This window comes from Streptomyces sp. NPDC023723, from assembly GCF_040639815.1.
Lineage (GTDB): Bacteria > Actinomycetota > Actinomycetes > Streptomycetales > Streptomycetaceae > Streptomyces.
In genome coordinates this window covers 225490-283160 of the sequence record NZ_JBFAAP010000005.1, presented here as the reverse complement: position 1 = coordinate 283160, position 57671 = coordinate 225490, and the positions used below count along the sequence as shown (strand labels likewise).

45 protein-coding genes and 1 pseudogene (2 of these 46 only partly in view) are annotated in these 57671 nt (G+C 74.4%); 28 read left to right on the top strand and 18 right to left on the bottom strand.

Translation table 11 applies throughout. From position 1 onward, the window contains the following. Positions 1-174 carry the 5' end (the start) of an MFS transporter gene (locus AB0G32_RS09440; RefSeq protein WP_361160531.1) on the bottom strand. 1296 nt of this gene lie to the left of the window's left edge, so the window shows 174 of its 1470 coding nt (coding positions 1-174); the start codon lies at positions 172-174; its stop codon lies beyond the left edge, outside the window. 241 nt (positions 175-415) lie between these two features. Between AB0G32_RS09440 and AB0G32_RS09435 the strand changes: the two genes are divergently transcribed. The 3 genes from AB0G32_RS09435 (at position 416) to AB0G32_RS09425 (ending at position 4813) form a co-directional block, all read left to right on the top strand. Further along, entirely contained in the window at positions 416-1039 is a 624-nt protein-coding gene (locus tag AB0G32_RS09435; RefSeq protein ID WP_361160528.1) for a TetR/AcrR family transcriptional regulator, read from the top strand. Between the two features lie 169 nt (positions 1040-1208). Then, on the top strand, positions 1209-3506 hold the full coding sequence (locus AB0G32_RS09430) for a glycoside hydrolase family 78 protein (RefSeq protein ID WP_361160525.1): 2298 nt from the start codon (positions 1209-1211) through the stop codon (positions 3504-3506). Between the two features lie 47 nt (positions 3507-3553). Then, positions 3554-4813: a family 1 glycosylhydrolase gene (locus AB0G32_RS09425; protein WP_361160522.1), complete on the top strand. Its 1260-nt coding sequence runs from the start codon at positions 3554-3556 to the stop codon at positions 4811-4813. Between the two features lie 74 nt (positions 4814-4887). Here AB0G32_RS09425 and AB0G32_RS09420 read toward each other — a convergent pair whose 3' ends face one another. Beyond that, complete coding sequence (locus AB0G32_RS09420; RefSeq protein ID WP_361160519.1) at positions 4888-6270, bottom strand: gluconate:H+ symporter; 1383 nt, start codon at positions 6268-6270, stop codon at positions 4888-4890. Positions 6271-6490: 220 nt separating this feature from the next. Between AB0G32_RS09420 and AB0G32_RS09415 the strand changes: the two genes are divergently transcribed. Together AB0G32_RS09415 and AB0G32_RS09410 are read left to right on the top strand one after the other, a co-directional pair. Then, positions 6491-8272 carry an ATP-binding protein gene (locus AB0G32_RS09415; RefSeq protein ID WP_361160516.1) on the top strand — a complete coding sequence of 594 codons (1782 nt, stop codon included), beginning with the start codon at positions 6491-6493 and terminating at the stop codon, positions 8270-8272. Next, the gene (locus AB0G32_RS09410; RefSeq protein WP_361160513.1) at positions 8269-8958 is read left to right on the top strand and encodes a response regulator; all 690 of its coding nucleotides are present in this window, start codon (positions 8269-8271) and stop codon (positions 8956-8958) included. The genes AB0G32_RS09415 and AB0G32_RS09410 overlap by 4 nt, the downstream gene beginning before the upstream one ends. Positions 8959-9054: 96 nt before the next feature. On the opposite strand, the gene AB0G32_RS09405 is transcribed toward AB0G32_RS09410, so the two are convergent. From AB0G32_RS09405 to AB0G32_RS09385, 5 genes are all read right to left on the bottom strand, one after another. Beyond that, positions 9055-10035 carry a hydroxyacid dehydrogenase gene (locus tag AB0G32_RS09405; protein WP_361160554.1) on the bottom strand — a complete coding sequence of 327 codons (981 nt, stop codon included), beginning with the start codon at positions 10033-10035 and terminating at the stop codon, positions 9055-9057. Between the two features lie 95 nt (positions 10036-10130). Then, complete coding sequence (locus AB0G32_RS09400) at positions 10131-11138, bottom strand: carbohydrate ABC transporter permease (protein WP_361160510.1); 1008 nt, start codon at positions 11136-11138, stop codon at positions 10131-10133. Beyond that, a complete protein-coding gene (locus AB0G32_RS09395; protein ID WP_361160507.1) occupies positions 11135-12055 on the bottom strand; it encodes a sugar ABC transporter permease in 921 nt (306 codons plus the stop codon). The genes AB0G32_RS09400 and AB0G32_RS09395 overlap by 4 nt, the downstream gene beginning before the upstream one ends. Positions 12056-12232: 177 nt before the next feature. Beyond that, complete coding sequence (locus AB0G32_RS09390; RefSeq protein ID WP_361160504.1) at positions 12233-13573, bottom strand: sugar ABC transporter substrate-binding protein; 1341 nt, start codon at positions 13571-13573, stop codon at positions 12233-12235. Between the two features lie 133 nt (positions 13574-13706). Next, complete coding sequence (locus tag AB0G32_RS09385; RefSeq protein WP_361160501.1) at positions 13707-14867, bottom strand: substrate-binding domain-containing protein; 1161 nt, start codon at positions 14865-14867, stop codon at positions 13707-13709. Positions 14868-15039: 172 nt separating this feature from the next. Between AB0G32_RS09385 and AB0G32_RS09380 the strand changes: the two genes are divergently transcribed. The 4 genes from AB0G32_RS09380 to AB0G32_RS09365 are packed head-to-tail and all read left to right on the top strand — an operon-like array spanning position 15040 to position 20665. Then, positions 15040-17490, top strand: coding sequence for a polysaccharide lyase 8 family protein (locus AB0G32_RS09380; protein WP_361160498.1), 2451 nt, complete (start codon positions 15040-15042; stop codon positions 17488-17490). Then, positions 17487-18209, top strand: coding sequence for a heparin lyase I family protein (locus tag AB0G32_RS09375; protein ID WP_361160495.1), 723 nt, complete (start codon positions 17487-17489; stop codon positions 18207-18209). Before AB0G32_RS09380 ends, AB0G32_RS09375 begins: the two co-directional genes overlap by 4 nt. 33 nt (positions 18210-18242) lie before the next feature. Further along, a complete protein-coding gene (locus tag AB0G32_RS09370; RefSeq protein ID WP_361160492.1) occupies positions 18243-20024 on the top strand; it encodes a beta-galactosidase family protein in 1782 nt (593 codons plus the stop codon). Then, complete coding sequence (locus tag AB0G32_RS09365; protein ID WP_361160489.1) at positions 20021-20665, top strand: glyoxalase; 645 nt, start codon at positions 20021-20023, stop codon at positions 20663-20665. The genes AB0G32_RS09370 and AB0G32_RS09365 overlap by 4 nt, the downstream gene beginning before the upstream one ends. Here the strand turns inward: AB0G32_RS09365 and AB0G32_RS09360 are convergent. The 3 genes and pseudogenes from AB0G32_RS09360 to AB0G32_RS09350 form a co-directional block, all read right to left on the bottom strand. Continuing rightward, a complete protein-coding gene (locus AB0G32_RS09360; protein ID WP_361160551.1) occupies positions 20595-21053 on the bottom strand; it encodes a glutaredoxin domain-containing protein in 459 nt (152 codons plus the stop codon). The two genes, AB0G32_RS09365 and AB0G32_RS09360, sit on opposite strands and share 71 nt — an antisense overlap. 35 nt (positions 21054-21088) lie before the next feature. Next, complete coding sequence (locus AB0G32_RS09355) at positions 21089-21220, bottom strand: hypothetical protein (protein ID WP_361160486.1); 132 nt, start codon at positions 21218-21220, stop codon at positions 21089-21091. Positions 21221-21290: 70 nt separating this feature from the next. Further along, positions 21291-21701: pseudogene (locus tag AB0G32_RS09350) on the bottom strand (hypothetical protein); the annotation flags it as partial. Between the two features lie 29 nt (positions 21702-21730). Between AB0G32_RS09350 and argG the strand changes: the two are divergent. Next, positions 21731-23176: an argininosuccinate synthase gene (argG, locus tag AB0G32_RS09345; protein WP_361160483.1), complete on the top strand. Its 1446-nt coding sequence runs from the start codon at positions 21731-21733 to the stop codon at positions 23174-23176. A gap of 42 nt (positions 23177-23218) precedes the next feature. Here argG and AB0G32_RS09340 read toward each other — a convergent pair whose 3' ends face one another. Then, positions 23219-24136 (bottom strand): alpha/beta fold hydrolase, encoded by a 918-nt coding sequence (locus AB0G32_RS09340; RefSeq protein WP_361160480.1) that lies wholly within the window; start codon positions 24134-24136, stop codon positions 23219-23221. 119 nt (positions 24137-24255) lie between these two features. Between AB0G32_RS09340 and AB0G32_RS09335 the strand changes: the two genes are divergently transcribed. The 6 genes from AB0G32_RS09335 to AB0G32_RS09310 all read left to right on the top strand — a co-directional run bounded on the left by AB0G32_RS09335 (position 24256) and on the right by AB0G32_RS09310 (position 29199). Further along, a complete protein-coding gene (locus tag AB0G32_RS09335) occupies positions 24256-24861 on the top strand; it encodes a TetR/AcrR family transcriptional regulator (RefSeq protein ID WP_361160477.1) in 606 nt (201 codons plus the stop codon). A 134-nt stretch (positions 24862-24995) separates the two neighbouring features. Continuing rightward, the gene (locus tag AB0G32_RS09330) at positions 24996-25757 is read left to right on the top strand and encodes a class I SAM-dependent methyltransferase (protein ID WP_361160475.1); all 762 of its coding nucleotides are present in this window, start codon (positions 24996-24998) and stop codon (positions 25755-25757) included. Positions 25758-25827: 70 nt separating this feature from the next. Then, a complete protein-coding gene (locus tag AB0G32_RS09325; RefSeq protein WP_361160472.1) occupies positions 25828-26745 on the top strand; it encodes a UbiA family prenyltransferase in 918 nt (305 codons plus the stop codon). Between the two features lie 62 nt (positions 26746-26807). Beyond that, the gene (locus AB0G32_RS09320; protein WP_361160470.1) at positions 26808-27455 is read left to right on the top strand and encodes an HAD family hydrolase; all 648 of its coding nucleotides are present in this window, start codon (positions 26808-26810) and stop codon (positions 27453-27455) included. Between the two features lie 4 nt (positions 27456-27459). Continuing rightward, on the top strand, positions 27460-28335 hold the full coding sequence (locus tag AB0G32_RS09315) for a DUF1932 domain-containing protein (protein WP_361160467.1): 876 nt from the start codon (positions 27460-27462) through the stop codon (positions 28333-28335). A gap of 132 nt (positions 28336-28467) precedes the next feature. After that, positions 28468-29199 (top strand): alpha/beta fold hydrolase, encoded by a 732-nt coding sequence (locus AB0G32_RS09310; RefSeq protein ID WP_361160464.1) that lies wholly within the window; start codon positions 28468-28470, stop codon positions 29197-29199. Between the two features lie 62 nt (positions 29200-29261). Here the strand turns inward: AB0G32_RS09310 and AB0G32_RS09305 are convergent, their stop codons facing one another. Next, entirely contained in the window at positions 29262-30128 is an 867-nt protein-coding gene (locus AB0G32_RS09305) for a GyrI-like domain-containing protein (protein WP_361160462.1), read from the bottom strand. A 275-nt stretch (positions 30129-30403) separates the two neighbouring features. Here AB0G32_RS09305 and AB0G32_RS09300 point away from each other — a divergent pair, with 275 nt between their 5' ends. The 3 genes from AB0G32_RS09300 to AB0G32_RS09290 all read left to right on the top strand — a co-directional run bounded on the left by AB0G32_RS09300 (position 30404) and on the right by AB0G32_RS09290 (position 36992). Then, positions 30404-31366, top strand: a complete 963-nt coding sequence (locus tag AB0G32_RS09300) for a right-handed parallel beta-helix repeat-containing protein (RefSeq protein ID WP_361160460.1) — start codon at positions 30404-30406, stop codon at positions 31364-31366. Between the two features lie 196 nt (positions 31367-31562). Then, positions 31563-35141, top strand: coding sequence for a substrate-binding domain-containing protein (locus AB0G32_RS09295; RefSeq protein WP_361160457.1), 3579 nt, complete (start codon positions 31563-31565; stop codon positions 35139-35141). A 117-nt stretch (positions 35142-35258) separates the two neighbouring features. Beyond that, positions 35259-36992 carry a tetratricopeptide repeat protein gene (locus AB0G32_RS09290; protein ID WP_361160455.1) on the top strand — a complete coding sequence of 578 codons (1734 nt, stop codon included), beginning with the start codon at positions 35259-35261 and terminating at the stop codon, positions 36990-36992. 35 nt (positions 36993-37027) lie between these two features. Here AB0G32_RS09290 and AB0G32_RS09285 read toward each other — a convergent pair whose 3' ends face one another. Next, positions 37028-40480 (bottom strand): phosphodiester glycosidase family protein, encoded by a 3453-nt coding sequence (locus AB0G32_RS09285; RefSeq protein WP_361160453.1) that lies wholly within the window; start codon positions 40478-40480, stop codon positions 37028-37030. 197 nt (positions 40481-40677) lie between these two features. On the opposite strand from AB0G32_RS09285, the gene AB0G32_RS09280 reads away from it, so the two are divergent. After that, the gene (locus AB0G32_RS09280) at positions 40678-41550 is read left to right on the top strand and encodes an SGNH/GDSL hydrolase family protein (RefSeq protein ID WP_361160451.1); all 873 of its coding nucleotides are present in this window, start codon (positions 40678-40680) and stop codon (positions 41548-41550) included. A 3-nt stretch (positions 41551-41553) separates the two neighbouring features. Here AB0G32_RS09280 and AB0G32_RS09275 read toward each other — a convergent pair whose 3' ends face one another. Next, on the bottom strand, positions 41554-42300 hold the full coding sequence (locus AB0G32_RS09275) for a histidine phosphatase family protein (protein WP_361160448.1): 747 nt from the start codon (positions 42298-42300) through the stop codon (positions 41554-41556). 124 nt (positions 42301-42424) lie between these two features. Here AB0G32_RS09275 and AB0G32_RS09270 point away from each other — a divergent pair, with 124 nt between their 5' ends. After that, on the top strand, positions 42425-43462 hold the full coding sequence (locus AB0G32_RS09270) for a PHB depolymerase family esterase (protein ID WP_361160446.1): 1038 nt from the start codon (positions 42425-42427) through the stop codon (positions 43460-43462). A gap of 136 nt (positions 43463-43598) precedes the next feature. On the opposite strand, the gene AB0G32_RS09265 is transcribed toward AB0G32_RS09270, so the two are convergent. The 3 genes from AB0G32_RS09265 to AB0G32_RS09255 form a co-directional block, all read right to left on the bottom strand. Continuing rightward, positions 43599-44825 carry an FAD-dependent monooxygenase gene (locus tag AB0G32_RS09265; RefSeq protein WP_361160444.1) on the bottom strand — a complete coding sequence of 409 codons (1227 nt, stop codon included), beginning with the start codon at positions 44823-44825 and terminating at the stop codon, positions 43599-43601. After that, the gene (locus AB0G32_RS09260) at positions 44822-45385 is read right to left on the bottom strand and encodes a hypothetical protein (RefSeq protein WP_361160441.1); all 564 of its coding nucleotides are present in this window, start codon (positions 45383-45385) and stop codon (positions 44822-44824) included. The genes AB0G32_RS09265 and AB0G32_RS09260 overlap by 4 nt, the downstream gene beginning before the upstream one ends. A 204-nt stretch (positions 45386-45589) precedes the next feature. Then, complete coding sequence (locus AB0G32_RS09255) at positions 45590-46366, bottom strand: restriction endonuclease (protein WP_361160438.1); 777 nt, start codon at positions 46364-46366, stop codon at positions 45590-45592. A gap of 131 nt (positions 46367-46497) precedes the next feature. On the opposite strand from AB0G32_RS09255, the gene AB0G32_RS09250 reads away from it, so the two are divergent. The 3 genes from AB0G32_RS09250 to AB0G32_RS09240 all read left to right on the top strand — a co-directional run bounded on the left by AB0G32_RS09250 (position 46498) and on the right by AB0G32_RS09240 (position 50778). Further along, entirely contained in the window at positions 46498-48594 is a 2097-nt protein-coding gene (locus tag AB0G32_RS09250; RefSeq protein WP_361160436.1) for an alpha-galactosidase, read from the top strand. A 244-nt stretch (positions 48595-48838) separates the two neighbouring features. Beyond that, positions 48839-49525, top strand: coding sequence for a response regulator transcription factor (locus tag AB0G32_RS09245; protein WP_361160433.1), 687 nt, complete (start codon positions 48839-48841; stop codon positions 49523-49525). Further along, positions 49522-50778, top strand: a complete 1257-nt coding sequence (locus AB0G32_RS09240; protein WP_361160431.1) for a HAMP domain-containing sensor histidine kinase — start codon at positions 49522-49524, stop codon at positions 50776-50778. The genes AB0G32_RS09245 and AB0G32_RS09240 overlap by 4 nt, the downstream gene beginning before the upstream one ends. 302 nt (positions 50779-51080) lie before the next feature. On the opposite strand, the gene AB0G32_RS09235 is transcribed toward AB0G32_RS09240, so the two are convergent. Beyond that, entirely contained in the window at positions 51081-52616 is a 1536-nt protein-coding gene (locus AB0G32_RS09235; RefSeq protein WP_361160429.1) for an aromatic amino acid ammonia-lyase, read from the bottom strand. A gap of 63 nt (positions 52617-52679) precedes the next feature. Here AB0G32_RS09235 and AB0G32_RS09230 point away from each other — a divergent pair, with 63 nt between their 5' ends. The 4 genes in view from AB0G32_RS09230 to AB0G32_RS09215 are tightly spaced (each overlapping or abutting the next) and all read left to right on the top strand, a layout consistent with a single transcriptional unit that may run on beyond the window. Beyond that, on the top strand, positions 52680-54254 hold the full coding sequence (locus AB0G32_RS09230; protein WP_361160426.1) for an NAD(P)-binding domain-containing protein: 1575 nt from the start codon (positions 52680-52682) through the stop codon (positions 54252-54254). Beyond that, positions 54251-55309, top strand: coding sequence for an alpha-hydroxy acid oxidase (locus tag AB0G32_RS09225; protein ID WP_361160423.1), 1059 nt, complete (start codon positions 54251-54253; stop codon positions 55307-55309). Before AB0G32_RS09230 ends, AB0G32_RS09225 begins: the two co-directional genes overlap by 4 nt. Continuing rightward, complete coding sequence (locus tag AB0G32_RS09220; RefSeq protein ID WP_361160421.1) at positions 55306-56679, top strand: cytochrome P450; 1374 nt, start codon at positions 55306-55308, stop codon at positions 56677-56679. Before AB0G32_RS09225 ends, AB0G32_RS09220 begins: the two co-directional genes overlap by 4 nt. Then, a protein-coding gene (locus AB0G32_RS09215; protein WP_361160419.1) for a cation:proton antiporter crosses the window boundary here: on the top strand, positions 56676-57671 show its 5' portion. Its footprint extends 285 nt past the window's final position; the window shows 996 of its 1281 coding nt (coding positions 1-996); its start codon is at positions 56676-56678; the stop codon falls past the right edge of the window. The genes AB0G32_RS09220 and AB0G32_RS09215 overlap by 4 nt, the downstream gene beginning before the upstream one ends.

Sequence of the window (57671 nt, the reverse complement as noted above, 5' to 3'; positions counted from 1 at the left end):
GAAGCTCTGGGCGACGCTCGCGGTGGCGTTGGCGCCGAGGATGCCGCCCGCGGCCAGCAACTGGGTCGGCCAGGCGAGCGCGACCAGCACCGCGACCAGGCGGAGGGTCCAGCGCCCGCCCGGTTCGGCGGGCGACGCGGTGTCGAGTGAGGGGCTTGGCGACGTCGATGTCATGCCAGCCCTCCTTTCACGGAGGTACCGAGGGAAGTGGGACGCGCTGTGGGGTGCGAGGGGACCGGTCGCCGTCACAGGCGTTCACGAGGCGGTGACAGGGCGGTGATCCGTCGTCGGTGACGTCGATGATGACCCGAACACCTAGTACACGCTAGGTATTAGAAGTGTGACCCACACCACTCGCCGCCGACTGCGGACGGTCAGCCACCGGCGCCGCGAGCCGTCCCGGTACCGTTCTGCCATGGCGACACCCAGGGGGCCGCGCGGCGGCTACACGGCAGGCCGGGCCCGGCGCGTCCAGATTCTGGAGGCGGCGCTGCTGCGCTTCGGACAGGACGGCTACCGCAAGACCTCCCTGGCCCGGATCGCCCGGGACGCGGAGATAACCGACGCCGGACTGCTGCACCACTTCCGCGACAAGCAGCAGCTCCTGCTGGCCGTCGTCGAGTACTGGCACGAGCGGATGGACGTCCAGTGGCAGCGGGTCTCCGAGTCGGTGCGGGACGCCTTCCGCTGCCACCTGGAGGACACCGCCGAGACACTCACCATGCCGGGGATGGTGGAACTGGCCGTCGTGGTCGCCGCCGAGGCGACCGCCCCCGACCACCCGGCCCACGACTTCTTCGCCCACTGGCAGGAGAAGGGCGTCAAGGAGCTGGCGGACCGACTGCGGGCCGGCAGCCGGGGCGGCGAACTGGTACCGGACCTGGATCACGACCGCATCGCCCGCGAGTGCGCGGCCCTCGACGCGGGGCTGCGCCAGCAGTGGCTCGCCGGCGGCCGGTCCTTCGACCTCGTCGCGGTGATGCGCGCCCACCTCGACCGCCTCCTGCGGTCCATCTCGACGGACGGACAGGGCTTGTAGCCCGCCACTCCCTGGGTCACCAGGCCACTCCGGCGAGCCATGTTGACATGCTCACGCCATAAGCAGCGTTCAAGAAGTGCCCGGCCCGTCGGCCATCGGCGACACATGACTTACATCACACCCACCAAGACCTAGCGTTCACTAGGTATTGGCGCGCATGATCGGGTCCATGCCGCACCTCTGGACCGCCCGTGTCATCACCCCCGGCCGTCAGCCGGAGCCGCCCGCCGCGGGCGCCCGGCCCGCCGCGCTGCTGCGCACCGAGTTCACCGCGCGGACCGCGGTCACGGCCGCCCGCCTCCTCGTCACCGCGCTCGGCGTGTACGAGCTGGAACTGAACGGCACCGTGGTCGGCGACCACGTGCTGGCCCCCGGCTGGACCAGCTACCGCCACCGCCACCGCTACCAGGTCTTCGACGTGACGGACCTGGTCCGCGAGGGCCGCAACGGCTGGGGCGCCCAGCTGGCGGACGGCTGGTACCGGGGGCTGCTCGGCTTCAACGGCGGCACCCGGGACATCTACGGCGCGGACACCGGTCTGCTGGCCGAGCTGCGGATCGAGTACGCCGACGGCACCACCGAGACCGTCGGCACCGGGGCGCACTGGCGCTGCGGACCGTCCCCCGTCGTCGCCGCCGGCCTGTACGAGGGCGAGGAGTACGACGCCCGCCGCGAGCAGGCCGGCTTCAGCGAGGCGGGCTTCGACGACACGGTCTGGGAACCGGTGCGGGTCCTGGAGTTCGACACCTCCGTACTCTTCCCGGCCGACAGCCCGCCGGTGCGGCGCACCGAGACCGTCGCCCCGGTCGCCGTCACCACCTCGCCGGCCGGCCGCACCCTCGTCGACTTCGGCCAGAACCTCGTCGGACGGCTGCGCATCCGGGTGCGCGGCGCCGCCGGACGCACCGTCACCCTGCGCCACGCCGAGGTGCTGGAGGACGGCGAACTGTGCACGCGTCCGCTGCGGCACGCCACCGCCACCGACCGCTACACCCTGCGCGGCGCCCCCGAGGGCGAGGTGTGGGAACCCCGCTTCACCTTCCACGGCTTCCGCTACGCCGAGCTGGACGGCTGGCCGGGCGAGGTGGCCCCGGCCGATGTCACCGCCGTGGTCCTGCACAGCGACCTGCGCCGCACGGGCTGGTTCTCCTGCTCCGACGCCTCCTTGAACCGGCTGCACGAGAACGTGGTGTGGGGGATGCGCGGCAACTTCGTCGACGTGCCCACCGACTGCCCGCAGCGCGACGAGCGGCTCGGCTGGACCGGCGACGTCCAGGTCTTCGCGCCCACCGCGGCCTTCCTCCACGACGTCCGTGACCTGCTGCGCTCCTGGCTGCGTGACCTGGCCGCCGACCAGGGCGACGACCCGGCGGGCGTGCCGCCGGTGTTCAGCCCCGCCATCCCGGTGATCGCTCCGGTACCGCTGCCGCCGGGGAACCCGCCGATGGCCGGCTGGTGCGACGCGGCCGTCATCGTGCCCTGGGTGCTGTACGAGCGCTACGGGGACACCGAGGTGCTGCACGCCCAGTACCCCTCGATGCGCGCCTGGGTCGACGCGGTCGACCGGCTGGCCGGGCCGGGCCGGGTCTGGGGCGAGGGGTTCCAGTTCGGCGACTGGCTGGACCCGACCGCGCCCGCGGACGATCCCGGGCGGGCGATGACCTCCTCCAGCCTGGTCGCCACGGCCTGTTTCGCGCACTCCGCCCGGCTGCTGGCCCGCACCGCGCACCTGCTGGGCAGGACGGACGACGCCGGGCACTACCACGCGCTGGCCGACTCGGTCCGCGACGCCTTCCGCGACCGCTTCCACGCCGGCGGCGGACGGCTGACGGAGGCGACCCAGACCGCCTACGCCCTCGCGCTGTGCTTCCGGCTGCTGCCGGACGACGCCGAGCGGGCCGAGGCCGGACGCCGGCTGGCCGGCCTGGTGGCCGAGCGCGGCCACCGCATCGGCACCGGCTTCCTCGGCACCCCGCTGGTGTGCGAGGCACTCACCGACACCGGACACGTGGACACCGCCTACCGGCTGCTGACCCAGCGCTCCTGCCCGTCCTGGCTGTACCAGGTCGACATGGGGGCCACCACGGTCTGGGAACGCTGGGACAGCGTGCTCCCCGACGGCAGCGTCAACCCCGGTGAGATGACGTCCTTCAACCACTACGCGTTCGGCGCCGTCGCCGACTGGATGCACCGCACCGTCGCCGGCCTGGCACCCGCCGAGCCGGGCTACCGCCGGCTCCTGGTCCGGCCCCGACCCGGCGCCGGCCTCACCTGGGCGCGAGCCGCGCACGAGACGCCGTACGGCCGCGCCGAGACCGGCTGGCGCGTCGCGGACGGCGAACTGCGCGTCGACGTTCTCGTGCCGCCGCGGGTCACCGCGCTGGTCGAACTCCCGGGCGCGGAGCCGGTGGAGGCCGGCCCCGGCCGGCACTCCTTCCGTTCCCGGTTCCCCGCGGCCGCGCGGTGACGCACAGCCCCCCTCCTGATCCGTCCACACCAGTACGAGGAACATCCATGGCACACACCAGCCACCTGCCCGACGGCTTCCTGTGGGGCGTCGCCACCGCGGGACACCAGAACGAGGGCGACAACACCGCCGCCGACACCTGGTTCCTGGAGCACACCACTCCCTCCCTGTTCCGCGAGCCCAGCGGACCGGCGTGCCGCGGCTACCAGCGCTGGGAGTCCGACCTCGACCTGGTCGCGGGGCTCGGTCTCAACGCCTTCCGGTTCTCCGTCGAATGGGCCCGGACCGAACCCGAGCGCGGTGTCGTCTCCGCCGCCGCCCTCGACCACTACGAGCAGGTGGTCGACGGCTGCCTCGCCCGCGGCCTCACCCCCCTGGTGACGTTCTCCCACTTCACCGCGCCGCACTGGTTCGCGGCGGCCGGTTCCTGGACCGCCGCCGACGCCCCGGCCCGCTTCGCCGAGCAGTGCGACCGCGTGATGGCCCGCTTCGGCGACCGGATCGCGTACGCCGTCACCCTCAACGAACCCAACCTGGAGCAGCTGTTGCAGGCGGGCGCGAAACTGCCCGCCGAGGCGGAGGCGCTCAAGACGCGGATGCTCGCGGCCGCCGCGCGGGCCGCCGGGAGCGACAGCTACGCCAGTGCGAACGTCATCCCCGCCGACCGGCAGGAGGAGTTCCAGGACGCGTTCACCCGCGCCCACCGCGCCGCCCGCGAGGCGATCAAGGCGCGCCGCGCCGACCTCCCGGTCGGGGTCTCCATCGCCATCGCCGACGAGGTCGCCGTGGCCGGCGGCGAGGCCCGCCGGGACGCCAAGCGCGCCGCCGTGTACGACCACTGGCTGCGCGAGGCCCGCGACGACGACTTCGTCGGCGTACAGAACTACGAGCGGATCGTGCACGGTCCGCACGGCGAGGTGGCGGTCGAGGGAGAGCGCAACGGCATGGGCACCGTCATCGCGCCCGGCTCGCTCGCCGGGGCGGTGCGGTACGCCCACGAGGTGGCGGGGGTGCCGGTGCTCGTCACCGAGCACGGCATCCAGACCCCGGACGACCGGCAGCGCGCCGCGTTCCTGCCCGCCGCGATCCACGCGCTGGCCGCCGAGGCGGACGCGGGCACCCCCGTGCTGGGCTACTGCCACTGGACGCTCATGGACAACTTCGAGTGGATCTTCGGGTACGGCGCGCAGCTCGGGCTGCACGAAGTCGACCGGGCCACCTTCCAGCGGCGGCCCAAACCCAGCGCGACGGCCTACGCCGAGGTGGTGCGCGGCTACCGCGGCGTGTCCGCCGGCCGTCACCACTGAGCGGCGGCGGGTGCGGGTCCGGCTCCCTCCGGAGGGAGCCGGACCCGCACCCGCCCTCCGGGCGTTCGTCGTACTCAGGCGAACACCGACAGCAGCAGCGCCATCAGCAGTCCGCAGACGCTCACGATGGTCTGGATGGCGGTGTGCGACTTCGTGGCCTGGCCGAGGGTCATCCCGAAGGACTCCTTGACCAGCCAGAACCCGGCGTGGTTCACGTAGTTGAGGCCGATCGAGCCGGCCCCGATGGCCACCACCAGCAGCGAGGTGTGCAGGCTGCCGCCGTCCTGCGCGAGCGGGGCGAGGATGCCCGTCGCGGCGACGATGCCCACCGTGGCGGAGCCGGTGGAGAAGGACAGCAGCAGGGCCAGCAGCCAGCCCAGCACGATCACGTTGAGGTGCATGCCGGACGCCGCGTCCTCGACGGCCTTCCCGATCCCGGAGTCCTCCAGGACCTGGTTGAAGGCGCCGCCGCCCGCGATGATCAGCAGGATGCCGGCGACGGCCTTGAGGCTGTCCGTGAGCGAGGCGCGGATCGACTCGGCGGGCAGGCCGCTGCGGTAGCCGAGGGCGAACAGCGCGAAGAGGAACCCGGCGAGCATGGCGATCACCGGCTCACCGGTGAAGGCCAGCACGTGCCGCACCTGGCTGGTCTCGTCGCAGACCAGCTCCGCGACCGTGCGCAGCAGCATCAGGGCGACCGGCACCAGTACGGCGGCCAGCGCCCAGCCGGTGCGGACCTGGTTCGGGGCGCGGTCCGCGCCGTCCTCGTGCCCGGCGAACTTGGCGATCAGCTCCGGGTCGGGCCGCACGTCCAGGCGCGGCGCGATCCACCGGCCGTACACCGGTCCGGCGACGACGATCGTGGGGATCGCGCAGACCAAACCCACGGCGATGCTCAGCCCGAGGTTGGCGTGCAGGCCCTCCACCGCGACCAGCGGGCCGGGGTGCGGGGCGACCATGCCGTGCAGGGTGGCCAGCGCGCCGATGGCGGGCGCGGCCAGGTACACGTACGGGGAGCCGTTGATCCGGTGGGTGCGTTCCAGGCGCTGGGCCACGCTGAAGATCAGCGGGAGCAGCACGATCAGGCCGATCTCGAAGAACATCGGGATGCCGATGACGAAGGCCGCGCCGGTCACGTACCAGGGCAGTGCGCGGGGGCCCGCGCGGTCGACGATCAGGCGGGCGATGCGGTCGGTGGCGCCGGACGCCGACAGCAGCCGGCCCAGCATGGCGCCGAAGGCGAGGGTGACGCCGACGTCGCCGAGGATGCCGCCGGCGCCCGACTCCAGGGACTCGGCTATCTTCTCGGCCGGCAGGCCCGCGGCCAGCGCGGCGCCGACCGAGACCACCATCAGGGCGATGAAGGGGTGGAACCGGAGCCGGGAGTTGATCAGCGTGATCAGCGCGGCGATGGCCGCGGCCAGGATGACCAGCAGCGTCCACGTGTGGCCCGTCACAGCCGGCCTCCCGGCCGGCCGCCGGTGCCCGTGGCCGGGCCTGCTGGGGTGAGTACCGTCGTCATTGAAGAAACTCCTGGTCTGCGGCTCGTGATGTCCCGGCGGGAAGCTATCGGCCGGGTGCCGCGCGGCTCCAGGTTGTGCGCGTAACCCGTGAAACCCCTGATCCGCGCGTTGTGCGCGTTCTGTGCACGGTGTGCTCCGGGGTTACCGTCGGCGGGTGAGAATCGTCGAACGGCCAGGCCGGCCGCCGTCTTCGCGAGGGCGGCGGTTCGCGCGGACGCGGCTGCGGACGCAGGTGCTGGTGTCGCAGTGCGCGGTGGTCGCGGTCACCCTCGCCGCCGCGTTCGCCGCCTTCGCGTACTCCAACGAGCACCGGCTGGACCGGGAGTACCAGTTGCGGGCGCTCGCGGTGGCCCGGACGGTGGCCGCCGAGCCGTCGGTCCGGCAGGCCGCCGCCGCGTACTCCGCGGCCAACGACCGGCCGGGCGGCGGCGCGGCGGGCACCCCGCGCGCCACGCTCGCCGCGGGCCCGGCGCAGACCGTGGCCGAGGCGGCGCGGGCCCGGACCGGGTTCCTGTTCGTCGTCGTCACCGACGACCGGGGCATCAGGCTGGCCCACCCGGAACGCGCGCAGCTGGGCCGGAAGGTGAGCACCGATCCGTCCGGGGCGCTGTCCGGGCAGGAGGTGCTGGCGCGGCACCGCGCCCATCTCGGTGACGAGGTCGTCGCGAAGGTGCCGGTGTACGCGCCGGGGTCGGCCACCGAGGTGGTCGGCGAGGCGAACGCGGGGCTGGCCGTGTCCGCCGTACGGGCCCAGTTCCTGCGGGTCCTGCTCGGCGGTCTGGGCTGGCTGGCCGTCGCCCTGCTGCTCGGGGTCGCGGCGTCCGCGCTGCTGGCCCGGCGGTGGAAGCGGCTGACCCTCGGGCTGGAACCGGAGGAGCTGGCCGGTCTGGTGCAGGAACAGGAGGCGGTGCTGCACGGCATCGGCGAGGGGGTCCTCGCCCTGGACACCGCGGGCCGGGTCACCGTCGTCAACGACGAGGCGCGCCGGCTGCTGGCGCCGGCCGCCGCTCCCGGGCGGCACGTCGGCGAACTGGGGCTGACGCCCCGGGTGGCCGAGGCGCTGCGCGGCCCCGGGCGGGGGCCGGTCATGGCGGCCGTCGGGGAACGGGTGCTGGTGGTGTCGTCCCGTACGGTGCGCCGGGACGGCCGTGAGCTCGGCACGCTGCTGACCGTCCAGGACCGCACCGACGTGGAGTCCCTGACCCGGCAGCTCGACGCGGTGCAGGCGATGAGTTCGGCGCTGCGCGCCCAGCGCCACGAGTTCGCCAACCGGCTGCACGTGGTCTCCGCGCTGGCGCACGGCGGGCATCTCACCGAGACCACCGAGTACATCGACACGATCCTCGGGACGGGACCGCTCGGCGAGGCCCTGCCGGGCGTCGACGCGGTGAGTGACTCGTATCTGCGCGCCTTCCTGTCGGCGAAGGCCGCGCAGGCGCGGGAGAGCGGGGTGACCCTGGTGGTCGGCGGCGGCACCTGGGTGGCGGGCACCCTGGCCGCGCCCGTCGACGTGACCACCGTGTCCGGCAATCTCGTCGACAACGCGATCGAGGCCGCCCGGCACGGGCGGCGCACCCCGGCGCTCGTCGAAGTGGAACTCATGACGGAGGGCAGCACCCTGCTCATCACCGTCGCCGACAGCGGCGACGGGGTGTCCCTCAGTCCGGCGCGGGACGTGTTCCGCGAAGGCGTGTCGACCAAGCAGCACGCGTCGGTGGTCGGCGGCCGGGGCATCGGCCTCGCCCTGGCCCGGGGGATCGCCCGCGCCCGAGGCGGCGACGTGTACCTCGCGGAACCCGGCGGCCCGCCGTCCGCCGCCGAACTCGCCGAACCCGCCGAACCTGCCGCCGGGGCCGCCGGGCGGACGGGCGGACCGGTCGGCGGCGGCGCGGTGTTCGTGGCCCGGCTGCGCGACGTCATGGAGGCGGGCACGTGAGGGACCACGCCCTGGGCACCGAGCGGCCGCCGCTCTCCGTGCTCGTCGTCGACGACGACTTCCGCGTCGCCGGTGTCCACGCCGCTCTGGTGGCGGACGTGCCGGGCTTCACCGTGGCCGGTACCGCGCACACCGCCGCGGCGGCCCGGGAAGCGGCCGCCGGGACCTCCGTCGACCTGGCCCTCGTCGACGTGTACCTGCCCGACGGCTGCGGTGTCGATCTGCTGCGCCGCCTGGACTGCGACGCCTTCGTGCTCAGCGCGGCGGCCGAGGGCCCGGTGGTGCGCCGGGCGCTGTCGGCGGGCGCGCTGGCCTATCTGATCAAACCGTTCCCGCCGGAGCTGCTGGCGGAGAAGCTGCGGGGCTACGCCCGCTTCCGGCAGCTGACCGGGGCCCGGACCCTCGACCAGGGCGCCGTCGAGAGCGCGTACGGCGCGCTGCTGGACACCGCCGGCCGCCGCTCCGCGCGCCGGCCCACCGCCCGTACGGTGACGGGTGACGCGGTGCTGACGGCCGTACGCGACTCCGCGGCGCCGCTGTCCGCGGGGCAGGTCGGCGAACTGATCGGCGTCTCCCGCGCCACCGCGCAGCGCTACCTGGCCTCGCTGGTCTCCTCGGGTCTGCTGCGGATGAGCCTGCGCTACGGGACGACGGGCCGGCCGGAGCAGGAGTACCGGATGCCGTGACCGGCCTGCCTCGGACCCGGGCCTGCGGCACGCCCGGGACGGGTCGCGGCCTCCCCCGACCCCGGCATCTGGGCGCGGAGGGGACAGCGGCCTTCGTCAGGCCGTGCGGGCCAGTTCCTGGGCGGTCACCGGGTGGGCGAAGGGCCGGCCCCGCGCGTAGCGGCTGATCTCGGCGGCGGCGTGGTCGGCCATGCGGCCGAGTTCCCCGCCGAGCGAGCCCGCGATGTGCGGGGTGAGCAGCACGTTCGGCAGCCGGTACAGCGGCGAGTCGGCGGGCGGGGTGTCCGGCTCGGTGACGTCGAGGACCGCGTGGATGCGCCCGGACGCCAGCTGCGCGACCAGTGCCTCGGTGTCGACCAGGGAGCCGCGGGCGGTGTTGACGAGGGTGGCGCCGTCGGGCAGCAGCGCCAGCCGCCGGGCGTCGAATAGGTGCCGGGTCTCGGGCAGTTCGGGCGCGTGGATGGTCACAATGTCGCTGTGCCGGGCCAGTTCGTCGAGAGAGACCCGCCGCACTCCGAGGCGGGCGGCGTCCGCCGCGTCCAGGTAGGGGTCGTGCGCCAGGACGGTGAAGTCGAACGGGCGGAGCAGTTCGATCACCCGGCGACCGGTGCGGGAGGCGCCGACGACGCCGATCACCCGGCGGTAGTTGCCGTGCCCGGCGAAGTAGGGCAGCAGTGGGTAGCGGCCGCGCCGCTCGCGGTAGGCGCGGGCGCTGTCCAGGACCCGTTTGCCGGCCAGCAGGATCGCGGCGAGGGTGTACTCGGCGACCGGCAGCGCGTTGGCCGCGGCGGCGCTGGAGACCGCGATCCCCCGTTCCCACACCGCGTCGGTGACATGGTGCTTGACCGACCCGGCGGCGTGGACGACGGCTCGCAGCCGGGGCATCGCGGTGAGCGCCCGGCCGGTGAGCGGTGGGCACCCCCAGTGGGTGAGCAGTACTTCGGCCGCCGCGAGGGCGGGGGCGGCGGTCGGGTCGGCGAAGTCGGTGACCAGCAGGTCCGGCGCGAGGTCGGCGACCTCCCGGAGCCGGTCGACGGCGCCCTCGTGCCGCAGGGCGTCCCGGGTCTCACGCGACATGGCGAGGACCGTACGGGGGCGGCGCAGGCGGGCGCGGTCGGTGCCGCGGGGTGCGCGGGAGGTGTCCGGCGCCGTGTCGTCGGTCGCGGTCATCGTCACTTCACCGCGCCCGCGGTGAGGCCGGAGCGCCAGAAGCGCTGGAGGCAGACGAAGGCGACGACCAGCGGGACGACCGAGACCAGGGCCCCGACGATGGTGAGCATCGCGAACTCCGGGTTCTGCTGGGACGACTTGCTCCAGATCGCCAGGCCCAGGGTGACCGGGTAGAGCCGGTCGTCACTGAGCATGTACAGCGGCAGCACGAAGTTGTTCCAGCTGGAGGTGAAGGTGAACAGGAACAGGGTGACGAAGCCCGGGGCGAGCATCGGCAGTCCGACCGAGCGGAAGACCCGCCACTCGCCGGCGCCGTCCATCCGGGCGGCCTCGACGACCTCGTTGGGGATGTATCCCTCGGAGAACACCCGGGCCAGATAGACGCCGAACGGGTTGACCAGCAGGGGGACGAGCACCGACCAGTAGGTGTTGTCCAGGCCGGCCTTGCTGGCCAGCAGGTACTGCGGGAGCACCAGCACCGCGCTCGGGACCAGGACGCCGAGCAGCACCAGGCCGAACAGCTTCTCCTTGTGCCGGAAGTCGTACTTGTCGAAGGCGAAGCCGACGGCGGTGCTGACCAGGGTGGACGCCAGGCAGCCCACCCCGAAGTACAGGACGCTGTTGAGCAGCCAGCGCCCGAAGACGCCGTCGCCGTGGCCGAACAGCTCGCCCAGGTTGGCGAAGAGGTTGAAGTCGGCGAAGGTGAAGCCGCCGGTGCCGACCAGGTCGCCGTGGTCCTTGGTACTGGCGACCAGCAGCCAGGTCAGGGGCAGCAGGGTGTACAGGGCGAAGAGGGCGAGGAGGCCGTTGACCACGGCCTTGGAGGTCCAGGTGGCGTGGTGGGGGTTGGGGTGGGTGCGGAGGCGGGGGCGGGGGCGGGGGCCGGATCGTCCGGCTCCGGTCTTGGTTGCCGTTCCCGTTCCCGTTCCGGTCCCGGTTCCGGTCCGGGGGGTGCCGGCCGGTGCGGACGGGGGGCGGGTGGCGGACCCGGGGGTGATGTGCGTGCTCATGCTGCCTTCCAGCGGTTGCCGAGCTTGGTGACTGCGAAGGAGAGGGCGCCGGCCAGCACAGTGATCAGCAGCGCCGCGGCGGAGGCCAGGCCGGGGCGGTGGTCGACGAAGGCGGCCTTGTGCACGAACATCACCGGCGACCAGTCCCGGTTGACGCCCTCCGACTGCACGGTCAGCATGTACGGCTCGTTGAACAGCTGGATCGCGCCGACGCAGGTGAACAGGAGACTGAGGACGAGGGCGGAGCGGATGTGCGGCACCTTGATGCGCAGCGCGGTGCGGATCGCCCCGGCGCCGTCCACGGTGGCCGCCTCCAGGGTCTCCCGGGGGATCGCCTGGAGCGCCGCGTAGAGGATCACCATGTTGTAGCCGACGTAGTGCCAGGTCACGATGTTGACGACGGACGGCACGGCCATCGGGGCGGAGAAGAAGTCGACGGTGACGCCCAGGGCACCGAACCAGTCCATGACCGGGCTGAGACTCGGCGAGTACAGGTAGACCCAGATGATCGCCGCGATCACGGTCGGCACCGTGTAGGGCAGGAACAGGGCCAGTTGGAACAGCCGCTTCGCCCGGGCGGCGGCCGAGTCCAGCAGCAGGGCGAGGAGCAGCGCCGCGCAGGTCATGAGCGGGATGTACAACGCGACGTAGACGACGATGTGCAGGAAGGCGGCGCGCAGGGCCGGATCGCCGAGCGCGTCGGCGTAGTTGCCGAGTCCCGCGAAGACGGTCTCGGTGCCGCCGAAGCCGAGTCCGGAGGACTGCTCGCGAAAGAGGCTCGTCCAGACCGCGTAGCCGATCGGGGCGATCATGACCAGGGCGAAGAGGACGAAGAACGGGACCAGGTAGGCCGCGGCGGCGCGCCGCCTGACGGGCAGGGCCGTACGGCGGGCGGGCGGCGGGGCCGGGACTGTCATGGGATCTCCTGACCGGGGCACACCGCACCGGGGCGGGCGGGGCGGGGCGGGAATGTGGGGCGGTGGGGCGGTGGGGCGGTGGTGTGGGTTACTGCGGTGATGTGGGTGGCGCGGTGATGTGGGTGCCCCAGTGATGTGGGGGGGCGGTGCCGGCGCGGAGTGCGGGGCGGTGTCCGCTCAGTCCTGGCTGGTCTTCAGTCCCCGGTCGTCCAGCGCCTTCAGCGCCGCGCGCTGGGCCGCCTCGAAGCCGGCCGTCCAGCCGCCCCCGGCGACCGCGCCCTCGAACGCCTCGTTCACCGAGCCCTGCACCGGGCCCCAGGTCCAGCCCTTGACGACGCTGTCGACCTGCGCCGCCGCGACCTCGTACAGGTCGTTGGCGAAGTAGCCGTCGGAGACGTCGGCGAACTCGGCCGCCGCGACCTTCTGGAGCTCCGGGCCGGCGGGCAGGACACTGCTCGGTGCCTCGGCGTCGGCCAGCCGGGCCTGCATGGCGGCCGGGTCGGTGGTGAGCCACTCGATGAACTCCGTCGCCGCGTCGACGTGTTCGCTGCCCTTCGGTACGGCGAACGAGGTGCCGCCCCAGGTGCCGGTGGCCGGCGTCCCGTCCCAGGTGGGCAGCGGTGCCACCGCCCACTTGCCCTTCTGCTCCGGCAGTTGGGAGATGAGGCCGGCCCCGCTCCAGGGCGCCCCGATGAACGAGGCGACCTGTGACTTCTTCCGGGCGGTGCTCTCCTCCTCGCTCCACGCGGGGTGGTTGAGCACGAGGTCGTCGCGGACCAGACCGTCCCAGTAGCCGGCGACCTCGCGGGCCGGTGCGTCGTCGAGGTGCACGGTCCAGGCGTCGCCTTGCACGCCGAAGCCCTGCGAACCGACCTGCCAGGCCAGCCCGTTGATGAAGGGGATGTCACCGCCCTTGGGCGCGTTGAGGATACGGACGCTCTTGTCGGCGGCCTTGATCTTCTGGGCGGCCTTCTCGAACTCCGCCCAGGTGCGCGGTACCGCCACTCCGGCCTTCTCGAACAGGTCGGTCCGGTAGTAGAGGAGCTGCGGGGTGACGTCGAACGGCACGCCCCAGGTACGGCCGCCGGGGGTGACCAGGGAGCGCAGGCTCTCGGGGAAGGTCCCGACCAGCTCGCCGGCCTCCTCGGTCAGGTCCTCCAGGTTCCCCTGGCTGGCGAACTCGGGGAGCATCGCGTACTCCATGCCGACCACGTCGGGGGCGTTGCCGGCGTCGATGGCGCTGTCGATCTTGGAGTAGCCGTCGGTGCCGGCGGTGATCTCGGTGAACTCGACCTGGACGTCCTTGTGGGTGGCGTTGAACTTGGCGACGACGTCCTTGGTGCCGACCATCCACGACCACATGGTGAGGGTGACCGGCTTCCCGTCCGCCGCACCGGAGGTGCCGCCGTCCCCGCCGCCGCAGGCGGTGGCGAGGAGCGCGAGGCAGCCGGCGGCGGCCGTGAGAACGGCCCGGCGGGGCGCGCGGGGCATGCGGGGTCTGCGAAGGACGGGCTTCATGGCACTGGCTCCTCGATGAGCGAAGCAAGATGACCGACGGGGAATGCGGTCATCTTTCGGCCAGAACGATCGCCCGTCAAGAGCGAATGAACAATTCGATCAAAACAATCAACTTCGAGTCGATGCGATCAGCTCAGCGCGACGGCGGCGCGCAGGAGGCCCGCACCGTCAGCCTGGGCACCAGCGAGACATGCCGGCTCGGCGCCGCGGAGCGACCGCCGAGCCGCGCCAGCATCAGTTCCACGGCGGTCTCCCCCACCGCCTGCCGCGGCGGCGCCACCGCGGTGAGCGGTACGTCGGCCAGCGCCGCCATCTCGTCCTCGTACGCCACCAGGGACACGTCGTCCGGGATGGACAGCCCACGCTCGCGCAGGCGTTGCGCCACCCCGATCGCGGTCTGGTCGTTGTGCACGATCGCGGCGGTCACCCCGTCGTCGAGCACCGCCCGGTACAGCAGGCGCGCGGCGGCGTCCAGGCTGCGCGGGTCCTCCGGGTCGACGCTCACGGGGGTGAGCGCGGGCAGGCCGCGGGCTGTCACGGCGGCCTGGTAACCCTCGCGGACCTGCGGCGACGTCGGGTTGTCCTGGGCGAGCAGCGACATCCTGCGGTGGCCGAGACCGGCCAGGTGGTGCACGGCCGCGGCACCGCCGAGGACATGGTCGGAACGCGCGCTGTCCAGTTCGGCCAGCCGTCCGCCGAGCGGGACCCGCCGGTCCACCAGGACGGCCGGGACGCCGAGCGCCAGCACCTGCTCCTCCTGCTCGGGGCTCGGCACTCCGCGCTCCCAACTGGGTTGCAGCAGCAGGCCGTCGACCCCCGCGTCGAGCATCCGCCCGATCTGCGCGGTGTCCTCCTCGGACCGCCAGTGCGCGATCCCGAGCACCAGCCGGCCGCCGCGGGCGGTGATGGCGTCCTGGGCGCCCCGGACCAGTTCGGCGAAGTAGTGCTCCATGCTGGGCACCACCATGCCGAGCACCGTCCCGGCGGGTGCGGCGGCCGACGCCGCCTCGGCCGCGGGGTCGCCCTTCCGGGCGGATCCCGCGGGCCCGGATCCCGGGGACCCGGCCCCGGCAGGCCCCCGTCCGGCGGGCCCGGGGCCGGGCGCGGGCCGCGGCCAGGAGACCGAGCCGTGCAGCCTGGTCAGCCGTCCCTGTCCGGCCAGCGTCTCGACGTCGCGCCGCACCGTGACTGCGGAGACCGCGAGTTCCTCCGCCAGTTCCGTGACCCGCAGACTGCCTCGCCTGCGCACGATCTCCAGCACCCGTTCGTGGCGCTGATTGACATGCGACCGCATCCGTCGTCCTCCTGGTGATCCCCCGGTTCTTGCGCGTTCCACCGTACTCTAGTGATCGATTCTATCGAATTTTTCGTAGCTTACGTATTGAGCATCTTGTTCATCCCGTGCTAGAAACCCACCCACCCCCTTCCCTCCCCCCTCTCCCCTCCCCTCCGCCCCTGGAGACACCATGCCGACATCCTGGTCCCGCCGTGGCTTCGTCAAGGCGACGGGCGGTGCCGCCGCCGCGTTCGGCCTGGCCGGAACCGTCTCGGTCACGACGGCGAGCGGCACCGCCCGAGCCGCGGAGGCCGCCGACGAGTTCGGACAGCTGCGGAACACCTGGCGCGGGCTGGTCCTCGGGTCCGGTTTCAGCCCCACCGCCGAGCCGTTCGCCTCGAAACTGGCCCAGCTGGGCAGCAGCGCCGCGGCCTGGCGCGCCGCCATGAGCCCGACGGCCGGCTCCCTGTGGCCGGAGCTGGTCTGGCTGGACCCGGAACCCGACACCGACACCGCCTCGTACACCTACTCGGCGCAGATCCAGCTCACCTTCCAGCGGCTGCGGTCGATGGCCGAGGCGTACGCGCAGCCCGGCACCGGTCTCACCGGCGACGCCGGCTTCGCCCAGGACGTCGTGGCCGGTCTGCGCCACGTGGTCAGCGACGTCTACCACGCGGGCCAAGCCCGGTACGGCAACTGGTACAACTGGCAGATCGGCGGCCCGCAGGCGCTGCTGGACGCGGCGATCATCCTGCACGACCACGTCGACGACGAGCTGCGGGCCGCGATCACGGCGGCGGTCGGCGCGTTCGTACCGGACAGCGCGGTGGCGTCGTACTCGGGCACCTCCACCGGCGCCAACCGGGTGGACCTGTGCCGCACCATCGCGCTGAGCGGTCTGGTCGGCGACGACGCCGGCCGGCTCACGGTGGCCGCCGAGGCCCTCTCCCCCGTCTTCCCGTACGTCACCTCCGGCGACGGGCTCTACCGGGACGGCTCCTTCGTGCAGCACACCTGGGTGCCCTACGCCGGGTCCTACGGCGCCGACCTGTTCACCGGGCTCAGCCTGCTGTTCGCGCTGCTGGCGGGTTCGTCCTGGGAGATCACCGACCCGGCCCGGGAGAACTACTTCGACGCGGTGGAGCGGGCCTGGGCGCCGTTCCTGTTCAACGGGCTGTGCATGGACGCCGTCTCGGGCCGGGCGATCTCCCGGGGCGTGCCGCCGGGCACCTCCGCCGGGGCCAGCGACGACCATCTGCGCGGCCACTCGGTCATCGCCTCGATCGTGGCGCTCGGCCGGGCCGCGAGCGCCGAACAGAACGCCCGCTGGCGGGCGCTGGCCAAGGGCTGGATCCAGCGGGCGTACTTCAGCGCCCCGCACACCGATCCCATGCTGGGCGTCTACAAGCTGGCCCAGCTCCAGGAGGTGGTGGCCGACACCACCGTGAAACCGCTGCCCGAGCCCGTGGCGCACCGGCTCTTCCCGTCCCAGGACCGCGCGGTGCACCGCCGCCGGGGCTGGGCGGCCTGTCTGGCCATGGCCTCGGAGCGGATCGCGCACTACGAGTGGGGCAACGGGGAGAACCTGCGCGGCTGGCACACCGGGGCCGGCTGGCTGGCGTGGTGGGGTGACGACTTCGGCAACGAGCAGTACTCGGAAGGGTTCTGGGCGACCGTCGACCCGTACCGGCTGCCCGGCACCACCGTCTCGCGCAAGCCGCTCGCCGACGGCGAGGGCGGCCAGTGGGGGGCCGAGCGGCCGGCCGTGCGGTGGGTGGGCGGCACCACGGACGGCACGTACGCGGCGGTCGGCCAGCACCTCAAGGGGCTGTCCTCGACCCTTGAGGCCCGCAAGTCCTGGTTCTTCCTGGACGAGGGGATCGTCTGCCTGGGCGCGGGCATCACCGCGGCCGACGGCACGCCCGTCGACACGGTCGTCGACAACCGCCGGCTGGGCCCGGGCGGCGCCGAGACCCTGACCGTGGACGGCCGGCGCATGCCCGGCGAGCCCGGCTGGACCCGGACGCTCCCGGACCCCGGCTGGGCGCACCTCGCCGGTCACGGCGGGTACGTCTTCCCGGCGGGCGGCCGGGTCACCGCGCTGCGCGAGGAGCGCACCGGCCGCTGGAGCGACATCCGGACCGGGGCGTCCACCGAGCCGGTCACCGACCGCTACCTCACCCTGTACGTCGACCACGGCACCGACCCGGCCGACGCCTCCTACGCGTACGTCCTGCTGCCCGGCGCCAGTGCCACCCGTACCGCCGCCCGCGCCGCCGGTGCCCGGACCCTGCTGCGCACCCTGGTCAACACGCCCGAGGCGCAGGGCGTCCAGGTGCCCGCCCTCGGTCTCACCGCCGTCAATTTCTGGGCCGCGGGCACGGCCTGCGGCCTCACCGTGAGCGCGCCCTGCTCGGTGCTGGTCCGGCACGGGCGGGGCGGCACCGCCACGGTGTGCGTGGCCGATCCGGCCCGTGCGCTCACCGCGCTCACCGTCACCTGGGAGCACCGGGTCACCTCGGTGGTCTCCCGGCCCGGCACGGTCACGGCGGCGGTACCCGGCCGGGAGCTGACCCTGACCTTCGGTGCTCTCACCGCCGAGGCGGGCGCCACCCAGCAGACACTGGTGAGGACCGCGTGAGCGCCCGGACGCGGTACGCCGCCGCGCTCCTGACCGGGCTGCTCTGTCTCGCGCTGCCGGCCACCCCGGCGCACGCCGCGCCGCTCTGGGACGGCGACGCGGCCGGCGGCACGGGGGTGTTCGGCAGCGTGGAGTGCGACGCGCCCGGCAGCCTGGTCACCGCCGCGGGCCAGGACGGGCACGGCACGATCTTCCGCTACACCAAGCCGAGCGGTCCCATCCGGTGCGAGAGCCGGGGCATCGCGGTGGGCGGCACCCGGTACGCGTTCGCGCCGGACGCCACCTACTGGCTCGGCTGGGAGTCCCAGCTGTCCACGGTGAGCGGCGACTTCGTGATCTGGCAGTGGAAGTCGTATCCGAACGCCCAGCAGAACTATCCCCTGATCATGACGGTGAAGAACGGTTCGGTGCGGCTCTTCCACGTGGACACCGACGCCGCCTGGCACCTGATCTGGTCGGCGCCGGTCGCGGCCGGGCAGTGGCGGCGCTACGCCCTCGGCATCCGCACCTCGGCGTCGGCGGCGGCCGGCTGGGTGGAGCTGTACGCCGACGGCGTCCGGCAGACCTTCGCCGACGGCTCCACCCGGTACGCGGCCCGCACCTGGGACAGCGCGAACGAACCCAAGTGGGGCGTCTACGACCGGGACACCCCCGAGAGCAGCGCCGTCCACCGGATCGACGGGCTGCGGGTGGGCACCGCCTACCCGGACGTCGACTGAGCCCCCGTACGCACACCCGGAGGACCCGTTCCGATGAACGCATCACCCACGCCCGCCTTCGCGGTGACCGACGGCGGTTTCGAGCTGGCCGGGCGGCCGGTGCGGCTGCTGTCCGGCGCCCTGCACTACTTCCGGGTGCACGAGGACCAGTGGCCGCACCGGCTCGGCATGCTCCGCGCGATGGGCCTCAACTGCGTGGAGACATACGTGCCGTGGAACCTGCACGAGCCGTCGCCCGGCCGCTACCGGGACCCGGAGGCGCTGGGCCGGTTCCTGGACGCGGCGCGGGCGGCGGGACTGTGGGCGCTGGTGCGGCCGGGGCCGTACATCTGCGCCGAGTGGGAGAACGGCGGCCTGCCGCACTGGCTGACCGGCGCGGTGGGCGGCCGGCTGCGCACCAGGGACCCGGCGTACCTGGAACCGGTGCGGCGCTGGTTCGCCCGGCTGCTGCCGCAGGTGGTGCGGCGGCAGGCGGACCGGGGCGGGCCGGTGCTGATGGTGCAGCTGGAGAACGAGTACGGCAGTTACGGCTCGGACCGGGAGTACCTGCGCGAACTGGCCGCGCTGCTGCGGGAGTCGGGGGTGACGGTGCCGTTGTTCACCTCCGACGGGCCGGAGGACCACATGCTCACCGGGGGTTCGCTGCCGGGTGTCCTGGCCACCGTGAACTTCGGCTCGGACGCCGCCGGTGCCTTCGCGGCCCTGCGCCGGCACCGGCCGGCGGGTCCGCTGATGTGCATGGAGTTCTGGTGCGGCTGGTTCGCGCACTGGGGCGAGACGTCCGCGCCGCGGGACGCCGGTGCCGCGGCGGCCGAGCTGCGGGCGGTGCTGGAGCACGGCGGTTCGGTGAACGTCTACATGGCGCACGGCGGCACCAGCTTCGGCGGCTGGGCGGGCGCCAACCGCACCGGCGACCTGCACGACGGGGACTTCCGGCCCACGGTGACCTCGTACGACTACGACGCGCCGATCGACGAGAGCGGCCGGCCCACCGAGAAGTTCTGGCTCTTCCGCGAGGTGCTCGCCGAGTACGCCGAGAGCCCGCCGCCGGAGCTGCCCGCCCCACTGCCGGTGCTCGCGGCGCCGGCCACCGCCGTACTGGACGCCTGGGTGCCACTGGACGAGGTGATCGACACCCTGGGCGGTCCGGAGCGGACCTTCGGCACCGCCCCCGCCTTCGAGGAACTGGACGTCGACCGGGGTCTGGTCCGCTACCGGGCCCGGCTGCCCGGACCCCGCCCGGCGCTGCCGCTCACCCTCCCCGGCGCCCGGGACGCGGTCCGGCTGACCGTGGACGGCGTCCCCGTCGCGCCGGGCACGCCGGTGCCGGGCCCCGCGACGGTGGAGATCCAGGTGGAGTCCCTCGGCCGCGTCAACTACGGGCCCCGGCTGGGCGAGCCCAAGGGCCTGACCGGCGGCATCCTGCACGAGCGGCAGTATCTGCACGGGGTGACGGCCCGCGGCCTGCGGCTGGACGCCTTCGACGACGCGGAGGCCGTCGCGGCGCTGCCGTTCCGCCCGCCGTCCGGGGGCGGCCCCGGCCTCTACCGGGGCGTCCTGCGCGTCCCGGCCCCCGGGGACGCCGTACTGGAGCTGCCGGACGCGGGCCGGGGCGTCGCCTGGCTCAACGGCTTCTGCCTCGGCCGCTACTGGTCGGCCGGCCCGCAGACCTCGCTGTACGTGCCCGGTCCCGTGCTGCGCGCCGGCCGCAACGAGCTGTGGCTGCTGGAGACGGAGGCCCCGGACGGCGGCCCGGCATCGGTCAGTTTTCGAGAAGCCGTGCTGACACCGCCGCGCCTAGCGTGCACGGCATGACCTCACTCGCCTCCGTCACCCTCGAGGTGGCCGACCTTACGGCCGCCGAGCAGTTCTATGCCGCCGCGTTCGCACTGGGTGCCCGGATCGGTCTGCGGCCCGCCCAGGCGCCGACGACCGGCTTCCGCGGCTTCGCCCTGTCGATCACCGTGGCCCAGCCGGCCGACGTGGACGGCTTCACCCGCTCCGCGCTCGACGCCGGCGCCACCTCGCTCCGGCCGGCCGAGAAGTCCCTGTGGGGCTACGGCTCCGTCGTCCAGGCCCCGGACGGCACCATCTGGAAGCTCGCGACCTCGGCGAAGAAGGACACCGGACCGGTCTCCCGGGAGATCGGCGCGCTCGTCCTCCTGCTCGGAGTCGAGGACGTGAAGGCGAGCAAACGGTTCTACGCCGAGCAGGGCCTGACCGTGGCGAAGAGCTTCGGCGGCAAGTACGTCGAGTTCGCCGCCGACGCGTCCAGCCCCGTCCAACTGGCCCTCTACAAGCGCCGGGGGCTGGCCAAAATCGCCGGCCTGCCCGAGGCGGGCAGCGGCTCGCACCGGATCGTGCTCGGCGGCACCGGCCGGTCCTTCACCGACCCGGACGGGTTCGGCTGGGAAGCCCCGGTAGCTGCCGGCGCACCCACTCCGGATCGGGGTTGACGTGGGAGCGGCCCGCCACGACGACCGTCGGCACGGTCTCGTTCCCGTCGTTGACCGCGCGTACCGCCGCTGCCGCCGCCGGGTCGCGCCAGATGTCGACCCAGTGCAGCCGGCGGGCGTCCCGGCCCAGCCGGAGGCGCAGCCGCAGACAGAACTTGCAGCCACCGCGCCAGTAGACGACCGGCCCACCGTCCGCCTCGCTGCGGCGGCGCGCCTCCGCCGCGCCGGTCGACCTGGGAAAGATCAGTGGCGAGTAGACGGCCGCGAGCAGCAGGAACAGCGCCAGGAGCCCGGCGGCCACCGCGACGTTCCCCTCGCGGGCCGGCCCGGCCGCGACGAGCGCGCCGCACAGCACCAGCAGTATCGGCAGGAACCAAGCGCGTGTCATGAGGCCGCAGGTTAGCGGGTCCGGACCCGCGCCGGTCAGCCGTACCGCGGCTGCCGCATGGCGTCCTGGACCTGCCGCACGGCGTCGTCCAGGCCGGCCAGGCCGGCCACCGCCTCGGCCGCGGCCTGGAGCATGCCGTCGGTGACCCGCGCGGCGCGGGCCACCACCGCGCCAAGGCCGATCCCCGGGGTAGACCAGGGCGTTGTTGGCCTGGCCGATGACATGGGTGGTGCCGTTCAGTTCCACCGGCGGGAGCGGGACACCCGCCGCGACCAGTGCCCGGCAGGCCGACCGCGCCCGTGCGGACGGCCGGCTTGCCCACCGAGATCTGTGTGCCGCCCACGCCCCAGTCGCCGGGGCCCGGCTCCAGGGCCGCGGGGGCGCCGGTAGCAGCTCGGTGAGGTGGTCGGCCGGCAGTCGGTGGTAGAGCACCTCGTTGCGGTCGTGGAGCTGTTCCAGGGCGACGTTCTTCGCCAGGTCGTCGGGCTGGGCCCGGACCTGCGCCCAGGCCCGGGGGCAGCATGCCCACCAGTCCGATCCTCCCGGCGACGAGCGGCGTCGACCGGTGCCGGCCGGTGGTCGCGCGACCGGGTCCCCGACGGCCGTTCCGGGTAAACGGCCGTGGCCCTGACGAGGGCGACTTTGCATGTTCATACGTTGCCCTGCATAATCAATCCATGTCCAAGGTCCTCACTTCCCTCCCGGCCGGCGAGCGCGTCGGCATCGCCTTCTCCGGCGGCCTCGACACCTCGGTCGCGGTCGCGTGGATGCGCGACAAGGGTGCCGTCCCGTGCACCTACACCGCCGACATCGGCCAGTACGACGAACCCGACATCGCGTCGGTGCCGGGCCGCGCCAAGAACTACGGCGCCGAGGTCGCGCGACTGGTCGACTGCCGCGCGGCACTCGTCGAGGAGGGCCTGGCCGCGCTCGCCTGCGGCGCGTTCCACATCCGCTCGGGCGGGCGGGCGTACTTCAACACCACGCCGCTCGGCCGCGCCGTCACCGGCACCCTGCTGGTCCGGGCGATGCTCGAGGACGACGTGCAGATCTGGGGCGACGGCTCGACGTTCAAGGGCAACGACATCGAGCGGTTCTACCGGTACGGCCTGCTGGCCAACCCGAATCTGCGGATCTACAAGCCGTGGCTGGACGCCGACTTCGTGACCGAGCTCGGCGGCCGCAAGGAGATGTCCGAGTGGCTGGTCGCCCACGACCTGCCCTACCGCGACAGCACGGAGAAGGCGTACTCCACCGACGCCAACATCTGGGGCGCCACCCACGAGGCGAAGACCCTGGAGCACCTGGACACCGGCGTGGAGACCGTCGAGCCGATCATGGGCGTGCGGTTCTGGGACCCGTCGGTCGAGATCGCCGCCGAGGACGTGACGATCGGTTTCGAGCAGGGTCGCCCGGTCACCATCAACGGCAAGGAGTTCGCCTCCGCCGTCGACCTGGTGATGGAGGCCAACGCCATCGGCGGCCGGCACGGCCTCGGCATGTCGGACCAGATCGAGAACCGGATCATCGAGGCCAAGAGCCGCGGCATCTACGAGGCACCGGGCATGGCGCTGCTGCACGCGGCGTACGAGCGGCTGGTCAACGCGATCCACAACGAGGACACCCTCGCCCACTACCACACCGAGGGCCGGCGCCTCGGCCGGCTGATGTACGAGGGCCGCTGGCTGGACCCGCAGGCGCTGATGGTGCGCGAGTCGCTCCAGCGCTGGGTCGGCGCGGCCGTCACCGGCAAGGTGACCCTGCGGCTGCGGCGCGGCGAGGACTACTCGATCCTCGACACCACGGGCCCGGCGTTCAGCTACCACCCGGACAAGCTGTCCATGGAGCGCACCGAGGACTCGGCGTTCGGTCCGGTGGACCGGATCGGCCAGCTCACCATGCGCAACCTGGACATCGCCGACTCCCGGGCCAAGCTGGAGCAGTACGCCGGGATCGGTCTCATCGGCACCGCCAACCCCGCCATCGGCGCGGCCCAGGCGGCCGCGACCGGCCTGATCGGCACCATGCCGGAGGGCGGCGCCGAGGCGATCGCCTCCCGCGGCGAGGTCTCCGGTGCGGACGAGCTGCTGGACCGCGCGGCGATGGAGGCCGGCACCGACTGACCGGGGCACCGCACCGGCTGAGGCGCGGGCCCGGTCCGCGCCTCAGCCGACGGAGTCCATGAAGTCCAGCATGCTGCGGTTGACCGGGTCCGCGTGGTCGATCCCCGGGCCGTGGCCCGTGCCGGGCACGATCTCGGCGCGGGCGCCCGGCACCAGCCGGGGCACCCGCTCGGCCTGCCGCCGCGGATGCACGAGCAGGCTGCGCTCGCCGAGCACCAGGTAGAGCGGGACCCGGACGGCGGACAGCTCGTCCTCGGTCAGCGGTACGGGCACCGGGCGGCGGATGCGGTAGGCACGGCCGGCCGCCCTGATCATCGCCCGCAGCTCCGGCACGACCAGGACCGGCTGGTCCAGCCAGGCCGCGAGCCGCGGCCGCAGCGCCCGGGGCGCGGAGGTCGCGAACAGGCTCGCGAAGATCCAGAGGAAGAAGCGCGGTCCCACCTTCTCCAGTCCGCCGGGGTCGAGCAGGGTGACCGACGCGAGCCGGCCCGGAGCGCGGTGCGCCTGGTTGAGGGCGAGCCAGCCGCCGTAGGAGCTGCCGACCAGGTGCACCCGGTCCAGTCCCAGCCCCGCGAGGGTCTGCGCCAGCCACCGCGCGGCATCCTCGGGCCGGTGGATCGGTGCCCGCTGGACACTGCGCCCGGGATCGCCCGGGGTGTCCACCGCGTAGACGGGGCGTTCGGCGCTGAGCGCGGGCGTGTTGGGGTACCACATGGCGGAGCAGGAACCCGCGCCGTGCACCAGGACGACCGGGGTGCGGGACGCGGCGGCGGGGTCGTCGGGGCCGTACCGGTAGACGTGCGTGGTGCCCGCGGCGGTCTCCACCCGGTGCTCGGCCAGCGCGGGCGCGCCCAGGGCGTAGACCGCGTCGCAGGCCGCGAAGTAGCGCTCACGTCGGGCATCGTCCGTGTAGCGGCCGACGGTCGGCCGCGGACGGGCTGTGGTCCGGGACACGGGCACCTCCGGGGTTCGTGTGCGTTGTGATACGACCGTACCAGCAAAATGGTACGGCTGTATCATTACCCGGCCCGCGGCGATGCGGCGGCGCAGACGACGAGCGACGAGCGGGAGAGACGGCGATGCCCAAGCACGTGGACCACGCGGAGCGGCGTGCCCAGATCGCCCGGGCCCTGGTCCGCGTCGCCGGGCGGGAGGGACTGCACGCGGTGGGGATGCGCGACGTGGCGGCCGAGGCGGGCGTGTCACTGCGGCTGGTGCAGTACTACTTCGAGACCAAGGAGAAGCTGCTGCTCTTCGGCCTCGAACAGCTCACCGAGCGGTTCCGGGAGCGGGTCGCCGCCCGGTTCGCGGCGGCCGGGCCGGACCCCGGGCCGCGGGCCGGCGTGGAGGCGCTGCTGATGGCGGCCCTGCCCACGGACGAGGAGAGCCGTACCTTCCACTACGTCTACACCTCGTACGCCGTGCTGGCCGTGCGGGACCGGGCGCTGGCCGCCCAGCCCTTCGTCAAGGACCCCGACGCGGCGGAGGACGCGCTCGCCGGGCTGCTGCGCCGGGCGCGCCAGGACGGTCTGCTCCGCCCGGACGTGGACCCCCGGCAGGAGGCGGCCGGTCTGCTCGCGATGTCCGCCGGGCTCGGCACGGGGGTGCTGGTCGGCCAGCGCAGCGCGGAGTCGGCGGCCGCCGTGCTGCGCCACCACCTGGACCTCGTCTTCGCGACGCCCTGAGGGCCCCGGCCCCGGGGCCGGCGAGTCAAGAGCGCGGTACCCGGTGCCGGATGCGGCGGCCGGTCGTTGTTGACACCGAGGGCCGGACGCCATGCCCGGCGGCCCCGGCCGTACCGCGACCGACTCGGAGTCCGATGATCGCCGACATGCCCCGGGGCGGCCCCGACGCGGCCCGCTGGGACCGCAGGTTCGAGACCGGCCGCGCGGAGTACATCGACCGGCCCGACACCCCCGAGCAGGGCCTGCGGGCGCTGCGCGGGCTGGACCGCTTCCACCGGCTGACCCGCGGCTACCGGTCCTTCTGCCGGCTGACCCTCGCGCAGGCCCGTGACGTCCCCGCGCCGGCCGTCCTCGAACTGGGCGCGGGACTGGGCCGGCTCACCCGTCATCTCGTCGACCGGCACCCCGCGGTCCGGGTCACCGTGAGCGACGTCGACCCCGGCGTGGTCGAGCTGATCCGCCGCGGACCGCTGGGCTCCCATCCCCGGGTGACGCCCGCGGTGCTGGACGCCACGTCGATCGAGGCCGCGGACGGCGCCTTCGACGTGGCGGTGCTGACCATGTCGCTGCACCACCTGCCGGCGCCGGGGGTGGTGGCCCTGCTGGCGGAGGGCACCCGCGTCGCACGGCGGCTGCTGATCATCGACGGCTGGCGCCACCCCGCCTATCTCGCCGTCGCGCCGCTGCTCTGGCTGACCGGCGGCCGGCCGCACCTGCACGACGGGCTGATCAGCCTGCGCAAGCTCTACAGCGCGAAGGCGCTGCACGCGCTGGCCGCCGCGGGCGCGCCGGCCGTGACGGTGCGCACGCGTTTCGCCCCGCCCGGATACCTGGTGGCGGTGGCCACCCGGGACCGGCCCACGCCGTCCGGTGCGCCCTCGGCACGAACGGGGTGACGGGGCCTCGTCCCGTGTGCCGTGCCGGCCTCGCGGCCGCTTCCCCGCCCCTCACCCCAGGACGGCTCCCATGACCTCCGTGGCCGCACCGGCCAAGGCGCTCTTCGCGTTCTCCCGCGGCACCCAGGCCACCTTGAGCGTCGCCCAGCCGCTGATCGCTGCGCTGCTCGCCGACGACCGTCCGGCGGCGCCGCGGCTCGCGGCCGCCGCGCTCGCCGCGTTCGCCGGTTTCTTCGCCGTCTTCGCCCTCAACGACGTGCTCGACATCGACATGGACCGGCGGCGCTTCGCGCAGCCGCGCCCCTACGAGGGGACCGACCTCGACAGTGTCGGCGGACGGCACCCGCTGGCCCAGGGCCGGCTGTCCCGGCGGGCGGCCCTCAGCTGGATCGGCGGCCTCGGTCTGGTCGCCGTCGTCATCACCGCGCTGCTCGGCCGGGTGTGCGTGGCACTGTTCGCCGTGGCCGTCCTGCTCCAGGTGCTCTACTGCCGGCCGGCCACCGTGACCCCGTACAAGTTCCTGGTCAGTGGTGTGATGGTGGCGGTGGGCGGCTCGGTCGGCTGGTTCGCGGTGTCCACCGTCGTCGACCCGCTGCGGCTGGGCCTGTTCATGGTGTGGATGGCCGCGTGGGAGATCGGCGGCCGCAACATCCCCAACGACCTCGCCGACCTCGACGAGGACCGCCACCTCGGCATCCGGACCCTGCCCGTGGTCCTCGGGCCCCGCGCCGGCGCCGCGGTGGCCTGCGTGTTCCTGCTCGTGGCCGGCGCGGCGAGCTGCGCCCTGGCCTGGGTGGCGCTGCCCTCCTTCGGCCCGCCGGGGCTGGTCGGCACGGTGCTGGTGACGGCCGCCACCGTGGTCCGGCCGGGTCTGGCCCTGCTGCGTCGCGCGCGGCCGCCGGTCGCCCTGGCGGTGTTCAACCAGGCGTCGTTCCAGCCCGTGGGGGTGCTGGCGGTCCTCGCCGTCGGGCTGGCCACCACCGGCTGACCCGGCCCGCCCGCGCGGGTGCCCGAAGAGGGCGACGGGGCGCTGAGGTTAAGGTCGGTGCCATGCGCCTCGCCCTCTTCGACCTGGACGGCACCCTGGTCGACCGCCGTGCCGCCTTCGCGGACGCGATAGCCGATCTGGTCCACGACCACGGCTACGGACCGGAGATCGAGCGGTGGCTGCGGACCGAACTCGCCGACACCGCCGACCGCGAGGACTTCGTCCGCCTGCGGGAGGTCTTCGGCGTCGGCGAGGACCCCGGCCATCTGTGGCGCGTCTACGTCGACCGGATGGCGTCCGCCGTCAGTTGCCGCCCCGCCGTCCTGGACAGTCTGGCCGCGCTGAAGGAGGCCGGCTGGAGCGTCGGCGTGGCCACCAACGGGGCCAGTGACATCCAGCGCGCCAAGGTAGCGGCCACGGGCCTCGCCGAACTGGTCGACGGCATCGCCGCCTCCGGCGACATCGACGTCCGCAAGCCGGACCCGCGGCTGTTCGAACTGGCCGCGGCCCGCTGCGGCACCCAGCTGTCCGCCGGTGACTGGATGACCGGGGACAACCCGGAGACCGACATCGCCGGCGGCACGGCGGCCGGTCTGTGTGCCATCTGGGTACGCGGCCGCCCCTGGCCGGACGGCCTGACCGCGCCCCACCACACCGTCGACGACGTCACCGAGGCCGTCGGCCATCTGCTCGCCCACGCCCAGGAGTAGCACCGTGTCCCACCAGCCCGTCGTAGGCATCCTCCACCCCGGCAGCATGGGTGCGGCCGTCGCCGCCTGCGCGGCGGCGGGCGCCGCCGCCGTCCTGTGGTGCACGGACGGACGCAGCCCGGCCAGCGCGCACCGCGCCGAACGGTTCGGCCTCCAGCCCGTGCCCACCCTGCGGGAACTGGCCGACCGCGCCGACATCGTGATCAGCCTGTGCCCGCCGGCCGCCGCCGAGGACCAGGCCCGCGAGATCGCCGGGCTCGGGTTCACCGGCGTGTACGTGGAGGCGAACGCCGTCAACCCGGAGCGCACGGCGCGGATCGCCGCCCTGTTCCCGCCGCCGGCCACCGTCGTGGACGGCGGGGTGATCGGCGCCCCGCCGGTGGGCGGCAGCCGGCCGGCGCTGTACCTGTCCGGGCCGGAACCCGAGACCACGGCGGTGGCCCGGCTGTTCGACGGCACCGCCGTGCGCGCCGAGGTGCTGGGACCCCGGATCGGACAGGCGTCGTCGCTGAAGCTCGCCTACGCCGGTTTCCAGAAGGTCAGCCGGGTGCTGGTCGGGCTGTCCTACGCGCTGGCCCACGAGCACGGCGTCGAGGGGGAACTGCGGGAGATCGCCCGCCGCCGCTCGGACACGTACCTGGCCGAGCCGGAGCAGGTGGCCTCGGCGGCGGCCCGGGCCTGGCGGTGGGGTCCGGAGATGGACGAGATCGCCGACACCCTCGAAGCGGCCGGGCTGCCGCCCCAGTTGCTGCGGGCGGCGGCCAGCACGCTGGAGCGGTGGCACGACAGCAAGGACGACGCCGGCCTCACCCTCACCGACGCGCTGGGCCGGCTCGCCGCGCCCGAGCGGACCCGGGACGCCCCGCCCGGGCCCCAGTAGCGACCACGGTGCGGTGCCGGTCACTCCGGCCCCTCGGGTCACCGGTGATTTCACCGATGGCACCCGCACCGCACGCCACGACGCTGGACCGGGTCAGGCACCCGCTCCCCCGCATCCTCGTCAGGAGGGTCCATGCGTCGTCGCTCCCCACGTCGGCTCCTCGGCGTGCTCGTGGCCGCCACCGCCGCGCTCACCCTGTTCTCCACGGCCTCCACGGCCTCGGCGGCCGGCACCGCGGCCCCGGCCGCGCCGGCCGCCGCCGCCCAGCCGCTGTCGACGAGCACCCCGGTCGTCTTCGTGCACGGCTACACCGGCAACGCCTCCAACTGGGTCACCGCCATGAGCGTCTTCCGCCTCAACGGCTGGTCCAGCTCGAACCTGTTCGCCTACGAGTACGACTCGTACGGCAACAACGTCACCAACGCGCAGGGCCTCGCCTCCTACGTCAACACCGTCAAGTCCCGTACCGGCGCGAGCAAGGTCGCGATCGTCAACCACTCGATGGGCGGCCTGGTCAGCCAGTACTACCTGAAGGTGCTGGGCGGCAACAGCAGCGTCAGCCACCTCGCCTCGATCGCCGGCGCCAACCACGGCACCACGTACGCCGGGGCCTGTCTGATCTACACGACCTGCCAGCAGATGTACCCGGGGTCCTCGTTCATAGGCCAGATCACCTCGGGCGACGAGACGCCGGGCGACACCGAGTACGCCACCTGGTACTCGGCGTGCGACGGCGTCATCCTCCCGTACACCAGCACCCGGCTGAGCGGCGCGACCAACAACAACGTGCTCTGCCAGACCCACATCGGCTACCTGGCCGACACGGTCGTCCTGGGCCAGATCGCGGACTTCATCGCCTCCTGACCCGTCGGACCGCGCACCGGCCCCGGCACCGTACCCGCCGGGGCCGGTTGGGTGTGTCCGGTTCAGCGCTCCTCCCGTTCCACCGGGAGCCACAGTTCGGCGTCGGCCTCGGCGCCGTCCGGGGACAGCCGGGTGCGCAGGATCTCGGGGCCGGGGCGGCTGCGGTACGGGTTGGCCGGGAACCACTGGGTGAACACGTCCCGCCACAGTTCCTGGACCGCCCGCGGCGCCGGTCCCGAGGTGGTGAACACCGCCCAGGTGCCGGCCGGGACGGGCAGTGCCGTGGTGCCCTCGGGGGCGGCGGCCGAGGTGATCACCCCGTGGTAGTAGTCGAGTTCGGTGCCCTCGGCCCGGCTCGGGTCGAGGTCGTCGCAGACCGCGACGGGGCCGTGCGGCTCCTGGTCGGACAGTTTCGCCAGGCTCTCCTTCAGCCCGGGGTCGATGCCGCGGACGAAGTCGATGATCGCCTGGTTGGGTCCCAGGTGCACCAGGGGCACCCGGGCCTTGAGGCCGACGACGGTGAAGTCCGGCCGGTCCACCACGCGGTAGCGCATGCTGCTGTTCCCTTCGACGGTGAGACGGAAGGACAGCCGGGGCTGGGAGACGAGCGCGGCACCGGCGCGCCGGGCCTCGCCCGGACCGACGCCGTGCATGGCGCGGAACGCCCGGGCGAACGCCTCGCCCGAGCCGTAGCCGTAGCGCACCGCGATCTCCAGCAGGGACGCCTGCCCGGCCAGCACCTCGGCGCCCGCGACGGTCAGCCGGCGGCGGCGTACGTACTCCGACAGCGGCATGCCCGCCAGCGCCGAGAACATCCGGCGCAGGTGGTACTCCGAGGTGGCGGCGGTACGGGCCAGCTCGGCCACGTCCACCTCCCCGTCGAGGCCGCGCTCGACGCTCTCCAGGGCCTGGTTGAGACGCTCCAGCACGTCCGGCCTCCTTCCTGTTGCGCGCTCCACGCTAGACAGCGGGCCCCGGGCCGGACCCGACATCCGGTGCCCGATCGGGTCGGGTGCGCGGCGGCCGAACGGAACGCAATAGTCCACACGGGGCACGTCATAGTCCACAGCACTCTCCCTACGCTCGCAGTGAGCCTCGGCAAGAGCCGGCCGCGAGGCCCTGGTGGTGCACCCCCGCAGCACGTCCCCACAGCACATCCCCCAGTACGTCCCCTCCCGGAAAACCCCCACGGACGGAGATCCACATGCGCAGGACGAGCGCACGGTTCACCCTGGCCGGAGCCACCGCGATCGCGGTTGTCATGGCCGTGACAGGTGTCGGTACGGCGAGCGGTTCCGCTCCGGCCGAGCCGCTGGCGGCGGCCGCCACCACTCCGGTCGGCTTCGGCGCGGCCACCACCGGCGGCGCCGGCGGCGGCACGGTCACCGTCACCAACGCCGCCGCCTTCATCTCGGCCGTACAGAGCAGTACCACCCAGACCGTGCGGGTCAACGGCACGATCTCGCTGTCGTCGATGACGAAGGTCGCCTCCAACAAGACCATCGTCGGCGTCGGCACCGCCGGGAAGATCACCGGCAGCGGCCTGAACGTGGCCAGCGTGAACAACGTCATCATCCAGAACCTGACGTTCACCGGGTCCAACGACGACGCGATCAACGTCCAGTACTCGACCAACGTCTGGCTCGACCACAACGACATCTCCGACGCCTACGACGGCGCGGTGGACATCAAGCGGGCCTCGACCAACATCACCGTGTCCTGGAACCGCACCCACGACCAGGACAAGAACATGCTGCTCGGCCACTCCGACGACAACTCCTCGGAGGACACCGGCAAGCTGAAGGTGACCTACGTCAACAACTGGTTCGACGGCACCAACCAGCGCAACCCGCGGGTCCGCTTCGGCAACCCGGTGCACGTGCTGAACAACTACTTCAGCGACATCGGCTCCTACGGCGTCGCCTCCACGGAGAACGCGGGCGTCCTGGTGGAGGCCAACTACTTCGAGAACACCGACGACCCGTACCACCTCGGCGAGGGCGACTCCGACGCGGGTTCGCTGGTGGCGAGGAACAACTACCTCACCGGCTCCGGTACCGGGCAGACCGGTGGCAGCGTGGCCTCGATCCCGTACAGCTACACCGCGCAGTCGGCGTCCTCCGTGAAGGCGACGGTGACCGCCGGGGCGGGCGTCGGCAAGATCTGACCCCGCGCACCACGAGCCGCACACCGCACCCGGGCGGGACCGGTGGCCCCCACGCCACCGGTCCCGCCCCCGTTCCAGGACATTCCGGGAACTCTCCAACGACCCTCCGATCTCCTCGCGTCACCCGTCTTGCCGGGTGCGACCGGCTCGTCTAGGTTCTCCACCCTGTCCGCCGGGGCCGACCGAGGGAGCGCCGATGGCCGCGGACCCGCACCGCACGGCGGACGGCGGCCCACGCCGGCCGCTCACCATCGGGCTGCTCACCGCCAACATCCACCTCGGCGTCGGCGCCACCCTGTGGTCCGGGGTCCGCGCCGCCGCCGAGCGCAACGACGTCGGTCTGGTCTGCTTCCCGGGCGGCGACCTGCGCGGCGGCGGCGTGCCGCGCAGCGCCCTGTACGAACTGGTCGGCCCGGCCCGGCTGGACGGCGTGGTCTGCTGGAGTTCCACCATCGGCCTGCCCTCCTCGGGGGCCAGGGCCCGGTCGCTGCTGCGGCGGCTGGCGCACCTGCCGGTGATCAGCCTCAACCAGCCGCTGGGCGACCAGGCGGACGTGCTGTCCGTGGACAGCCACGCGGGCATGCGCAAACTGGTCGGGCACCTGGTCGCCCGGCACGGCTGCCGGCGGCCGGCCTGCATCCGCGGCCCGGTCGCCAACCCGGTCTCCGAGGAGCGCTACCGCGCCTGCCTCGACGCGCTGCGCCACCACGGCATCGGCCTCGAACCCACGCACGTGTGCGCCGCGGTGGACTTCGACGCGGCGGGCGGCGCCTCGGCGATGCGGGTGCTGCTGGACGCGCGGGGGCTGCGGCCGGGGGTGGACTTCGACGCGGTGCTGGCGTGCAGCGACGTGCTGGCCGCCGACGCGCTGCGGCTGCTCACCGGGCGGGGCGTGCGGGTGCCGGAGGACGTGGCCGTGGTCGGCTTCAACGACTCGCCGGAGGCCCGGCTGGGCGACCCGCCGCTGACCTCGGTGGCGCTGCCGTTCGCGGAACTCGGCGCGCTGGCCGTGGACACGCTGGTGGCCCGGCTGCGCGGTACCAGGCCACCGGACCGTACGACCATCCCGGCCACCCTGGTCACGCGCCGCTCCTGCGGCTGCCCCTACCCGACGGCGCGGTACGCGGTGCGGCCGCGGGCGGTGGCCGGGGCGGCCGACGAGCCGCGGGGCTGGGCGGCACTGGACGCGGTGGCGCCGTCCGCCGGCACCCGGCTGGCGGCCGCCTTCCACGCGGACCTCGCGCCGGACGCGGCCGCGGGACCCGGCGGGGACGGCGCGGGCACCGGCCCCCGGACCCAGCACGCCGACCCTGCACCGGGCACCGCACGGGCCGCGGAGCCGGGCCCGGCGGAGTCAGGCCCGGCGGAGGACGGCGCGGGCGGTTTCCTGCCGCTGGTGGAGCGGCTGCTGCGGGGCCGGGCCCGGACCCAGGCCGAGGCCGAGCGCTGGCATCAGGCGCTGGAGCGGGCCCGGCTCGGCGTGGTCGATCCGCTCCCGGCGGAGTCGCGCGGCCCGGCGGAGGCGCTGTTCGGGCGGGCCCGGCTGATCGTCGCGGAACGGTCCCGGGCGCTGCTGGAGTACGGACGCTGGACCCAGGCCGGACGGGCCCGGCGGCTGCGGGAGTTCGGTACCGCGCTGACCACGGTGGTCGACCTCGGCGGCCTCTGCGACGTACTGGAGCGCCACCTCGCCCAGCCCGGCGTACCGGCCTGCCGGATCGTGCTGTACGAGCAGACCGCGCCCGGGGCGGCGGCGCCGGTGCGCGGCATCGCCCGGCCGCTGCTGACCCGGGCGGAGGGGCGGCGGCTCGGGCACACGGGGGTGCTGGACAGCGCGCCGTTCTCGGCCGCGCTGCTGCTGCCCGACAGCCTGATGCCGGGCGGCGGCCGGCGTTTCCGGCTGGTCCTGGAGCCGCTGCACATCGGCGAACAGCAGCTCGGTCTCGCCGTGTTCGACGCCACCGCCGGTGAGACCGCCGCCGACCAGGACGGAGCGCTCTACCGGGAACTGGGCGACCAGATCAGCGCGGCGCTGAAGGGCATCGGGCTGTTCGACGAGGTGCGCCGGGCCCGGGACGCGGCCGAGCAGGCGAACCGGTTCCAGACCCGGCTGCTCACCCATGTCGTCGCCGAACTGCGGGACCCGCTCGAGGCGATGCTCGCGCGCGGCGGCGGCGACCCGGCGGAGGTGCTCACCGAGGTGCACCGGGACGCCGCCCGGCTGCTGCACCTCAGCGCCAACCTCCTCGACCTCGCCCACTCGGAGGCCGGGGACCTGGTGCTGACCCGCCGGCTGCTCGATCCGCTGCCGCTGCTGCGGCGGGCCTGCGCCGAGGCCGCCGCCGGGCGCCGGCTCCCGGCGCGGCCGCGCTGGTCGGTCCAGCTGCCGGCCCGGCTGCCGTCGGTGCCGGCCGACGCCGCGCGGCTGCGGCAGATCCTCGGCAACGTGCTGACCGCCGCCGCGGACCGGGCCCGGGGCGGCCTGGTGGAGGTGGCGGCGCGCTGGTCGCCGGCCGGGCTGCGGGTGGTCGTCGCCGTGCCCTCGGCACCGGCCCCGGCCGGTGAGCCGCACCGGTTCGACGTCGGGCTGACCACGGCCCGCCGGCTGGCCATGATGCACGGCGGTTCGCTGCGCCCGGCCGGCGGGCCGGACCGCGTCGAGTACGTCCTGGAACTGCCCCTGCCCTCCCCCGACGGGCACGCGCACCGGCCACCGGCCGACACCGGCCCGCTGCTCGTCGTCACGCCGGGGGACGTCGCCGCGGACGTACGGCTCGCGGCCGGGCGGCACGGAGTACGGGCGCACCGGGCCGGCGGCGACGACCCCGTGCCGTTCCCGGCGGACCGCGGGCCCGGGGCGGTGGTGTGGGAGGCGCTGCCGGACCGGCCCGAGGAGTGGCGCGCCGTGCAGCGGCTGCACGACCATCCGGCCCTGCGGCACACGCCGTTCGTGCTCTTCGGCGCTCGCGGCACCGACCTGGGGGACGCGCTGCGGGCGCTGCGGCCGAGCGGGCTGGCCGAACCGGTGGTGGTGGCGGGCCGCACGCAGGAGTCCCGGGAGGAGCTGCGGCGGATCGCGGAGGCGGCGCTGCCGGACCGGCCGACCCGGGTGGTGGCCGACGCGGCGACCGTGCTCGCGCTGATCGCGGAGGAGACGCCCCGGCTGGTCGTCCTGGAGTCCTCCCTCGCCGACCTGCACGGCCTGGACGTGGTGGAACGGCTGCACGACGGGAGCGGCCGGGCGCTGTGCCCGGCGGTCGTCGCGGGCCACGAGGGGATCACGGCGGCCGACGCCCGGCGGGCCCGGCCGCATCCGGCGCTGCTCCTGCTCGACCTGGACGTGTTCGCGCCGCACGAGGCGGCGGCGCTGGTGCGGGGCCTGGCGGGCCGGGACGGCCGGCTGCCGCCGCGGGTGCGGGCCGTGCTGGACGAGGCGCTGGTCTATCTCTACGAGCACTACCGGCGGCCGGTCTCGCGGTGGCAGGTGGCGCAGGCCGCCGGGGTCAGCGAGGACCACCTCGGCAAGCTCTTCCACCGGCGCTACGGCCTGACGATGTGGGAGTACCTGACCCGGCTGCGGGTGCGCCGGGCGGCCGAACGGCTGCGGACCAGTGCGGACAGCGTGCAGAGCGTGGCCCGCGCGGTGGGGTTCCGCGACCGGTCGCACTTCAGCCGCGTGTTCCGCAGAGTGACGGGGGTGGCCCCGCAGTTCTACCGCGAGGAGAGCGTCCCGGACCCGGCCGGGGAGCCGGGTGTCCCGCGCCGGGTGCCGTGAGCGCCGGCCAGCGCGCGCCGCGGTGCCGGCTAGACCTCGGCCGGTACCGATTCGCCCCTGGGATCCCGGACTTCCCTGAAGGGTGTATTCCGCCACATGGCCGGATATGCCGTCTGCATGGGAGTGGACGACGCGTTCGTACGGGCGCTGCACGCGGCGGCCCAGTGGTTCCTGCTGGCGCTCGCCGTCCTGCTGACCGTCGCGGTGGTGCGCGGTCTGTCGGCGCTGGTGCACCGGCTGCGGGCCCGGGGACGGATCCTGCCGCTGATCCTGGTGCCGGACGGCGCGGAGCAGCAAGCCGACGGGGCGCGGCAGCCGTCGGCCTCGCTCGTCTCCCACCTCGCGGCGCATCTGACGGAACACGGCGGCGAGAGCATCCTGGCCCCCGGCAGTCCGTCCACGGCCACCGCCGACAGCCGCCCGCAGACCTCCGACCCGGCCCAGGGCTGGGTCGAGTCGGTGATCCGGATCGCCCTGTCCAGCCCGCCCGGTTACGCCGTGCACCTCGACGAACTGGAGCCCGGCGGGACGACCCGCCGGGTGTCGGTGCGCATCGTGCGGGTGCCGCGCAACCGCATCATCGCGGCCACCGTCATCGCCGAGGAGGACGAGGAGCGGCTGCTGGAGCGGATCGCCGTGCACTGCATGGCGAAGGTGCGCAGCCAGCCGGAGATGCTGCGGCGCATCCCGCGCTGGGAGCGGTGGGGGGCCGGTGAGGAGGCCCTCGCCCACTACCGCAAGGGCATGTACGAGCAGCGGACCCAGACCCGGGCCCGCGGCGGCGAGGAGGGCTTCGGCGGTGAGTACACGGAGGCCCTGCGCGCCTTCGACCAGGCGGTCAAGTTCGCGCCGGGCAATCTGCTGGTGCGGCACGGCCAGGCGGCGCTCATCGAGTTGATGCACGCGGACGACCCGGAGCAGTACCAGCGGGCCATCAAGATCTACCAGCGCTGTACGCGGCTGTGGTCGGAGCACATCGAGACGGCGTACCGGATGGCCATCGCCTACTCACGGGCCGCCCGTCCGCAGCCGCCCGATCCGCATCTCACGCCCGAGGAGGCGGAACGGCTGCGGGCGGCGATGGCGGTCCTGGCCCGGGAGCACCTGGCGGACATCTGCCGGCGGCTGCGGCTGGTCCCGCTGCTGCGCCGGTGGCTGCGCAGCAGCATTCCGGGCGGCCGGTCCAACAGCGGGGAGCGCCGCTACTGGGGGTCGTGGCTGCTGCCGCTCCCGCTGCCCGCCAGGCGCTCGCAGCGGCGCACCTTCCTCGGCGCGATCCGCATCGCGCTGGCCGCCCACGAGATCACCGAGATCCAGCGGGCCGGCGGCCCGAGCGGCTCCGCCGGGCAGCGGCGGGAGCGGCGCCGCGAGGTGAGCCGGGCGTTCGACCAGGTGGCCCGGGAGGTCCTGGTGCGCACCTGGTACCCGCGGCGCGGTACGGGTTTTCGCCGGCTGCTCTTCGACGACCACACCAGGCGGCGCTCGGCGCACGACACGGACCGGCACGGCGTGGTGGTGACCCGGGCCCGGGCCACGTCCCGGCACTGGGGTCCGGAGCGCAAGGGCGCGACCGGCTGGATGACCCACTACAACGCGGCCTGTTTCCTGGCGCTGGCCACCAAGCTGCCGCCGCAGAGCCTGCCGGAGGGCTATCCGCCCGAGCAGTGGCGGGAGGACTGCGGCCGCTCGGCCCTCAACCAGCTCGACCGCAGCATGCGGACCCACGACAGCACCCTGACCGGTGACTGGATCGCCCACGACCCGGATCTCGACGCCCTGTGGGGGCCCGGCGGCCCGGGCGCGGAGTGGGCCGAGTTCATGAATGTCGACCTGCCCGCGCGCAGGGCCTGACGCGCTCGGCGAAGAGCGGCGGGGGCGGCTGGGTGTCAGCCGGTCAGTGCGACGGTCGCGGAGGCGGTCCGGCCGCCGGCGGCGGCCGTCAGGGTGACCCGGCCCGGGCGCAGGGCCGTGAGGGTGTGGGTGGTCAGGTCGAGGACGGCCAGGGTGCGGCGGGCCGCGGTGGCCTTCCGCGCGTCGGCGGCCGAGTCGGCGACGGCCAGCCCCGGGGAGCCGGACCAGCTGACGCTGGCGGGGTGCCGCAGCGGGAAGCGGAGCCCGTACTCGCTGGTGACGCCGGTCGCCGAGACGACCGAGACGGCGCCGGTGGCCAGTTCGGCGGGGGCGGACAGTTCGATGGTGTCGATCAGCGGGTGGCTGTCGGCCTGGAGCCAGTCGCGGGTGGCCGGGCTGGGCAGGCCGGGCCGGACCCGGGCCGGGCGGGGGTCCACGGCGACGTGCATCCAGCCGAAGAAGCCGCCCTGGTCGGGTGAGCTGTAGGGGGTCTTGCCGACGGCCGGGGTGGTCACCGCGAGGACGCCGTCGGCGCGGGTGACGGACGCGGTGTGGGCATGGCCGGTGAACAGGGCGACGGGTTTGCCGGAGGTCTCCCGGAAGCCGGCCAGCCAGCGCTGGAGGAGGGCGGCGGAGAGCCGGTCGGAGAGCTGGGAGGAGCCGGCGCCGGACGGGTCGGTCAGCGGATGGTGGAAGGCGACGACGACCCCGGTGACCCGGGGGTCCGCGGCGGCCTTCGCCAACTCGGCCTCGAGCGCCGGGACCTGGTCCCAGTCCGAGGTGCGGATGTCCCCGGTGTGCGAGTCCAGCAGCACGAACCGGGTGCCCTTGTGGTCGAAGACCCGGCGGTTGGGGCGTCCGGTGGCGGCGTGGAAGGCGTCCAGGCCGCCGGTGGCCGACAGGCCGGCCTCGTGGTTGCCGGGGGTCCAGTACACCGGCAGGCCGGCGGGTACGTGGGCGCGCAGCAGGGCGTTGGCCAGGGCGAAGTCGGCCGGGCTGTTGTCGTCGACGAAGTCCCCGTTGACCAGGAGGAAGTCGGGGCCCGCGGCGACCGCCTGGGCCAGGGCCGCGGCCGCCTGGCGCGCGGCGAACGAGTCGGCGCCGGCGGCCGCGCCGAGGTGCAGATCGGACAGGACCGCGAAGGTCCACCGGCCGCGCGGCAGCCCGGACTGGCCGACCACGTAGGGGTCGGGCGGCGGCGGTCCGGCGCTCTCCGGCCGCTGTCCGACCTGCGCGGTGAGCGCGTCGAACTCCACCGCCCCCGCGTTCTTGTTGGTCTGCGAGGTCTCCGCGAGGTAGAGGCGCAGCAGGGTGACCGGTCCGGAGAAGCCGTCGGGCACCTCTCCGACCACGTGCCGCCAGCCCGTCCAGTCGACCGCGGTGGTGAAGGTGAAGGGCACGTTTGTGGTGCCCTGGGAGCGGAGCATGGCGCGCAGCCAGTGGCCGCGTCCGTCGCCGTTGACCCACAGCGCGAGCCGCTTGGTGCCGGCGGGCAGGGTGAGCGGGGCGCCGGCCACCGCGTAGGCCGCGGAGGTACTGGGCTGTCCGGTGAAGTCGTAGGCGAGGCGCAGGGCGTGGTTGCCGGGGCCGGCGCCGGGGCGGTCGGGGGCGGCCACGGCCTGGGCGGACGCGGTGCCGCGGGCGGCCGCGGCGGTCCAGGTCTCGGCCGGCTCGAACTCGGCCAGCGGTACGTCGGCCAGTCCGACCGTCACCGTGAGCCGGGCGGTGATCCCGTGCACGGTCGCGGTGAGGACGGTGGCCCGGCCGTCGGCCGCCGCGGCGCCGGTGACGGTGAGCCGGCCGTCGGCCGCCTCGGTCACGCCGATGACGGCCCGGTCGTAGTCCAGGGTGGCGTCGCGGGCGGCCACCGGGGCGTCGAAGCCGTCGGCGTCGTAGCCGGTCAGGCCGGTGCGGGCGGTGGTGCCGGGTTCGATGGTGAGGGCCCGGTCGGTGAAGGCGAGCCGGTGCAGCGGGCCGACGACGCGCAGCGGGTGCTCGCCGCGGGCGGCGCCGGCCCGGGCGGTCAGGGTGCCGGCGCCGGGCCGGGCGGCCCGGAAGACGCCGTCGTCGGCGCGGCCGAGGGAGCCGGGCCGGACCGTCCAGCCGATCCGGTGGCCGTCCGTGGCGGCCGGCGACCAGGTCTCGTCGTAGCCGGCGGCGGTGACGTGCAGGGTGAGGCCGGGGAGCACGCGGTCGGCGGCGGCGCGGACGTCCAGGCCGCGCAGCCTGCCCGAGCCCTCGGTGCCGAACAGGCCGACCGCGTTGGGTACGGGCCGTTCGGCGCCGTCGGAGGGGGTGTTGACGACGCCGGCCGCGTCGTCGCCGGGCCGCCGGGCGACCATCGCGGTGGAGCCGCCGCCGTCCAGCATGAACGCCTCGCTCGCGCCGAGCCGGACCAGCAGTTCGGCGGTGGCGTCGTAGCCGAGGCCGGCCGAGAAGTCGGCCGAGCCGTCGACGGCGACCAGCAGCAGCCGGTGGCCGCCGGCCGGCCAGCCGATGACCGTGCGCGGCTTGTGCGCGTCGTTGCCCTCGCTGGGCGGGAAGTCGACCGCCGCGCCGCCTCGGACCAGGACGGCGTTGCTGCCCAGCGCCATGCGCGGCGCGGCGGGCGAGTCGGTGCGCGGCGCGAAGGAGACGGTGACGGGGTCGCCCGGCCGGGCGGCGGCGAGCGGGCCCGCGGCGCTGCCCCGGCCGACGACGATCAGCCCGCCGTCCGGCACGGCGGTGTCGGTGAGCGCGCCCTCGACCCGGGTCACCTTGCCGTCGGCGACGACGAGTTCGGTGTACGGGCCGGTGCCGCCGATGGTGGTGCGCGGGCCCGGACCCCACAGCGGGGTGTACACGGTGAGTCCGTCGGCGGGCAGGGAGGGCGAGTTGAGGGCGGCCAGCGGGCGGGCGGTGCCGGCCACCGTGACCGTGCCCTCGATCATCAGGTCGGCCAGCCGCGCGACCCGGTCCGCGCCCACCGTCGCCACCGTGGTGGCCGTGGCGGTGCCCTTGCGCAGCCTGCCGTCCGCCACCTCGGGGCCGATCGCGGCGTCGGTCTCCGTGATGTCGAAGAAGTCGCCGTTGACGGCGGCGACCGCGCCGCGCGCACCGGCCAGCGCCGAGGGCGCGCGGGTCTCGCTGACCTTTCCGGCGAGCAGGTCGGCGGTGGCGTGGCGCAGGTCGGCGTTGAGGACGTGGACCCGGCTCCAGCCGGTGCGGCCGTAGGTGGCGAAGGTGGTCAGCACGATGCCGGGGGCCACCGGGCGGTCCACCCGGTCCACCTCGACGGACTCGCCGGGCACCGTGGTGCGGTAGGCGGGGGCCGGCGGGCCGGCGTCGGTGCCGTGGCGCGTACCGGTGCCGGTCGCCGGGCCGGTGGCGGTCATGGCGGGGGCGGCGTCGGCGACGCCGGGGGTGGTGGCGGTGAGGGCGGCGGCCACCGCGCCGGCCAGCAGGCCGCGGCGGCTCAGAACCATGGATCTCTCGGGGAGTTCATTCATGGACATGACGCTATGGAGCCACAACGGCGGCCGAGTGAACGGCGAGTTGAGGAAACGGCCCGGACGACAAGTCGGGTCACGCCTGTTGACTCCACGTCTCGCCGGCCGCACATTACTTATCGGTGTTACCTGTAGGTAACGCCCAGTTCGGCGCCACCGCGACCCTTCACCCGCCCGCCCGAGAAGAGGGACAGCCCATGCCGAAACGTATCTTCAGACGTGTCATGTCAGCGACAATAGCGTCCGCGGGTGCCCTGGCCCTGAGTGTCACGGGGGCCACCGCGCACGCCGCCGAGCCGCTGGACTACGTCGCCCTCGGCGACAGTTACAGCGCCGGCTCCGGTGTGCTGCCGGTGGACCTCAGCAACCTGCTGTGTCTGCGCTCCACCGCCAACTACCCGCATGTGCTCGCCTCCCGGACCGGTGCCCGCCTCAAGGACGTGACCTGCGGCGGCGCCCAGACCAGCCATTTCACGCAGGCCCAGTACCCGGGTGTGCCGCCGCAGGTGGACGCCCTGTCGGCCGGCACCGACCTGGTGACGCTGACGATCGGCGGCAACGACAACAGCACCTTCATCAACGCGGTGACCTCCTGCGGCACCGCGGGCGTGCTCAGCGGCGGCAAGGGCAGTCCCTGCAAGGACCAGTACGGCAGCTCGTTCGAGGACCAGATCGAGACGAACACCTATCCCGCGCTGAAGGCGGCGCTGAGCAGCGTCCGGGCCAAGGCGCCCGGGGCCCGGGTGGCGGCGCTGGGCTACCCCTGGATCATGCCCGCCGCCGCCGACCCGTCCTGCTTCGCGAAGCTGCCCATCGCCGAGGGCGACGTGCCCTATCTGCGCGGCATCCAGGCGCGGCTCAACGCGGCGGTCCGGCGCGCCGCGCAGGAGACCGGCGCGGTCTTCGTGGACTTCGCCCAGGTCTCCGAGGGACACGACGCGTGCGCGGCGGCCGGCACCCGGTGGATCGAGCCGCTGCTCTTCTCCTCGAACCTGGTTCCGGTGCACCCCAACGCGCTCGGGGAGCGGCGGATGGCCGAGCACGCCCTGGGCGTCCTGGGCCTCGGCTGACGGTCAGCCGCCGTCCGGCGCGGTGAGGTGGGCAGTGTCGCCCCAGCCGGCGGGCCGCAGCCGGCGGCCGTCGCCGCGCCAGTGCGAGACGGAGGCGTTGGGCACGGGCGGCACCCGGTCCGGCGCCTCGGCACCGATCCCCGCCAGTACGTGGCGCAGGGCGACGAGCACCGCGTCGTGCGCCACCAGCAGCACCCGGCGGCCGGCGGCGGCGCCGCTCAGCTCGGTGACGAACTGCCCCACCCGTACGGCGACATCGGTCAGGGCCTCCCCGCCGGGCGGCCGGTACCACCACTCCCCCACGCTCGCCCGGCGCTCGGCCTCCTCGGGCGCCCGGTCCCGCAGCACGGCCGGCGGCCAGAGTTCGTAGACCCCCATCTCCCGGTCCCGCAGCCGTTCGTCGACCACCACCGGCAGCGACCCGCCGTACGTCCCCGCGGCGCTCTCGGCCATCCCCGCCCAGGTCTGCCGCGCGCGGAGGTACGGCGAGCAGACCACCGCGTCGGGTCCGGTGCCCGGCTCCCGCGCGGCGAGCCAGCGGCCCAGCGCCCGGGCCTGGGCGGCGCCCGCGGCCGACAGCGGCACGTCACGGTCGCGGCCGGGCACCGGCCGGGCGTCCCGGCCCGCCCGCTCGGCCGCGGCGAAGGCCACGTTCGCGGTGCTCTCCCCGTGCCGCACGGCCCACAGCGCGCCGAGTGCGCACGGGGGTACGAGATCGGGGGCGGACGGCTCGGCGGGGCGCCCGGTCATACGGCCTCCTGTCGGTTCCTGGTGGCGCATCCTTCCAGAGCGGACGTTCGCACGCCGTGCCGCGGTCCGCCGGCCGGTCATCTCACCGATGCCGGCCCGGGCCGCCCGCCCCATGCTGCGGAGCATGGCATTCCTCAGCGTGGCGGGCGCCGTATCCCGCTTCATCGTGCTCAGGTCCCTGACCGTCCTGGTGGCGTTCACGGCGCTGCTGGCCTCGGTGGTACTGACCGCCGGTCCGGCGCGGGCGGGGACCGGCTTCCACGAAGTACCGAACTTCGGTAGCAATCCGGGCAATTTACGCATGTTCGCCTACGTCCCGCAGTCGGCGGTGTCCGGGGCCCCGGTCGTAGTCCTCTTCCACGGCTGCGGCGGCTCCGCCCAGGACCTGGACGTGACCACCGGCTGGCGCAAATACGCCGACACCTACGGTTTCACCCTCGTACTGCCGGAGCAGAAGGAGGAGAACGTCGGCTCCGGCGGCCTGGTGCCGCACAAGTGCTTCAGCGCGTGGAACCCCGTCGACCGCACCCACGACGGTCAGGGCGAGGCGCGTTCCGTGGTCCAGATGGTGGATCACATGAAGGAGAACTACGCCGCCGACGCCGCACAGGTCTACGTCTCGGGGTACTCCGGCGGCGGCGCCGCGACCAATGTCATGCTCGCCGCCCATCCCGACGTCTTCAAGGCGGGCGCCGTGTTCTTCGGCATGGCGTACGGGTGCGCGGACACCGAGGACGAGTACTTCAACACGGGCCTGTTCGCCCCCTGCCCGGGCCGCTTCAACACCCTCACGCCCCGGCAGTGGGGCGACAAGATACGGAGCGCCTACCCGGGGTACGGCGGCGTCCGGCCCCGGGTGCAGATCTGGCACGGCGGCTCCGATCCGCTGATCAACCGGAACTCGCTGGAGAAGCAGCGCGACGGCTGGACCGAGGTGCTCGGCCTGTCGCCGACGCCGGCGTCCACGTCGTTCCCGGCGCTCGGCGTCACCAAGCAGGTGTACGGCGGCGGGCAGGTCGAGACGTACCTCGTGAGCTCGATGGGGCACGAGGTGCCCGTCGATCCGGGCACCGGCATCGACAACTGCGGCACCGTGGGCCAGGGGCACGATTCGCTGTGCGGGGCGTACTACGCGGCGCAGTTCTTCGGCCTGGACGACTGAGGCCGCGCCCCGGCCGGCGGCAAGGAGGCGGCCCGCCGCGACGGGGGATGCGCGGCGGGCCTTCGATCAGTGTGGCACGAACGGCGGCGGGCGGGTTCGGTTCCCCTTGCCCTGGCCGGAAAACTCCGCCGGGCCGTCAGCCGTCCTCGGCGCGCAGGACACCGACCGGGCCCCGGGGGTCGGGGTCGCGGCCGGAACCGGCGTACCAGTGGGCGAACGCCGCGGCGCGCGGGCCCGGCCGGCCGAGGTGGCGGATTCGCTCCCGTCGCAGCCGGAGCAGGAACCGCGGGTCGGGGCCGGCCGCCTCGGGCAGGTGGAGGAGGGTGAGCAGCCGGTCGGAGAACTCCTGGGTCTGCCACGCCTCGGCGGCCCGTCGCCGCGCGTAGCCCGCCAGGTCGGCGCCGCTGCGGTCGCGGAGCCGGGCCAGCAGGCCGCGGGCCGCGTCGGCCGCGTCGGCGACGGCCAGGTTGAGTCCCTTGGCGCCGCTGGGGGTCAGGACGTGGGCGGCGTCGCCGGCCAGGAGGACCCGGCCGAGCCGGGCCCGGTCGCGGACCATGCCCCGCATCCGGAGCATGCCGACGTCCAGGATCTCCCCCACGGCCGGCAGGTCGTCCGCCACCGGGCCGCCGGTCCGGGTCCGGAACGCGGCCCGGATGCCGTCCGGGGTCCAGCGTCCGGCCCGATCCTCGCGGGGCACCTGGAGGTAGAGGCGGGCCCGGTCGCCGGTGCGCGGCATCAGCCCGGCGAACCCGTCGGCGTGCACGGCGTACAGCACCGCCTCGACCGGCCGGTCGACCGTGACCAGGGCGGTGAGCCAGTCGTAGGGGTAGCGGAAGGCCCGTGCCGTACCGGGTGCCAGGCTCTCGGCGAGGGTGTGGGGGCCGTCGCAGCAGAGCACGTAGTCGCAGACGACCTCCAGGCCGTCGCCGATCAGGCGCGGGCGGCCGGCGGTGTCCGTGACGGCGCGTACCGGGCGGCCGAAGCGGGGCGGGCAGCCCGCGGTCCGCGCCTGGGCGATCAGGTCGCGCACCAGGGCCTGCTGGGGGTAGACCCGGTGGGTGAACCCGCCGGACAGGGCGGCGTAGTCGATCCGGGTGCGGCGGCCCTCGCAGACCATGTCGCAGAAGCCGTGCCGCACGCCGTCCGCCAGCAGGCCGGCGGCCAGCCCGTGGTCCTGGAGGTACTCGGCGACGCGGTGCTCGATCAGGCCGGCCCTGGCCCGCGCTTCGACGTCCTGCCGGGAGTCCCGCTCCAGCAGGCAGACGTCCACTCCCGCGCGGGCCAGCACCGCGGCGGCCACCAGTCCGGCCGGGCCCGCGCCCACGATGCCGACCTGCGCCGACGCGCGCAGGGTCACCGTCACCGTGCCCGCTCCGGCAGCGGGCGGGGGTCGATCAGCGCGGGGTTGAAGATCTCCCGGACCACGCCCAGCGGCTTCGTCCCGTGCCGCAGCAGGCAGATCCGGTAGGCGGCGGGGGTGCCGGCCCCGGCGAGCGGCCAGGGGGTGCGGCCGATGTCGAGCAGCGAGCGGGGTCCCCGTACGCCCGCCCGGTGCAGTTCGGGTCCCAGCGGGCCGTCGCCCTTCAGGCACGCGGTGGCGCGCGCGTCCAGGTCCAGCCGCCCGACGACCACGTTGGCCGACCAGACCGTCCCCGCCGGGTCGACCAGGGTGCTGCCGCGGACCACCACGCGGCCGGAGCCGCCGAGTACGGCCGGCGCCATGGCGAGGGGCGTGTCCCGGTCGTCGCTCACCCGCCACTGCAGTGCCCCCACCCGCAGCGGGGCCCGGGCCCAGGCTTGCAGGGAGGTGGTGGTGAGGCCGTCGCCGGCGAGCAGCAGGCGCGTGGCCGGGCAGGCGAACCGGGCGATCGCGCCGGCGCTGTCCGGGCCGGCGAAGCCGGTGGTCCGCTCTGTCGTGGTCACTGTCACCGTACCGTTCCGCCCGCCGCAGTAACTGCGGAGCCTCGTTGCGGCCGTCGTCCCCGCGGGTGCCGCGCCCTTCACTCAACCGGCCCAGTCGGGTCACCGGTGCCGAGTGGGCGGGCTGTTCATCCCATCGGGCGGTTGCGTGGGGAAACGGGAACCTCGGCGGGCGGCTGCCGCAACGGGGGGCGCCGGGCCCGGCGTTCACTCGGCGTCGGACCAGGGGGCGGGTCCGGTGCCGTCCCGCCAGGCGTCCAGTTCCGCGCCGGTCACGCAGACTATGCCGCACTGGGCCGCGTAGGAGCGGGCGGGCGTGGTGAAGTCGCTGGTCGTGACGACGACCGCGAGGTCGGCCTGGTGGACGGTGAAACAGGTGCCGCCGAAGCGCTGCATGTCCTGCGAGCCGACCTTGTGGCCGTCGCCGTACCGCTTGCACTGGACGACCATCAGCCGCCCGTCGGCGGTGCGCGCCAGCACGTCCGCGCCCAAGTCGCCCGCACCACCGACGACTTCCACCTCGGGACAGCCGTCCCGGGCGCACAGACCGGCCACGGCGTGTTCGAAACCGTCGGGTTCCAGTTCGACGTAGTCGGCCTGGGCGGCCGTGACGGCCTCCTCCTCCGTGAGGTCGGCGGAATCGGTGAAGTCGGCGGAGTCGGTGAAGTCGGGGAGCGGAGCGGTGACTTCCGCCTCTGGGACGGACGCCGCCGCCTCCTCCAGGGCCAGGGCGGCGCGCCGGGCGTACCGCGCGGTGGCGCGGCGGCGCCGTTCGGAGCGGCCCAGCCACACCACCGCGACGCCGATCAGCACGAGTGCCGCGGCCCACGCCGGGCGCTGCCCGACGGTCCCTGCCGCGGTGCGGACCGCGAACCCGAGGAGACACAGGGCGACCGCGAGGAGCAGGAAGAACAGGGCGGTCGCGCGCAGGTCGAAGCGCCGCTCGCGCTCCGCGCGGCGAACGGGGCTGGTGGGTACGGTCATTGCGCTCCCCTCCACAGGGCGACGACGAAGATCACTTCACTCCTCGTGCCCAAGATCGACGCGCCTAAGATGACGCGCGTCAGGCGGAAGCCGAGACCGGAGAGCCCCGCCGCCCACCGAAGGGACGCCCGATGATCGAGACCGGTGCGGACGGCCGCAGCTGGCTGCTGTCCGGCCCGACCAGTTCCTACGCGCTGCGCCTGGACGACGAGGACCACCTGCTGCACCTGCACTGGGGGCCGCGGATCACCCTCGCGGACGTCGCCGCGCTCGCCGGAGTGCCGCTGCCCCAGTGGTCGTTCGAATCCCCGCTCGACGGCCGGGAGGAGTATCCGGTCGAGGGCGGCCGGCGGTTCGCCGAACCGGCCCTGATCGTACGCGGTCCGGACGCCCGCGGCACCGGGTGGGCCTTCGGATCGGCCCGGGTGGCGGGCGACGAACTGCGCCTCGCCTTCCGCGATCCGGTGACCGCCCTGTCCCTCACCCTGCACTACCGCCTGCGGGACGGACACGACGTCGTCGAGCGCTGGGCCACCGTCGCCAACACCTCGCCGGACACGCCCCTGGAGGTGCTGCGGGCCGACTCGGCGACCTGGACGCTGCCGGACCGCGGGTCCTGGCGGCTGTCCCAGCTGCACGGCCGCTGGGGCGCGGAGAGCCGGCTGACCCGGGTACCGGTCGGCCACGGCGCCCACACCATCGGCAGCCGGCGCGGGCACACCGGGCACGGACATCTGCCCTGGGTGGCGCTGGACGCCGACGGCGCGGCCGGCGAGGAGCACGGCGAGGTCTACAGCTGCGCCCTCGCCTGGTCGGGCAGTTGGCGGCTGGCCACCCGGCGGCTGCCCGACGGCACCGTGCAGGTGACCGGCGGCTGGGGGCACGACGACACCGGACTGTTCCGGCTCGCTCCGGGTGAGTCGCGTACCACGCCGGTGCTCGCGGGCGTCCGGTCCGCCGAGGGCTTCGGCGGGGCGAGTGCCGCCTGGCACGCCTGGCAGCTGGCGCATGTGATCCCGTCGGCCGCCCAGGACCGGCCGGTGCTCTACAACTCGTGGGAGGCGACCGGCTTCGAGGTGTCCGAGGCGCAGCAGCTGGCGCTGGCCCGGCGGGCCGCCGCGATCGGCACGGAGCTGTTCGTCGTCGACGACGGCTGGTTCGGGCGGCGCACCAGCGACCGGGCCGGGCTGGGCGACTGGCGCCCGAACCCGGACCGGTTCCCGCGCGGGCTCGCCCCGCTGGCCGAGGAGGTGCGCGCGCTGGGCATGCGGTTCGGCATCTGGGTGGAGCCGGAGATGGTCAACCCGGACAGCGACCTGTACCGGGCGCACCCCGAGTGGGCCCAGCACGTGCCCGGCCGGGTGCCCACCGAGTTCCGCAACCAGCTCGTCCTCAACCTGGCCCGCGCCGACGTGGCCGCCTTCGTCGAGGAGCAGGCGCACCGGCTGCTGGAGTCGGCGCCGATCGACTACGTCAAGTGGGACTTCAACCGTTCCTTCACCGACGCCGGCTGGCCCGGTGAGGCGTTCCCGGAACGGCTGTGGATCGATCACGTGGAGGCGCTGTACGGCATCCTGGACCGACTGCGGGCGGCCCACCCCGGGGTCGCCTTCGAGTCCTGCTCGGGCGGCGGCGGCCGGATCGACCTGGGCGTCCTCTCCCGTACCGACCAGGTGTGGACCTCGGACAACACCGACCCGGCGGACCGGCTGGCCATCCAGCACGGTTTCGGCCAGCTGCATCCGGCCCGGGTGATGGCGGCCTGGGTGACGGACAGCCCCAACGAGCAGATGAACGGGCGGGTCAGTCCGCTGCGGTTCCGGTTCGTCAGCGCGATGGCCGGGGTGCTCGGCGTCGGCGGCGACCTGACCCGCTGGAGCGCGGCCGAACTCGACGAGGCGCGGGCGTGGATCAGCCGCTACAAGGAGATCCGGCCGGTCGTCCAGCGCGGGCGGCTGCACCGGCTGCTGCCGCCGGACGGGGACGGTACGAGCGCCGTGCAGTACAGCCTGGGCGACGAGGTGGTGGTGCTCGCCTGGCTGCGGGCCCAGTCCTTCGGCCGGCCGTCGGCGCCGGTGCGGCTGCGCGGTCTGGACCCGGGCGCCGTATACGTCTGCCAGGACACGGGGCAGGTCCACCGCGCCGCGGTGCTGCGCCATCACGGCCTGCGCACGGGCCTGCGCGGCGACCTCGACGCCGCGGTGTTCCGCTTGCGGCGCGCGGCCTGACCGCGGCGGTTTTCGGCCACCGCCGGGTCCGCCGGTACGCCGTGACCGGCGGCGCGGCCGGGCGCGCCACCGGCCGGGGCGCGGAATACGGACAGGAGTCGCCGGCCGCTCCCTGTCCCGCCGGGTACGCGCTAGCTTGATCTTGCCGATCGAAACTCCGTTCGGCCGCCGTGTCGTGTGCACGGAACTGCCGTGTCGAACACGGGTGTTGACGGGTCAGGCGGGGGGCGAGAGGAGCCGGACGGTGACACAGGGGCAGGTACGGACACGGGATCCTTGGCGGCTGCTGCTGGTCGAGGACGACCGGGAACTGGTCGGCATGCTCTCCGGGATACTGCGCGACGACGGGTACCAGGTCGACGCCGCGACCGACGGTCAGCGGGGCCTGCACCTGGGGCTCACCCGGCAGTACGACGTGCTGGTGGTCGACCGGCGGCTGCCGGTCCTGGACGGCCTGGACCTGCTGGGCCGGCTGCGCTCGCGGGCGGTGCGCACGCCGGTGCTGATGCTGACCGCGCTGGGCACCGTGCACGACCGGGTGGACGGACTGGACGCCGGCGCCGACGACTACCTGGTCAAGCCGTTCGACCTGGACGAGCTCGGGGCCCGGCTCAGAGCCCTGTGCCGGCGGGCGCTCGACGTCACCGACGTGCTGCGGATCGGCTCCGGCCGGCTGCACGTCGGCCCGCGCGAGGTCGAACTGCCGGACGGGGAGCGGGTCGCCCTGGCGGCCCGGGAGTTCGCGCTGCTGTGGGCGCTGGCCTCCCGCCCGGACACCGTGTACTCGCGGTCGGAACTGCGCCGGATGGTGTTCCAGGAGGCGCCCGCGTCGTCCATCGTCGACACCTACGTCTACTACCTGCGCCGCAAGCTCGGCCGCCAGGTGGTGCGCACGGTCCGCGGCCTGGGCTACCGGCTGGGGGCGCTGTGAGGCCCTCGGAGCACGCGGAGTCGGCGGCGGTGGGCCGGGCCCGGCTGCGGATCGCCGTGATCACCGGCCTGATCATCACGCTGCTGGTGACGGTCGTCGGCGTGGTCGCGGACACGGTGATGACCCGGGCGCAGAGCGACCAGGTGTGGCGGGAGCTGCGGTACGGCGCCTCGCGCGGCGACCTGTCGAGCCCGCCGGTGTGCACCTGGCTGTACGCGCACGGCGCGACGCCGCTGGCCAACGCGCCGGCCGGGTTCCCGGTGCGGGCCGATCTGGACCGGGTGGTCGCGACCGGCGACACGGTGGAGCGCACGGTGCGCCGGGCCGACACGGTGTACCTGGTGCGCACCCAGATCAGGGCGGACGGGCCGGTGGTGCAGGCGGTGTTCGACATGCGCTTCCAGCTCGCCGACCGCCGGCACCTGTGGTACGCGCTGGGGGTCGCGGAGGCGGTGGGGCTGATCGCCGCGGCCCTGACGGGGCTGGTCCTCGGCCGGCTGTCGGTGGCGCCGCTGGCCGAGGCGCTGGCGCGGCAGCGCCGGTTCGTCACGGACGCCAGCCATGAGCTGCGCACCCCGGTCACGCTGGTGTACACCCGGGCGCAGGTGCTGGCCCGGCAGGCGAAGGCGGCTCAGCTGCCGGCGACGCACCGCGACGGGCTGACCCGGCTGGTCGGTTCGGTGGGCCGGCTCGGCGAGGTCCTGGACGACCTGCTGCTGTCCGCGAGTCTCACGGCGGGCCCGGCCCGGCCGGCCGAGCGGGTGCCGGTCGATCTGACGGCGCTGGCCCGGTCGGTGGTCGACGAGGAGGCGGAACGGATCCGGGACAGCGGCCTGACCGTGACCGTGGGCGGGGCGCGCCGCACCCTGTTCGTCGGCGGCATCGAGTCGGCGCTGCGCCGCGCGGTCGGCGAGCTGCTGTCCAACGCCATCCGCCACACCCCGGCGGGCGGGCGGATCGAGGTGACGCTCACCCGCTCGGGCTCGACCGTGGAGCTGACGGTCTCCGACACCGGGCCGGGCTTCGAAGCCGCCGAGGCGGAGCGGCTGTTCGAGCGGTTCCACCGGGCCGGGGACGGCGGCCGGTACGGGCTGGGGCTGGCGCTGCTGCGGGAGGTGGTCACCGGGCACGGCGGCACGGTCGCCGCGGCGGGCCGGCCCGGACGCGGCGCCCGGTTCACCATCCGTCTGCCGGAGTGCGCTCCCCCGCCGGCCCGGGTCCCGGCGTCCGCGGTCGCGGCGGGACACGGGTGAGCGGCGGGCAAGTGGTGGCCCGCGCGTCCCTGCCCGCCGGACGGTCCCGGACGACCGGGACAGCCGGGACAGCCGGGACAGCCGGGACAGCCGGGACAGCCGGGACAGCCGGAGCGACTGGAGCGACTGGAGCGACTGGAGCGACTGGAGCGACGGCCGGAACGATCCACGGCGGCCGGAAGGCGCCACCGGCCACCCACCGGCCACCCACCGGCCACCCGCCCGGACCCGGCGTCCGCGGTCCCGGCCGGGCACGCTGAGCGGCGGCCGGCCGCCAGCCGCGCACGGCGGCTCACATCGGCTCACGGCAGCTCACGGGTTAGCAGCACCCGCGCCGCGGCCCGCACGTCCGTGTCCAGCGGGCGGTCCGGATCGACCGGCGGGACCGTCTTCGCGAGGGCGTCCAGGAGTTCGCCGCACCGGGGCGCGGTGGGCCGGCGGGCGCCGACGTGGACGGCCTGGCGCAGGCCGAGCCCGAGCGAGCCGCACAGCAGACCGAGCAGTTCGGCCATGTCGTAGGAGCGCAGGGCGGCCTGGGTGCCGAACGGGACGACATCCTGGTTGTGCAGGTTGGTCGGCAGGCTCTGCATGGCGGCCGGGGCGGCGTTGCGCCGGATCTCCGCGACGAACGCGGTGGTCGCCAACTGCACGCCCTGGAGGCCGTGCTGGGCGCCGGGCACGGTGGCGAGCATGGGCGGCAGGCCGCCGTTGCGGGCCGGGTCCACCAGCAGGTCCAGTTGGCGTTCGGCGAGGTTGCCGAGCTGGGCGGTGACGGAGGCGAGCAGGTCGGCGGCGAACGCGGCGGGCTGGCCGAAGAAGTTGCCGCCGTGCACCACCCGCGCCGCGCCGTCCGCTCCGTCACCGTCGGCGTCACCGTCACCGTCGCCGTCGCCGTCGGGGAAGAACAGCGGGTTGTCGCTGATCCCGCCGAGGTCGGCGGCGACCACGCCGTCGACGTAGGCGAGGGCGTCCTCGGCCGCGCCGAGCAGTTGCGGGGCGCAGCGCAGGCTGTACGGCTCCTGGAGCGGCCGGGTGCCGGCGGGCACCACGCCGGTCAGCAGGTGCCGCATCCGGGTGCCGACGGCCGCCGCGCCGGGGTGGCCGTAGGCGCGCAGCAGGCCGGCGTCGAGGAAGCCGGGGTCGCAGCCGAGGAGGTCGGCGAGCAGGCAGGTCAGGTCGGTGAGCGCGCGGTGCGCGGCGCGGACTGTGTCGCGGGCCAGGGCGAGGGCGGCGGTGGTGACGGAGGTGCCGTTGACCAGGGCCAGCGCGTCGCGGCCGTCCAGGGCGAGCGGGGTCAGTCCGGCGGCGGTCAGCGCGTCGGCGGCGGGCAGCCTGCGGCCGTCCAGATGGGCGTGGCCCCGGCCGCGCAGCGCCTGGGTGGCGTAGGCGAGCGGGATCAGGTCGCCGCTGGCGCCGACGGAGCCGTAGCGCGGGACGGCGGGCGCGAAGGTGGTGGCGAACATCGCGGCGAGCCGGTCGACGACCTCGGCGGACACCCCGGAGTACCCCTGGGCCAGCGACCAGGTGCGCACCAGCAGCGCGGCGCGGGTGATGTCGTACGGCAGGTCCGGGCCCTGCCCCGCGCCGAGGTGGGCCAGCGTGTTGTCGCACTGGTCGGCCTCGTCGGCGCGGCCCGGGAAGCCGACGAGGGCGCCGAAGCCGGTGGTGGCGCCGTAGACCGGGCCGCCCTGCCGCAGGGCACGGAAGCGGCGCCGGCCGCGCTCGACGCGGACCCGGGCCGGGCCGTCCACGACGACGGTGAGCGGAGCCGCCGCGCGGCGCAGGGCGGCGGCGTCCAGGGGGCCGGTGAGCGGGACGGATTCCGCGGTGGTCAGCACGGACCGAAAACCTAGGCGGGCAATCTCAGAGCCCTCTGAAATGAGCTGGATAGCTTCCGGGCCATGGCGCACGACTACCTGATCATCGGAGCGGGGCCCGCGGGACTGCAACTCGCCGCCGCCCTGGAACGTGACGGTGCGGACTACGTCGTCCTGGAACGCGGCAGCGGTCCCGGCACGTTCTTCGAGCGGTTTCCCCGGCACCGCACCCTCATCTCGACCAACAAGGTGCACACCGGTTACGACGATCCGGAGCTGCGGCTGCGGATGGACTGGAACTCGCTCCTGAGCGACGATCCCGAGCTGCTGTTCACCCGGTACAGCGCACGCTACTTCCCGCCGGCCGACGAGATGGTCCGCTATCTGACGGACTTCGCCGCCCGCACCGGGGTGCGTGTGCGGTACGGCACCGAGGTGGCGCGGATCTCCCGGGACCCGGACGGCTTCACCGTGGCGGACGGGGGCGGCGGGACCTGGCGGGCGCGGCGGGTGGTGGTCGCCACCGGAGTGTCCCGGCCAAACGTGCCGGACCTCCCCGGTGTCGAACTGGCCGAGCGGTACGACTCGTTCGACCCCGACCCGGAGTCCTTCACCGACCAGCGGGTGCTGATCATCGGACGGGGCAACTCGGCCTTCGAGACCGCCGACAGCCTGATGGAGCACGCGGCCGTCATCCACGTGGTCGGTTCGGGTTCGCTGCCGCTGGCCTGGCGCACGCACTACGTCGGGCATCTGCGGGCGGTGAACAACAACTTCCTCGACAGCTACCAGCTCAAGTCGCAGAACGCGCTGCTCGACGGCCGGGTGCTGTCGATCCGGCGGGCGGCGGACGGTTTCCATGTGCCGGTCGCCTTCGAGCGGGCCGACGACGTGGTCAAGGAGATCCGCTACGACCGGGTGATCGTCGCCACCGGCTTCCGGCTCGACACCTCGGTCTTCGACGAGAGCTGCGTCCCGGACCTGACGGTGAACGGCCGGTTCCCGGCGCTGTCGGCCGTCGGCGAGTCGGTCAACGTGCCCGGTCTGTACTTCGCCGGGACGCTGATGCAGGGCCGGGACTTCAAGAAGGCCACCACCGGCTTCATCCACGGCTTCCGCTACACGGTCCGCGCCCTGCACCGGGCGCTGCGCCGGCGCTACGACGGCGAGCCCTGGCCGGCGACCGGGCTGGGCACCGACCCGGAGCGGGCCGTCGAGGAGATCATCACCCGGGTCAACCGGTCCTCCGCGCTGTGGCAGCAGTTCGGCGTCCTCGGTGACGTCCTGCTGCTCGCCCCGGACGGCACCTGGCGGTACGCCGAGGAGGTCCCGGTCGGCCATGTGCCGGACGCGGTGGCCGCCGGGGATCTGGGGGAAGCGGCGGCGTACGCGGTGATCACCCTGGAGTACGGGGAGCACCACGACCGGGTCGACCCCTTCGACGTCACGGCGGGCCGCAAGTCCCAGCAGGACGTGGCGGGTCTGGACGGCCGGTATCTGCATCCCGTCGTGCGCTGGTACCGGGACGGCGCGTTCGTCGACGCGTACCACCTCACGGAGAACCTGGAGAACGAGTGGGACAGCGAGAAGTTCCACCGCGCCCCGCTGCGGGCGTTTCTGCGGGACCGGTGCGATCCGGCCGCCCCGGTGGCGCCGTGATCCTTGGCGGCCTGCACGACAAGGCGCGGCAGTCGCTGGATCCCGCCCACTACGACTACGTGGCGGGCGGGGCGGGCGAGGAACGTGTCCTCGCCGACAACGAGTCGGCCTTCGACCGGTACGCCCTGCTGCCCCGGGTGCTGCGCGGCGGCGCGGAGCGGGACACCGCCGTGGATCTGCCGGGGGCCCCGCGGTCGTCGCCGGTGCTCGTGGCGCCGACCGCGTTCCACCGGCTGCTGCATCCGGACGGCGAGCGGGCCACCGCCCGGGCCGCCGCGGCCGAGGGCGCGGTCCTGGTGACCGGGACGGCCTCGACCACGGCGGTCGCCGAGGTCACCGCGGCGGCCGGGGCCGGGCCGGTGTGGTTCCAGCTGTACCCGCACCCGCGCCGCGAGGTCGTCCGGGCCCTGGCCGGGCGGGCCGAGGCGGCCGGCTGCACGGCGCTGGTGGTGACGGTCGACTCCCCCGTCTTCGGCCGGCACACCCGGGACCTGCGGCACGGCTTCACCGACCTGCCGCCGGGCTACGCGGCGGAGAACATGCGCGGCCTGCCCGGCGCCCCGCCCGGCGCGCTCACCGACATCCCGATGTCCCCGGCGGTGTCCTGGCAGGACCTCGACGACCTCGTCCGGCACACCGCGCTGCCCGTGCTGCTCAAGGGTGTGCTGCACCCGGCCGACGCCCGGCTGGCCGTGGCGCACGGCGCGGCCGGGGTGGTCGTCTCCAACCACGGGGGCCGGCAGTCGGACGCCGTCCCGGCGGCCCTGGACTGTCTGCCCTCGGTCGTCGCGGCCGTGGCGGGCCGGGTGCCGGTGCTGCTGGACGGCGGCGTCCGCCGGGGCAGCGACATCGCCGTGGCGCTCGCGCTGGGCGCGACGGCGGTCGGCGTGGGCCGCCCGGTGGTGTGGGGGCTGGCCGCCGAGGGCGAGGCCGGGGTGCGGCGGGTGCTGGCGGGGCTGCGCGACGAGTACGACCACACCCTCGCGCTGTGCGGCGGGCGCCGGAACACCGATCTGACGAAGGACATGGTCGTCCGGAGGGGCGGGACGTGGTGAACAGCGGGCCGAAGCGGGCCCCGGACCGGTCCTGGTGGCTGCCGCGGAGCGTGGTGGCGCTGCGGGTGCGGATCTTCGAGAAGGCCAACGGCGACCGGGCGCTGACCCTGCCCGACGCGCGGTACGGACCGGAGGTGTTCGAGCGGGTCTACGCCCACCCGGCGGCCGGCGGCCGCAGTGCCGGGGCCGGACTGTCCGACCTGTTCTGGTACTGGCTGGCGCCCGGTCCTGAGGTGCACCAGGAGCACCTGGAGGCCGGCGAGCGCTACGAGGAGGTGGCCGCGACGACGCGGCGCATCCTGGCCGGCGGCTCGGGGGCCCTCGCGGCGGCGGCCGGCCGGGCCGTCGGCGGCGTGCTGGACACGCTGCCCGACGACCGGATCAGCCTGGTACGGCTGCGGGACCTGGTGATGCCCGCCTGGGCCGAGTTCGCTTACGAACTGGTGTTCAAGGAGCCGTGTCCGCCGCGGGCCCGGGACCTGATCACCGCGCACGCCGACGACGTGATCAGCGCCCTGAAGTGCACCGGGCTGCGGCATCCGCGCCGCCGGGCACGGCTGACGGCGTATCTGCGCGAGCGGATCGCGGCCGGTGACGTGCCGCACCGGCTGCCCGCCGCCCTGTCGCTGCCGGAACAGGCGCACTACCTCCAGGGCACCTTCTTCAACACGGCCGTGGTGCAGCTCTCCGAGGCGACCGCGCACGTGCTGCTGGCCCTGGCCCGCCACCCCGGGGTGCAGCACCGGCTGTGGGCGGACCCCGGCGACGACCGGTACCTCACCCACGTACTCGACGAGACCATGCGGCTGTACCCGCTGTTCGGCATCGCGCACCGCATCACCACCGGCGAGATCCCGCTCGACGCGCGGACCGTGCTGCCGGCCGGTTCGGTGGTGTGCTTCAGCTATCCCGACTACCACGCCACCGGCTACGACCGTCCGACGGAGTTCGACCCGGACCGCTGGACGTCGCTGTCCGGCAAGGACGCCCACCACATCCCGTTCGGGGTGGCGGCCAACCGGCCCTGTCCCGCGTGGCGGCTGTCGCCGCTGGTGCTGCGGGCCGCGGTGCGGGAGGTACTGCGCCGCTACCGGCTCGACTCCACGGCCTCGCACACCCGGTCCAACCCGCACCGCGCGCCCTGTCTGCTGATCCCGCGCGGCCTGGACGCCGGGCCCCGGCTGGCGGTGCTGCGCGGGTTCGTACGGGCGCGGGACCGGGCGGAGGACGTCACCCGGGCCGTGCGGCAGCTGGTGCTGGGCACGGTCATGGTGCTGCACGCCCGGCGGCTGCGACTGGCCGGCCGCTATTTCGAGGAGCATCCGGCCGGGCGCTGCCCGGTCGCCCACCCGGAAGGAAACAGCAGATGAGCGCCACGGATCTGGCCCCCGCGTTCTTCCTCGCCGTCGTGGTCATCCTGATCGTCTGCCGGGCGGTGAGCCGGCTGCTGCAACTGGTCGGCCAGCCCCCGGTGGTCGGCGAGATGCTGGCCGGGGTGGTGCTGGGCCCCTCCGTGCTCGGCGCCCTGCTGCCCGGCGTGGAGTCGGGTCTCTTCCCGCAGGACCTGCGGCCGGTCCTCTACGTGGTGGGGCAGATCGGCCTGGTCGCCTTCATGTTCCACGTCGGCTGGGACTTCCGGGTGGACCGGCTGCGCGGGGTGGCCCGGCCCGCCGCGCTGGTCTCGGCGGCCGGGGTGGTGGTGCCGGTGCTGCTCGGCGTGCTGCTGATCGTGCTGGCCGGTGAGCGGACCGGCGCGATGGCCCCGGACGTGTCGCTGACGGTGTCGGCCCTGTTCGTCGGGGTCGCGCTGGCGGTGACGGCGTTCCCGATGCTGGCCCGGATCATCGCCGAGCAGAAACTGGCCGGCACCCGGCACGGATCGCTGTCGCTCGGCGCGGGCGCGGTCGACGACGCGGTCGCCTGGATCCTGCTGGCGGGCGTGTTCAGCATCGCCGGCGGCAGCGCCGGGCTGGTGTCGCTGGCCGTGGCCGGCGGATTCGGGCTCATCGTGATCCTGGCGGTGCTGGTCCGGCTGCGCGGCCGCACCGTGCTGCTCGCCGAGCGGGCGGCGCCGGAGAACCTGCTCCTGGTGCTGGTCGGCGTGTTGTTCCTGGTCGCCTGGTACGCGGACGAGATCGGGCTGTACGCGGTGTTCGGGGCGTTCAGCCTCGGCCTGGTCTTCCCGCGCTCGCCCGAGCTGGACCGCTCGGTGGAGACGATCGAACCGGTGGGCCGGGTGTTCCTGCCGCTGTTCTTCACCTACTCGGGACTGAACACGGACTTCACCCTGCTGGGCTCGGGCCCGGTGCTGCTGTTCACGGCCGGCTGCGTGCTGGTCGCGATCGCCGGGAAGTTCGGTGCC

Coding starts and splice junctions, on each gene's coding strand:
- AB0G32_RS09435 (WP_361160528.1), top strand. CDS start 416: ATGGCGACACCCAGGGGGCCGCGCGGCGGCTACACGGCAGGCCGGGCC.
- AB0G32_RS09430 (WP_361160525.1), top strand. CDS start 1,209: ATGCCGCACCTCTGGACCGCCCGTGTCATCACCCCCGGCCGTCAGCCG.
- AB0G32_RS09425 (WP_361160522.1), top strand. CDS start 3,554: ATGGCACACACCAGCCACCTGCCCGACGGCTTCCTGTGGGGCGTCGCC.
- AB0G32_RS09405 (WP_361160554.1), bottom strand. CDS start 10,035: ATGTCGCGTGAGACCCGGGACGCCCTGCGGCACGAGGGCGCCGTCGAC.
- AB0G32_RS09400 (WP_361160510.1), bottom strand. CDS start 11,138: ATGAGCACGCACATCACCCCCGGGTCCGCCACCCGCCCCCCGTCCGCA.
- AB0G32_RS09395 (WP_361160507.1), bottom strand. CDS start 12,055: ATGACAGTCCCGGCCCCGCCGCCCGCCCGCCGTACGGCCCTGCCCGTC.
- AB0G32_RS09390 (WP_361160504.1), bottom strand. CDS start 13,573: ATGAAGCCCGTCCTTCGCAGACCCCGCATGCCCCGCGCGCCCCGCCGG.
- AB0G32_RS09385 (WP_361160501.1), bottom strand. CDS start 14,867: ATGCGGTCGCATGTCAATCAGCGCCACGAACGGGTGCTGGAGATCGTG.
- AB0G32_RS09380 (WP_361160498.1), top strand. CDS start 15,040: ATGCCGACATCCTGGTCCCGCCGTGGCTTCGTCAAGGCGACGGGCGGT.
- AB0G32_RS09370 (WP_361160492.1), top strand. CDS start 18,243: ATGAACGCATCACCCACGCCCGCCTTCGCGGTGACCGACGGCGGTTTC.
- AB0G32_RS09365 (WP_361160489.1), top strand. CDS start 20,021: ATGACCTCACTCGCCTCCGTCACCCTCGAGGTGGCCGACCTTACGGCC.
- AB0G32_RS09360 (WP_361160551.1), bottom strand. CDS start 21,053: ATGACACGCGCTTGGTTCCTGCCGATACTGCTGGTGCTGTGCGGCGCG.
- argG (WP_361160483.1), top strand. CDS start 21,731: ATGTCCAAGGTCCTCACTTCCCTCCCGGCCGGCGAGCGCGTCGGCATC.
- AB0G32_RS09335 (WP_361160477.1), top strand. CDS start 24,256: ATGCCCAAGCACGTGGACCACGCGGAGCGGCGTGCCCAGATCGCCCGG.
- AB0G32_RS09330 (WP_361160475.1), top strand. CDS start 24,996: ATGATCGCCGACATGCCCCGGGGCGGCCCCGACGCGGCCCGCTGGGAC.
- AB0G32_RS09325 (WP_361160472.1), top strand. CDS start 25,828: ATGACCTCCGTGGCCGCACCGGCCAAGGCGCTCTTCGCGTTCTCCCGC.
- AB0G32_RS09320 (WP_361160470.1), top strand. CDS start 26,808: ATGCGCCTCGCCCTCTTCGACCTGGACGGCACCCTGGTCGACCGCCGT.
- AB0G32_RS09310 (WP_361160464.1), top strand. CDS start 28,468: ATGCGTCGTCGCTCCCCACGTCGGCTCCTCGGCGTGCTCGTGGCCGCC.
- AB0G32_RS09300 (WP_361160460.1), top strand. CDS start 30,404: ATGCGCAGGACGAGCGCACGGTTCACCCTGGCCGGAGCCACCGCGATC.
- AB0G32_RS09295 (WP_361160457.1), top strand. CDS start 31,563: ATGGCCGCGGACCCGCACCGCACGGCGGACGGCGGCCCACGCCGGCCG.
- AB0G32_RS09290 (WP_361160455.1), top strand. CDS start 35,259: ATGGGAGTGGACGACGCGTTCGTACGGGCGCTGCACGCGGCGGCCCAG.
- AB0G32_RS09285 (WP_361160453.1), bottom strand. CDS start 40,480: ATGAATGAACTCCCCGAGAGATCCATGGTTCTGAGCCGCCGCGGCCTG.
- AB0G32_RS09280 (WP_361160451.1), top strand. CDS start 40,678: ATGCCGAAACGTATCTTCAGACGTGTCATGTCAGCGACAATAGCGTCC.
- AB0G32_RS09275 (WP_361160448.1), bottom strand. CDS start 42,300: ATGACCGGGCGCCCCGCCGAGCCGTCCGCCCCCGATCTCGTACCCCCG.
- AB0G32_RS09270 (WP_361160446.1), top strand. CDS start 42,425: ATGGCATTCCTCAGCGTGGCGGGCGCCGTATCCCGCTTCATCGTGCTC.
- AB0G32_RS09255 (WP_361160438.1), bottom strand. CDS start 46,366: ATGACCGTACCCACCAGCCCCGTTCGCCGCGCGGAGCGCGAGCGGCGC.
- AB0G32_RS09250 (WP_361160436.1), top strand. CDS start 46,498: ATGATCGAGACCGGTGCGGACGGCCGCAGCTGGCTGCTGTCCGGCCCG.
- AB0G32_RS09230 (WP_361160426.1), top strand. CDS start 52,680: ATGGCGCACGACTACCTGATCATCGGAGCGGGGCCCGCGGGACTGCAA.